This window comes from Butyrivibrio sp. WCD2001, from assembly GCF_000424485.1.
Lineage (GTDB): Bacteria > Bacillota > Clostridia > Lachnospirales > Lachnospiraceae > Butyrivibrio.
This window is the reverse complement of sequence record NZ_AUJZ01000013.1, coordinates 57,672-108,476: the sequence shown is the minus strand read 5'-3', so window position 1 is coordinate 108,476 and position 50,805 is coordinate 57,672. Positions and strand designations below refer to the sequence as shown.

Here is a 50,805-nt window from a genome sequence, read left to right as displayed (position 1 = left end):
GAGACAGTTCGGTCCCTATCCGGCGCGGGCGTAGGATATCTGAGAGGAGCTGTCCTTAGTACGAGAGGACCGGGATGGACGGACCGCTGGTGTATCAGCTGCATCGCCAGATGCATAAGGCTGGGTAGCCAAGTCCGGAAGGGATAAACGCTGAAGGCATCTAAGCGTGAAGCCCCCCTCAAGATGAGATATCCCTGCTTCGGCAGTAAGACCCCTTAGAGACTATGAGGTAGATAGGCACAAGGTGTAAGCATGGTAACATGTTCAGCTGATGTGTACTAATAGGTCGAGGGCTTGTCCAAAAAAATATGGATATAGAACAAAAAAAGTAGTTGATTTTCTGTAAGCGATGTAGTATCATTTCAGTGTTCGGTTTTGAAGGTACAGACGAAGATCTGGCCCGGTGGCTCAGCTGGTTAGAGCGCCGCCCTGTCACGGCGGAGGTCAGGGGTTCGAACCCCCTTCGGGTCGTTCAACAATCTAATATTTGTGAAATCTGGGGTCTTAGCTCAGCTGGGAGAGCATCTGCCTTACAAGCAGAGGGTCATAGGTTCGAGCCCTATAGGCCCCACTATTTCTGAAAAGACATTTTTCAGAAGTAAGCCGATGTGGCTCAATTGGCAGAGCAGCTGATTTGTAATCAGCAGGTTAACGGTTCGAGTCCGCTCATCGGCTCTTTATATGGATGGCTTCCCGAGTGGCCAAAGGGGACAGACTGTAAATCTGCTGCAAATTGCTTCGGTGGTTCGAATCCACCGCCATCCATTCAACTTAATATCGCGGGGTGGAGCAGTCTGGAAGCTCGTCGGGCTCATAACCCGAAGGTCATAGGTTCAAATCCTGTCCCCGCTACTCAAATTTGCCTAGATAGCTCAGTTGGTAGAGCAGAGGACTGAAAATCCTCGTGTCCTTGGTTCGATTCCGAGTCTAGGCATCTTTTTTATTAATTTTATTCTTTTTTCAGTTTTATTTTTCCCGGTTATGCCGTATAATACAATCCGTGAGAAGTACAGATGTATATTCTTGTTTTAAGCAATATAGTAAGGCAAGAGGCCGTAGCTTTTATTTGCTGAAGCTGGGATGAGCATCTTTGATTTTAGGTATTAAGAGTTAGGATTTATCATATATGACAAGAGAAGAGAAGCACAGGTTTATTGAGGAGAGGCGCAAGCATGTCAGAGAGGTTTTAGCAAAACACGGTAATGATATTCTTGAATCTCATAAGTTCCACAAGACCAAGCATTTTATCCAGCATGGAGACATGTCTGTTTATGATCACAGTCTAAGTGTTGCTGAGAGGGCAATTAGAATCAATAGATTCATTCATGCGAAGTGCAATGAGAGAGACCTGGTAAGGGGAGCTCTGTTACACGATTATTTCCTTTATGACTGGCATAAGGACGGCAAAGATAAGGGTAACGTACATCCTAAGCTTCATGGCTTTTTTCACCCCTCTACGGCCCTTAAAAACGCAAGTAGGGACTTCGTATTATCTGAACGTGAAAAGGACATCATAAAGAAGCATATGTGGCCATTAACGGTAATACCGCCTATGTGTAGGGAAGCTTGGATTGTTACGATGGCTGATAAGTATTGTTCAGCTATGGAGACCTTTGGACTTCATAAAGCAAAGATAAGAGCCAGACACATTGATTTACCGACTCAGGATATAGAGAGACTATAAATCATATTCATAACTTTAATGATTATATCGTTTACAATAATAAGCAAATAAAAAGCGCCGACATTCAAGCCGACGCTTTAATTATTTTATTTTGAGATTAAGATCAAATCTTAGGACCAGCTGCTACAAGAGCTTTACCTGCATCATTGCCTTCATACTTCTTGAAGTTCTTTGTGAATCTCTCTGCAAGATCCTTTGCCTTTGCTTCCCATTCAGAAGCATCTGCATATGTATCACGAGGATCAAGAATTGCAGGATCAACACCCGGAAGTGATGTAGGAACTTCGAAATCGAAGATCGGGATCTTCTTTGTCTCAGCCTTGTTTACATCGCCGTTAAGGATTGCATCGATGATTCCACGAGTATCCTTAATGGAGATACGCTTGCCTGTGCCGTTCCAACCTGTGTTAACAAGGTAGGCCTTAGCACCAGACTTCTGCATCTTTTTAACGAGCTCTTCACCATACTTTGTAGGATGAAGCTCAAGGAATGCCTGACCGAAGCAAGCTGAGAATGTAGGAGTGGGCTCTGTGATGCCACGCTCTGTACCAGCAAGCTTAGCTGTGAAGCCTGACAGGAAGTAGTACTGAGTCTGCTCAGGTGTAAGGATTGATACAGGAGGAAGTACTCCAAATGCATCAGCTGAAAGGAAGATAACGTTCTGAGCATCAGGACCAGCAGAAATCTTGTTAACTTTTGAAGCGATGTTGCTGATGTGGCTGATAGGATAAGATACACGAGTGTTCTCTGTAACGCTCTTATCATCAAAGTCGATCTTACCATTTGCATCAACTGTTACGTTCTCAAGAAGAGCATCTCTCTTGATTGCGTTGTAGATGTCGGGCTCAGCGTCCTTATCAAGACCGATAACCTTAGCATAGCAGCCGCCCTCGAAGTTGAATACTCCGTTGTCGTCCCAGCCGTGCTCATCATCACCGATAAGAAGTCTCTTAGGATCTGTTGAAAGAGTTGTCTTACCTGTTCCTGAAAGACCGAAGAAGATAGCAGTGTTCTTACCTTCCATATCAGTATTAGCTGAGCAGTGCATGGAAGCAATGCCCTTAAGAGGAAGGTAGTAGTTCATCATTGAGAACATACCCTTCTTCATTTCTCCGCCGTACCATGTGTTGATGATAACCTGCTCACGGCTTGTGATATTGAATGCTACGCAAGTCTCGGAGTTAAGGCCGAGTTCTTTGTAGTTGTCAACCTTAGCTTTTGATGCGTTGTAAACAACGAAATCAGGCTCGAAAGAAGCAAGCTCTTCATCTGTAGGAACGATGAACATATTCTTAATGAAGTGAGCCTGCCAAGCAACCTCAACGATGAAACGAACTGCCATACGGGAATCCTTGTTAGCACCGCAGAATGCATCAACAACGAAAAGTCTCTTGTCGCAAAGCTCTTTCTTAGCGATATCCTTAACTGTAGCCCATACTTCTTCGCTCATGGGATGGTTGTCGTTCTTATACTCGTCAGATGTCCACCAAACGGTATCCTTTGAGTTGGAATCCATAACGATGTACTTATCTTTAGGAGAACGTCCTGTGTAGATACCTGTCATAACATTAACAGCACCGAGTTCAGTATCCTGACCTACTTCGAATCCCTCAAGACCGGCCTTCTTCTCTTCTTCGTAAAGTGTTTCGTAAGAAGGGTTGTGCACGATCTCAGTTGTGCCTGTAATGCCATACTTTGTTAAATTGATTTCTGCCATTTCTTTAACTCCTTTTCTTTTTCTATTGTGATATCTGTTTGTAAAGAACAGATAAACGCTCCAAAACTTATTATACAATACATTTAGGTAAAAATAATATAAAATTGCTATAAATTTAACAAAACGTTCAGAAATTATCTAAGAAAAAGGCGGGTTTGAATACATAAAACAGATAAAGTATCATATTTGTAAGAGAAATACCTCTCAAAGACATTGAATTTCTAAACAGAAGATGGAAGTGTATATGAAAAAAGAAGAGAGTCTAAGAGATTGCCTTGAAAATTTAAAAAACAGTGATTTGTACCCATTTCACATGCCGGGACATAAAAGAAACCCGGGCGCAGGCGAGATGGCAAGATATATGGATATTGATATTACCGAGATTGATGACTACGACAATCTCCATGATGCAGACGGAATTATTCTAAGGGCGGAGGAGCGTGCTAACGCTCTATACGGAGCAGATGAAACGCATTTTCTTGTAAACGGAAGTTCAAGCGGAGTATTGGCGGCGATTTCTGCGGTTGCAGGCAGGGGTGAGAAAATCATAGCAGGAAGGAATGCCCATAAATCCTTTTATCATGCAGTCTACCTTCGTGAACTGGATGTCACATATATCCTACCGGATCCGGAAGGTCTGGTTAACCCGAAGGATATCGAAGATGCTTTTGATAAAAACCCTGGAATAAAGGCTGTTTTTATAACTTCGCCAACCTATGAAGGCATGGTGTCTGATGTAAAGAAAATAGCACAGATTACACATAAAAATGGGGCAATCCTGGTGGTTGATGAAGCTCATGGGGCGCATTTCGGACTTTATAAAAAGCTGCCAGAAAGCTCCGTGACCGAAGGCGCGGATATAGTGATACATAGCCTTCACAAGACATTGGCGGCAATGACTCAGACAGCACTTATTCATGTGAAGGGTGACAGAGTAGACCGTGAAAAACTTAGAAGATTTTTAAGAATATATCAGACGAGCAGTCCTTCATATGTGCTGATGGCATCGATAGATTCCTGTATAAATGACATTAATGACAATGGTAAGGAAGTGCTTGAAAGGCTGATATATTTCAGAAAAAGGATTGAGGAGGAAACAGCAGATCTGACATGGATAAGGATTCCTCATTTTTCAAAACGACAGGATCCAGGGAAGGTACTCATATGCTCTGCTGACTGCGCTATTACGGGACAATGGATATATGATATACTTCGATTAGAATATAAATTGCAGCCGGAGATGGCCGGTGATACTTATGCACTAGCTATAATAACGGGATATGATACCGAAGATGGAATTTCAAGGCTTATAGAAGCGGTAAAAGAACTGGACACCAGGATAGAGAATGAAAAAAGTAATTGTTTAGGGAGTGCTCGGAACAAAAAAGACAAAAAGGAAAATATTGAACAGAGTAGCGGGTCGACAGAACTTCCGAAAACAGTAATTCCTTTCTATAAGGCGTGGGATGGCGATATGGAGGAAGTTGATTTAACAAGGGCGGCCGGAAGGATTGCGGGAGACTTCATCAATCTATATCCTCCTGGAATACCCCTGGTGATACCGGGAGAAGCCATTGATAAAGCGCTCGTTCGGAAAATCGGAGAATATATTAATGACGGAAGAAATGTTCAGGGTGTGAAGATCTCAGCAAAGGGAGAAAGGACCGTAAAGGTTGTGGCGCCGATGTGACATTTTTTCTGAAAAATAAAATTGGGAAAAGACATAAAATGGGCAAGATTTATTTGATCATGGGCAGGAGCTCGTGTGGAAAAGATACAATATATAAAAAGCTTTTGGAGCGAGGAAAGCTCGATCTTAAAAAGGTTATTATTTACACTACAAGGCCAATGCGCGAAAAGGAAATGGACGGAGTTCAGTATTATTTTTGCAGCATAGAGCGTTATGAAAAATACAAAGAAGACCGTAAAATAATAGAGGAACGTACTTACAACACAATGTACGGACCCTGGCACTATTTCACGGTTGATGACGGACAGATAGATCTAAGTGAGGGAAATTACCTCATGATTGGGACAGTAGATATGTATATCTCAATCAGGGAGTACTTTGGTGAGCAGAATGTCGTGCCGCTGATGATAAATGTTAGTGACGGCATGATAATGCAGAGAGCCATGAAGAGAGAGCTAAAGCAGGAAGAGCCCAAATACGATGAGATGTGCAGAAGATTCCTTGCGGATAAAGCGGATTATTCGGATGAGAGGCTTAAGGGTGCGGGGATAGACAGAACCTTCGACAATGACGGAGAACTGGAAGCCTGCCTTGATGAGATTGAGAGCTTTATCTTATCTGAAAAGTGATGAGGACATATTATGGATATAAGGATTGACAATGTTCAACCAACTTCACAGGTCCAACAGACACAGCCTCAGCAGGAGGTGAGCGGGGATTTTAAGTTCACACTTACAAGTAAGATCGAGGACTCGGCACTCGCAGAGCGCCTTAATCTGATGATGCAGGATATCGTGCAGCAGGGAAAACAGATTGCCAGGAAAAACGATATCAGGGACATGCAAAGATACCGCTTCCTTATCAAGGATTTTTTGAATGAAGTAGTCACAAGGTCCCACGCCTTTTCACGTGAAAACTTCCTGGACAGACGAGGACGCCACAGAGTATACGGAATAATCAGACTTGTGGATGAAAATCTCGATGAACTGGCTCAGGAGCTCGTTAAGGATGAGAAGGACAATATAAGCATACTTGCCAAGATAGGCCAGATTCAGGGACTTCTACTGGACATTTTTACATAAACATATACTTAGGAGGAACGAGCGCAGATGGCGCGTTTTTCAGACATAATAGAGCAGGATCAGATAAAAGAGCATATGCAAAATGCTATCAGGACCGGCAAAATATCCCACGCCTACATAATTTCCGGCGATGTTGGAAGCGGAAAGAAAATGATAGCAAGGACCTTTGCAAAAACGATTCTGTGTGAAAACAAGCAAGAAATAGGTGGATATATTGAAAATTGCGGGGAGTGTCACTACTGCAAGCAGGCGGAGAGCGGATCACATCCTGATATCAGAATTGTGGCTCATGAAAAGCCAACTTCAATAGGCGTTGATGAGATCAGAGATCAGGTTTGCGATGACGTATATATAAAACCCTACTCAGATCACAAAATATATCTTATTCCCGATGGGGAGCTCATGACGCAGCAGGCCCAGAATGCCCTTCTAAAGACGCTGGAGGAGCCGCCTGCTTATGCGACTATCATCATTTTGACATCCAATATCGATGCGTTTCTTCCGACTATTTTGAGCAGATGTATAGTATTTCCGATAAAGCCGGTGAGAGATGATCTGATACAAAAATACCTCATGGAAAAGAGGAAGGTTGTGGATTACAAGGCTCACCTTGCCGTGTCCTTTGCGCAGGGAAATGTGGGAAAGGCAATCCAGCTTGCGGAAGATGAGAGTTTTGAAAAGCTGAAAAATGATGCGATAGATCTGACGGCAAGGCTTCCTAAAGCGCAGATAAGCGATGTAATTGCAAGGCTTCAACTGCTGCTGACACCGGAGGGCAGCAGCGAGAAAAAACCGGATGCACTTTTAACAAACGATTTTCTTGATGTGCTTATGTTCTACGTCAGAGATATCCTGGTGTATAAGGCAGAGGGGAGCGCGGATCACTTGATTTTCGCGGATAAACTGTCGTATATTAGTAGTGTTACGGAAAAATGTTCCTATAAGGAAATTGATAATATATTAAAGGCAATTGACAGGGCCAGAAACAGGATTCATTCCAATGTAAACAGTCTCATGACCCTTGAGATGCTGATGCTTGATATAAAGGAGAATTTATAATATATGACCAGGGTTATCGGCGTAAGATTCAGAACGGCCGGCAAGATCTATTATTTTGATCCGGGTAATTTTGAAATAAAAAAGGGCGACCATGTAATTGTTGAGACAGCGAGGGGAGTTGAGTACGGAACAGTACTTTCCGATCCCAAGGATGTTGATGACAGCGAGGTTACAAAGCCCCTCAAGGCCGTACTTCGCATGGCGAATGAGAAGGACGACGAACAGGAAAAGAGCAACAGAACAAGGGAGAAGGAAGCTTTCAGGATCTGCAAGGAAAAGATAATTAAGCATGGTCTTGAGATGAAGCTTATAGATGCTGAGTACACCTTTGATAATAACAAGGTGCTGTTTTATTTTACTGCGGATGGCAGAATCGATTTCAGAGATCTGGTAAAGGATCTCGCATCAGAGTTTAAGACCAGAATAGAGCTCAGGCAGATCGGTGTAAGAGATGAGACTAAGATAATCGGAGGATACGGAATCTGCGGCAGACCGCTTTGCTGCCATTCCTATCTTGCGGATTTTATCCCTGTTTCCATAAAAATGGCTAAGGAGCAGAATCTTTCACTTAATCCGACAAAGATTTCCGGTGTTTGCGGAAGACTTATGTGCTGCCTGAAAAACGAAGAGGATGTATACGAGGAACTCAACCGCAAGATGCCCGGAGTTGGTGATATCGTTAAGACAAGCGATGAACTTGAGGGTGAAGTTGCAAGTGTAAATATCCTCAGACAGACAGTGAAGATTCTTGTTGATGTGGATGATGAGAAGGAAGTTCACGAGTGCAATGTAGACGACCTTACTCTTGTGAGAAAGAAGCAGAAGCATAAGCAGAATCAGCCAAAGGAGAAGGATGCAGACGAAGAGGCTGCAAAGGCTTTGGAGCAGCAGGATAAGAATCAGGCTCCTTCCCAGGCAAAGAAGCAGAATAATAATCAGGACAGAAAGCAGAATACTCCTCAGGAGAAAAATCAGAAAAAGGAAGCTGATGCAGACAAGGAAGTAAATCGCGCAAATGCTGATAATTCTGAAGCTTCGGCAGCAGGTTCTGCTGATAGTGTGAAGGATAAGGAAAGCACACCTGACAGAAATCAGAGTAAAGAGCAGAATCCTGGCAAAGATCAGAATTCTAATAAAGATCAGAATACGAATAAAGACCAGAGAAATTTCGATAAGAAGAACAGAAAAAAGAATTTCAATAAAAAAGGTCAGAACAACCGCAGTAAGAATCAGGACAACAGAAACCAGAATAATAGAGACCGAAACAATAAGAATCAGGGCAACAGAGATTCCGGAAAAGATAACAGAAACCAGAATCGCAGCGAGGGAGCGGATGGAAAACAGCAAAACTAACGAGTTTTTCCTAAAACCCGGAGAGAGACTTGATGATCTTCAGCGAAATGAGCTAATGATCATCCAGGATCCGGAGAGGTTCTGCTTCGGGATGGATGCGGTACTGCTATCGGGATTTGCTACGGCCACAAAAGGTGACCGGGTTCTTGACCTTGGTACGGGAACCGGCATTATTCCACTTTTGATGTCAGCGAAAACTGATGCAGAGGAGCTGATAGGTCTCGAAATACAAGAGGATAGTGCGGACATGGCAAGAAGGAGCGTTTGCTATAACAAGCTGCAGGACCGTGTCCGAATAGTTTGCGGAGATATAAAAGAGGCGGAGAAAATATTTGAACCTGCCTCTTTTGACGTTGTAACAACAAATCCGCCCTATATGATAAAGGGACATGGGCTGACAAATCCTGATAGTCCCAAAGCTATAGCCCGGCATGAAGTACTTTGTGACCTGAAGGACGTCATGAGGGCGGCCAAGATAATGCTTCATCCCGGCGGAAAGTTTTTTATGGTTCACAGACCGTTCAGGCTTGCGGAGATACTTGCCTGTATGCAGGAAAACAGGATTGAGCCAAAGCGTATACGGATGGTCCACCCTTATATCGATAAGGAACCGAGTATGGTACTTATAGAAGGTGCAAGGGACGGAAAGCCAAGGCTTTCGGTGGATCCGCCGCTTATCATATACGATGAACCGGGGAAGTACGGTAGAGAGATGGTTGAAAATTATGGATTCTAAAACCGGCATGTTATACCTCTGTGCAACACCCATAGGGAATCTTGGAGACATTACGGAGAGGGTACTTGAGACACTTCGCAGTGTCGACATTATTGCGGCAGAGGATACCAGAAACAGCATAAAACTGCTCAATCATTTCGATATTCATACGGAAATGACGAGCTATCACGAATATAATAAGGTCGAAAAGGCAGAATATCTGATACGTCTGATGCAGGAGGGCAAGGATATTGCTCTCATAACGGATGCGGGAACGCCTGCAATTTCGGATCCTGGAGAAGTTCTTGTGCGCATGTGCCACGAGGCAGGAATTACAGTGACCTCGCTTCCCGGACCGGCGGCTTGCATTACAGCGCTTACCTTGTCTGGCCTTAACACCAGAAGATTTGTATTCGAAGGATTTTTGCCGGGACTTGATGACAAAAAGGAGCGAAGACGAATTCTCGAGCAGCTTCGGGATGAGCACAGAACAATCATTATGTATGAAGCACCCCATCATTTAAGGGGAACACTTAATGATTTAAGAGATGCACTTGGTAATAGGAAGCTCACAGTATGCAGGGAGCTAACGAAACGTTTCGAGGAAATAATGCCAACCACGATAGAAGGTGCGGTTACTTATTATGAGGAAAATGAGCCCCGCGGGGAATATGTTCTTGTAATAGAAGGGATAAGTCTGGATGAGCTGGACAGGCAGCAGAGGCAGGAATGGTCGAAGATGAGCCTTCAGGATCACATGGCTTACTATGAAAATGGAGGCATGAGCCACAAGGATGCAATGAAGCAGGTTGCTGCCGACAGAGGAGTCGGGAAGCGCGAGATCTACAAGGCGCTCCTGGAGGATTAAATAGATTATTCTAATGGATGGAAGAATAAAATGTCTTCCCCCACTGGGGGAAGGTGCCCGAAGGGCGGATGAGAGGCATTTTGAGCATAAATAATAACATAATACTTATATCGATTTTAATAGCCGTAATCTTACTAATCCTGCTCGTCCTTCTTCTGATAATCCGAATACGCAGGCATCGCCCTCTTCCGATGGATGAACTTGAGGGACATGACTTTGAGTATTACTGTGCGGACCTGTTAAAAGCACACGGATTTATTGATGTTGAAGTTACGAAGGGTAGCGGAGATTTCGGAGCGGATATACTTGCGGAAAAAGACGGCATCAGCTATGCCGTGCAGTGCAAGTGCTATGATAAACCCATCGGAGTAAAGGCGGTTCAGGAAGTTTACGCAGGCCGTGATTATTACGACTGTATGGTGGGAGTAGTGATGACGAATCAATATTTCACGGCACCTGCTGTGGAACTTGCAAAGAAATTGAAGATTATGCTGTGGGATAGGGGATATATAGATTCCATGGAGGAATGATACCAAAAAGGCTGTCGTACCAAAAGCGGTACGACAGCCTTTCTTACGATTCTTTCATAGTTACACATCCGATAATTAGGTTCTCATTAGTCTTAAGTTACCTAATATAGCTTATTTCCATCCAAGGCAATCCTTGTATGTCTCTTCTGTTCCGGCTGCGAGGTTGCCACCCTGGAAGATATAGATCTGGTTATCGGAAGCTTTAAGGTTGAGTGCGATCTGTCTGTCGTTAACTTTCTCAACAGCGATAGTATTGAACTTCTCACCATGCATTGATACAGCAACGATATCTGAAGGCATATCAAAACCATCTTTAACATGTAATACTACTCTGCCACCGGAAAGAAGGGGCGGAAGCTTAACGCCGAAAGCGCAAACAATTGTTGAACCATGTGCTGCAGCTACAGACTGAGCTGTTCCTGTATAATTAGGAAATACATGGAATAAATCTGCTGTCATGCCGGATTTCTCCTGACCTTCGATAGTGCAGTCGCCTACACCTGAAGATACGGGAACGAAATCATTGGTCTCAAGCCAGAGTCCGCTAAGAACTGCGTTGTTAGTATACTCACCGGGGAGTAATCTGCCGGGAGCCATGGGAGCTGCGCATACGGAAATAGACATAGCGCAAACCATAACTGCTGCTAAAGCGAAAGAAACAATTTTCTTCATTTGAATTTCCTCCTTAATACGATTAAGTTTCGGATGTAACTACGTTACTGCCAAACATCATAGCGTATAGATATAAATATAACATTTAGATAATATAAAGAATTTATTAAATAAGGATGTAAAAAACGCCATACGGCATGGGGACTGAGTCTCAGATTATTTTATTATTTGCTAAAGAAATTTGGATTGAAATAAACAAGTTGTACATATAAATCGTCAGAAAGTTGTACAAAATGCCTATACAAATAGCATTGACCGTGTATAATATCGCGGCTATGATAGAATCTTGGAGAGGAATCTTCTGATTGAAAAAAGGAAAAGGAGAATAGAATTATGGGAGATGCAAAAAGTGCTATTGTTGAGGGAAAAACATTACTCGGAATAGAATTTGGTTCCACAAGAATCAAAGCGGTTCTTACCGATATGGATAACAACCCGATTGCGCAGGGTTCTCACGGATGGGAGAACAGACTGGACAACGGAATATGGACTTATACACTTGATGATATCTGGGGTGGACTTCAGGACTGCTATAAAAAGCTTACCGAAGATGTTGAGAAACAGTATGGCGAAAAGCTTACAAAGGTAGGTGCCATGGGCTTTTCGGCAATGATGCACGGATACATGGCATTTGATAAAGACGATAATCTTCTGGTTCCTTTCAGAACCTGGAGAAACACAATAACCGAGCAGGCTTCCGAGGAACTTACAGAGCTTTTCGGATATCATATTCCTCAGAGATGGAGTATTGCTCACCTCTATCAGGCAATGCTTAATGGAGAGGATCATGTAAAGAACGTGACATTCTTCACGACACTTGCAGGATATATTCATTGGCAGCTCACAGGAGAGAAGGTTCTCGGAGTGGGTGATGCATCAGGAATGTTCCCTATTGATTCAGCAACATGCGATTACAACGAAAAAATGGTAGGCCAGTTTGATAAACTTGCCGCTGATAAGGGCTTTGGCTTCAAGCTTCGTGATATTATTCCGAAATCACTTCCCGCAGGAGCAGATGCAGGAAAGCTCACCGCAGAAGGTGCTAAGAAGCTTGATCCTACAGGTACTCTTGAGGCAGGCATTCCGGTATGTCCTCCTGAGGGAGATGCAGGAACAGGTATGGTTGCAACAAACTCTGTTGGTGTAAGAACCGGTAATATCTCAGCTGGAACCTCTGTATTCTCAATGGTAGTTCTTGAGCATGACCTTTCAAAAGCATATCCGGAGCTTGATCTTGTAACCACTCCCAGTGGCGAGCAGGTTGCAATGGTTCACTGCAACAACTGTACTTCAGACCTCAACGCATATGTAGGTCTTTTCAGAGAGTTTGCAGGAGCTATAGGAGCGGACGTTGATGACGACAAGCTTTACGGCACACTTTACAGAAAGGCTATGGAGGGAGATGCTGATTGCGGCGGACTTCTTGCATATAACTACTTCTCAGGTGAGAGCATCACAGGCTTCAACGAAGGAAGACCGCTGTTCGTAAGAAGACCTGATGCAAAGATGAATCTTGCAAACTTCATGAGAACACACCTTTATACTGCACTCGGTGCACTTAAGGTAGGTAACGACATCCTTATGAAGGAAGAGAACGTCAAGGCTGATTTCTTCTTTGGTCAGGGTGGATTTTTCAAGATCAGAGGCGTTGGTGACAGAGTTATGGCAGCAGCGCTCGACACACCGATCAAGCTTATGGAGACAGCAGGAGAGGGCGGCCCTTGGGGTCAGGCAATTCTTGCGGGCTTCATGCTTAATAAGGAAGATGGCGAGACACTTGAGCAGTACCTCAATAACAAGGTATTTAAGAGCGGAAAAGTTGATACCTGCGAGCCTGTAGCTGAGGATGTAAAGGGCTTCGATAAATTTATGGAAGACTATAAGGCCGGACTTGAGATCGAGAGAGCGGCAGTTAATAAGTTACTGTAAGGAGATAAATGATGTTAGAAGAACTTAAAAAGAAGGTCTACGAAGCAAACATTCTGCTTCCAAAGTACGGCCTTGTTACTTTTACCTGGGGAAATGTCAGTGAGATTGACAGAGAGTCTGGACTATTCGTAATAAAGCCCAGCGGAGTTGACTATGAGACCATGACTCCCGATGATATGGTTGTCATGGACTTAAACGGCAATAAGGTTGAGGGAAAGCTCAACCCCTCCTCAGACACACCTACACATGTGGAGATATATAAGGCATTTAAAGAGGTTGGGGGTGTGGTTCATACACATTCCTCTTATGCTACAAGCTGGGCACAGGCAGGAAGATCAATTCCCTGCTATGGTACAACACATGCGGATTATTTCTATGGTGAGATACCCTGCGTAAGATGCCTTACAAAGGATGAGATTGAGGATGCCTACGAGGAGAACACCGGTCACCTTATCGTAAACGAGTTCGAGGCGATGGGCAAGGATCCGGTGGCGGTTCCCGCAGTACTTTGCAAGAACCACGGCGTATTTTCCTGGGGTAAGGATGCTCATGAAGCTGTTCATAACGCAGTTGTAACAGAAGAAGTTGCCAAGATGGCATACAGATGCGAGGTTATTAATCCCAGAGTACAGCCCGCGCCTCAGGAGCTTCAGGATAAGCACTACTACAGAAAACATGGCGCGAATGCATATTATGGCCAGGGATGACCTCTCATCCGCCCTTCGGGCACCTTGTCTTCGCTCCGCTTCGGTCGGCGCAGAACAATCGTCCCCCGGACGATTTGCGCCCCCCAAGGGGAAGGCAAGAAAGTGCAAAAAAACCGCAAAAATAGAATAGTCACATATTGCGAATTGTGCTAAATTTATACTGCACGCGTAGAAAAAGCTGTTCTGCGCGCAAAGAGAGACAGAAGTAAAGGAAGTGGAGGAATTATGACGAACAAAGAATTGCAGAAAATTGCAAATGAAGTCCGTAAGGGCATAGTCACAGCGGTTCACGCAGCAGGTGCAGGACACCCGGGCGGATCACTGTCAGCAGCAGATATCTACACATATCTGTATTTTGAGGAGATGAATATTGATCCCAAGGATCCTAAGGCAGAGAATCGTGATCGTTTCGTGCTTTCCAAGGGACACACAGCACCCGGCCTTTATTCAGTAATGGCTCAGCGTGGATATTTCCCCGTTGAGGAGCTTAAGACTCTTCGTAAGCTTGGTTCAAGACTTCAGGGACATCCCAGCATGCAGTACCTTCCCGGACTTGATATGTCATCAGGTTCACTTGGACAGGGTGTTTCAGTTGCTTGTGGTATGGCACTTTCTGCAAAGCTTGATAATAAAGACTACAGAACATACGCACTTTGCGGCGACGGTGAGATTGAAGAGGGTCAGATTTGGGAGGCAGCTATGTTTGCCGGCTTCCGTAAGCTTGACAACCTTGTTGTTATTGTAGATAACAACGGTCTTCAGATTGACGGACCTGTAGATGAAGTTTGCTCACCTTATCCTATTGATAAGAAGTTCGAAGCATTTAACTTCCATGTAATCAATATTGATGCACACGATTTTGATGCCATAAGAGCAGCCTTCAAGGAGGCTAGAGAGACCAAGGGACAGCCCACAGCAATTATTGCACACTCTATAAAGGGTAAGGGCGTATCCTTCATGGAGAACCAGGTTTCATGGCACGGTGTAGCACCTAATGATGAAGAGTATGCTAAGGCTATGGAAGATCTTAATAAGATCGGCGAAGCATTAGAAGCATAATAGATTTGGAGGTTAAAATGAGCGAAGTTAAGAAGATAGCTACCAGAGACAGCTATGGTAAAGAACTTATAGAGCTTGCAAAGGTTAACGACAAAGTAGTAGTACTTGACGCAGATCTTGCAGCAGCAACAAGAACAGGCTGGTTCAAGAAGGAATTCCCGGATCGTCACATCGACTGCGGTATCGCAGAGTGCAACATGATGGGCATTGCAGCAGGACTTGCTACAACAGGTAAGATTCCTTTTGTCAGCACATTTGCTATGTTTGCAACAGGACGTGCTTATGAGCAGGTTCGTAATTCAGTAGGATATCCTCATCTCAACGTTAAGATCGGCGGAACACATGCCGGAATTACAGTAGGTGAAGACGGTGCCAGCCACCAGTGTAATGAGGACCTTGCTCTTATGCGCACAATCCCCGGCATGGTAGTTATGTGCCCTGCAGATGATATCGAGGCAAGAGCTTGTGTACGTGCAGCAGCTGAGCACGAGGGCCCTGTTTACATCCGTTTCGGACGTGCAGCTTGCCCCATCGTTAATGACAGACCTGATTACAAGTTTGAGCTTGGTAAGGGAACTGTTCTTCGCGAGGGAACAGATGTCAGCATTATCGCTACAGGTATTGGCGTAGGTTCAGCTCTTGAAGCAGCTGAGAAGCTCGCAGCAGACGGCATCAGCGCAGAGGTTATTAACATCTGCACAATCAAGCCTATCGACAGAGAGCTTGTTGTTGCTACTGCAAAGAAGACAGGCAAGGTCGTAACTGTTGAGGAGCACTCTGTAATCGGCGGTCTTGGATCTGCAGTATGTGATGTTCTTTCAGAAGAGTGTCCTACAGTAGTTAAGAAGATCGGTATGCAGGATAAGTACGGCGAGTCAGGTTCTGCAGGAGATCTTGTTAAGAAGTACGGCCTTGATGGTGAGGGCGTATATAACTCAGTAAAAGAATTCTTGAAGTAATACTGATTTGAGATTTGACTAACAGCCTGCATATATGATATATGTGGGCTGTTATTATTTTGTTTGGAAGGAAATACACCTATCATGAATATTCTTGCACCATCTATTTTGTCGGCGGATTTTACAATACTTGGAGAGCAGATAAAGGAAACTGAGGCAGCAGGCGCACAGTACCTTCACTTCGATGTAATGGACGGATTGTTTGTGCCGTCAATATCCTTTGGATTACCTGTTCTTAAATCTATCAGGAAGGCTTCAAATCAGGTCTATGACGTTCATCTTATGATAGAAGAGCCTATTCGTTATATAGAACAATTTGCCGAAGCAGGGGCAGATATTATTACTTTCCATGTTGAGGCAGCATCCGATCCCAGAGAAGTAATAGATAAGATTCATAGTCTCGGAAAAAAAGCAGGCCTTGCAATAAAGCCCAAGACACCGGTAGAAGCAGTAAAATCTTACATCGAACATATTGATATGCTGCTTGTCATGACGGTTGAGCCCGGATTTGGCGGACAAAAATACATGGATGAATGTACTGATAAAATACGAGAAGCCAGGGATCTGATTAAAGAAAAAGGGTTATCTGTAGATGTTGAAATAGATGGAGGAGTCACAATGAATAATATTAATGTACCACTGGAAGCAGGTGCAAATGTAATTGTGGCCGGGTCTGCAGTATTTAATAGTGATATTCAGGAAAATGTAAGAAGTTTAATGGCAAAATTTGAAATAGTATGAGTTTTTTAAGGAGTGATGATAATCCGCATCACTCCTTAATTTTTTCTAAAATATCCCTAAATATCGAGAATTGCTGCGCCATATATCGTATAATTATAGTGGAAGTATGCCCAGTTGTGAAAGTAAGGGTAACGATATGGCGCACAATGTTAGAAATATATGCATGAATTGTGGAAGATTTTTCATAGCAAGGGAGAGTAACCATGCTTTCTGTTCTCTTGAATGTAAGAAAATGTATTCCAATCATTCAGGTTATAGATGCAGGGATTGCAGGAATGCAGCCTGTAAGGTAAGGAACGATTCGCTTATGAATTCTCCGCCTGATTGCGAAAATTTGCAGCTCCATAAATCCTACAAATCATCAGGCTCGAAATAAAAGTAATATTTAATATATTGGAGAAAAATAGGAAAATCTGTTTAAAGAAAGGCAGATGTTATGTGAAAAGCGCATGATATCTGCCTTTTTAGCATTTGTAGTATTGATTTGGAATAATTGTATTTATAAAAAAATTATAAAGAATTATAAAAAATGAAATGAATATTCACTAATTGAAACAAAAAAGCAACAATTAACTTGCAATTATCTCTATATGAGTTATACTTATAAACAGCTTTGGAAAACGAGGCTTAGAAAAGTGATTATAAAACGAAAGGGGATACTATCATGAAACTTAACAAACACATTATGGCTATGAATTTAGCCGCAGTAATCGCTTTTGGAGCTGTTGCAGGCATCGTGGCTCCGTCAATCGCAGGTGACGACACAATCGTTGCTTTCGCAGCTGATGTATCAGGCGATGTATCAGGTGATGCAGCAAAGAAGGAGGAAGAGGCTTCTAAGAAGGCTGGTGAAAAGGTTACTTTTGACGATGCAACAGCTAAGGAATTAGAGGGCTATACTTTCGAGTACAATGGCGATGGTGAGACAATCACTCTTACAGAAGTTAACAAGACAGCAACAAAGATTAAGCTTAAAGGCACAGTAAAGAATGCTGCAGGCAAGGATGTTAAGATAACCAAGATTCAGAAGAATGCATTTAAAGATAGCGCAGCTAAGAGTATCGATCTCTCTGATGTAGAGCTTACAGAGCTTACAGCTAGTCAGTTTGGTGCTAAGAAGGCTACATCACTTAAGATCAATGCTAAGAATATTAAGAAGGCCAGCTCTGTTAATAAGAAATTTGCTAAGGGCATGAAGAAGCTTAAGAAGATGACAGTAATAATGAAGAAGAGTCAGGTTAAGAAGTTCCAGCCTAGATTTAAGACAGCTGCTACGAAGACCGGCAACAAGAAGGGCACAAAACTTGTAGTTAAGAAGGTTAAGAAGTAATAAAGTGATTAGCGCACAGGCAGGGAGAAATCCTTGCCTGTGTTTTTTTGCATAGGTATAATACTTTTGTGATTCTATGAAAAAGGAACTTGTCTTGAAAACATTTTCAGTCAAAACGAATTATCATTAGTGAAATCAAGGCAGGGGTGGGAGGATAATTTGAGACAAAAGAATAAAACAACCGGGCAGGTAATTCATGAGTATGCAGAAATGGTCACAAGATACTATCTATTAGTAATGTTTGTTGTTCTGCCGCTTTATGCACCTAACGGTTTTTCAGATATAGCAAAACAAAAGAATGTGCTATACAGATTGTTGTCTCTATCTTTTTTGATAATAGCCGGGGTAATTTGCTTTTCAACTGAAAGCATCTGTGAGAAGGGGAGAAATATTAAGAAAAAACAACCTTTACCGGTGCTGTTTATGGTGGCACATTTATTATCTGCTACTGTGACATGGATTTTTTCTGTGGACCATAAAATATCTTTCTACGGTAACGGAAGTTGGATGATGGGCTTTTTCGCACAGCTTCTGATGCTGACTGCAACACTTCTTGTGTATCACTATTATATTGATAAAAAGATTGTTTGGATTGCTGCCGGAATAGGTGCGGGGGTAACCAGTCTGCTTATCGTTTTGAACAGATTTGATATTTATCCAATAAATATGGGAAATAAGTATCCGGGATTTATATCAACACTGGGACAGACTAACTGGGCGTCCATGTTTATAGCCTGCTTTCTTGGAGCCGGCCTTGGACTTTTCATATATATAGAAAATAAAATATACAGAATGATAATATTGCTGGTAGATGCGGTTATTTTGGCCGGATCATGGGTTATAGGAAGTGATACTATCCTTCTGGTAATGTTGACAGAGTTCTTCGTTTTATTTGGAGTGTGCCTAAAAAAAAGAGAATACATGATAAGGTTCTCACAGTTGCTGATAATGTGGGGGATAGTGACTGAAATAGTATATTTGTTAGTGTTTGTTCTTTTTTATAATAAATTTGTATTTGTAGATGAGAATGATTCTGTAAACAGTATGCTTAAAATGCATATTGGGATTTTTATATTATTGGCGGGATTGCTAATATATGGCATCGTATATGCAACAAGGAATAGAGAATGGAAAAAGAAAGCTCTTGGTATTGCATATATCATCCTGGTTGCATCTATTTTTATTGCGATTATAGTCGGAATAATCATGATAGTTGTAGTAACGAATACTCCTGAAAAGGCCGGAGCACTTGCGAATGTTCGCATGCTGAGATTTGATGACGATTGGGGAACTCATAGAGGACTCAACTGGAAATGCTCAGTGATTGCTTTTGCAAGAATGTCACCAATAAGGAAAATTATTGGCATGGGACAAGGCTATTTTCAGTTTCAATTGGAAGCATTTGAGGATCTTCACGAGAGAGTAAAGCAGATGTATGGTGGGTATGTATTAACTGTCGCTCACAACGAATACCTCAACATGCTGATAGAGAACGGTATCCTCGGCTGTCTTTCATATATCGGAGTACTGGTTTCATCCTTTGCACTTCTTTGGAAAAGAGCTGAGGAACACAGATTATCACTTATGGCGCTGCTTGCACTCTCAGGCTATATTGCCTGCAGCTTCTTCTTTTTCCAGCATGTGTATGCGACATCTTTCATGTACATTTTCATTGCGATAGCGCTGTCAGAGATAAGAGGAGAGAAAGCATAAGCAGTCACGTTGACAATAATCGTTTCAAAAGGCATACTAGATAGTGGATTTTTGGCAAAATGAGAATGGTTTGATTTTTCATAAAAAGTACTAATGACCGGTAGGAGTAGAAAGGTCGATAATAAGATATGTATAAAAAAATGGAAAGAAACGATCCGTGCTGGTGCGGAAGCGGCAAGAAGTACAAGGCTTGCCATGAGAGCTTTGATGACAAGATAATCGCTCTCGAGAGAGCGGGAAAGATTGTTCCGAAACGCTCACTTTTGAAGACAGAGGCTGACATAGAGGGCATTAAGGCAAGTGCGAAGATAAATATGGCCTGCCTTGATGAGGTCGCTGATAAGATTAAGGCCGGTATGTCGACTCAGGATATTGATGATATCGTAGCTGATGTTACAAGGAAAATGGGCGGCATTGCAGCTCCTCTTAATTACGAGGGATTTCCCAAGAGCGTGTGCACTTCGATTAACGATATGGTGTGCCACGGAATTCCTTCTCCTGACGATATTTTACAGGATGGAGATATAATTAATGTAGACTGCTCAACGATTCTGAATGGCTACTTCTCAGATTCTTCACGAATGTTCTGTATTGGAGATGTGGATCCGGAGTGGAAGAAGTTGGTAGATGTAACCAAGGAAGCGGTTGAGATCGGTGTTAAGAATGTTATTCCATGGACTCCGCTCGGAGATATGGGAAATGCAGTTCATCAGCACGCTTTGAAGAACGGATATACAGTGGTTCGCGAGATTGGTGGTCACGGCTGCGGCAACGAATTCCATGAGGAACCGTTCGTTAGCTTTGTAAGTAAACCCGGCACAGAAATGATCATGGTTCCGGGCATGGTATTCACGATTGAGCCTATGATAAATATGGGAGGCGATAAGATCTTTGTGGATGCCGATAATGACTGGACTGTTTATACAGAGGATGGCTCACCATCAGCACAGTGGGAAGTCGAGATTGTGGTGACAGAGACGGGATGCGACATACTTTGCTGGTGACCCCTCATCTGGCGCTTCGCGCCACCTTCCCCCAGAGGGGGAGGCAATAAAACAAGGAGATTTTGGTAAATGCAGAACAAAGGAAAATATTATATTACAACAGCGATTGCTTACACATCAGGTAAACCGCACATCGGAAACAGCTACGAGATAGTACTTGCCGATGCTATTGCAAGATATAAGAGGAAGGATGGCTATGACGTTCACTTCCAGACAGGCTCGGATGAGCACGGCCAGAAGATTGAGACCAGAGCTATCGAGGCAGGCTGCAGCAGCCCCAAGGAATTTGTTGACGGTGTTGCTGGAACAATCAAGAGCCTCTGGGATATGATGGACACTTCCTATGACCGTTTCATCAGAACAACCGATGAGGATCACGTGGAGCAGGTTCAGAAGATTTTCAAGAAATTCTATGACCAGGGAGATATTTATAAGGGATCCTACAAGGGGATGTACTGTACAGAGTGTGAGGCTTTTTACACAGAATCTCAGCTTGTGGACGGCAAGTGCCCTGAGTGCGGATCAGATGTTCATCCCGCTGAAGAGGAAGCATACTTCTTCAAGATGAGTAAGTATGCGCAGCAGCTCATTGACCATATCAACAGCCATCCTGAGTTTATTCAGCCGGTTTCACGTAAGAATGAGATGATGAACAACTTCCTTCTCCCGGGACTTCAGGATCTGTGCGTTTCAAGAACCTCATTCAAGTGGGGTATTCCTGTAAGCTTTGATGAGAAGCACGTTGTATATGTATGGCTTGATGCGCTCACAAACTATATCACCGGTATCGGCTATGATGTTGACGGCAGCAGTGAGCAGTATAAAAAATGGTGGCCTGCGGACCTCCATCTTATAGGAAAGGATATCATCAGATTCCATACTATTTATTGGCCTATCTTCCTTCTTGCTCTTGGTGAGCCTCTTCCGAAGCAGGTGTTCGGACATCCCTGGCTCCTTCAGGGCGGCGAGAAAATGAGTAAGTCTAAGGGTAACGTTATCTATGCTGATGACCTTGTAAGCCTTTTCGGAGTTGATCCTGTTAAGTACTTTGTTCTTCATGAGATGCCTTATGATAATGATGGTGTTATCACTTGGGAGCTCATGGTTGAGCGTTACAACTCAGACCTTGCAAATACACTCGGTAACCTTGTAAACCGTACAATTGCTATGTCCAACAAGTACTTTGATGGCGTTGTGGCAGATAAGGGTGTAGAGGGAGGCGTTGATGCTGACCTTAAGGCAGTTGTTACAGGTGCCTATGATAAGGTTGAGAAAAAGATGGATGAGCTTCGCGTAGCGGATGCTCTTACAGAGATTTTCACAGTTTTCAAGCGCTGCAATAAATATATTGATGAGACTGAGCCGTGGGCACTTGCAAAGGATGAGGCTCAGGCAGACAGACTTTCAACCGTTCTCTATAACCTTGTTGAAGGTATTACAATCGGAACAAGCCTTCTTGAGCCCTTCATGCCAAGAACAGCTGAGAAGATTTTCGGAATGCTTAACACTAAGAGCCGTGATTTTGATACACTTGATACCTTCGGAATGTATGAGAGCGGCACCAAGGTAACGGATGCTCCCGAGCAGACCTTTGCCAGAAAGGACCTTAATGAAGTCCTTGCAGAAGCAGCAAAGATAACTGAGAAGCAGAAAGCTGACTTCATTGAAAGCCAGAAAAAGGCTAAGGAAAACCTTACTAAAGCAGGAATGCTCAAGGAAGCTAACGCCATTGTTATAGGTGGTGCTGAAGAGAGCTCTGAGGAAGCGGCAGCAGACGGCGGAATCGATATTCCCGCAAAGGATGAGATCACTTTTGATGACTTCATGAAGCTTCAGTTCCAGGTTGGTGAGATCATCGCCTGCGAGGCTGTTCCGAAGTCCAAGAAGCTCCTTTGCTCACAGGTTAAGATCGGAAGCCAGACCAAGCAGATCGTATCAGGTATCAGCAAGTACTATTCTCCTGAGGAGATGGTTGGTAAGAAGGTAATGGTTCTTGTAAACCTTAAGCCTGCTAAGCTTGCGGGAGTGCTGTCCGAGGGAATGCTCCTTTGCGCAGAGGATGCGGAGGGTAACCTTGCACTCATGACTCCCGAGAAGGCAATGCCTTCAGGTGCAGAGATATGCTGATATCCTTTACTTAATGAAGTTAATATGATAATTATGAAAGGCCTGTTTCAAATAGAGACAGGCTTTCATTTTTTTATAAAAAATTATCAATTTAACGAATTTTTAAGAATACGGATTTACGATATTGTGGTAAAATATCCCTAGAAGGTATATTCTGTATGCATATAAGGGGGTTTTTATGGCACGCAAAGAGGAACTTACTTACAAATCTAGAGACCGCGAGACTACTATTCATGCTATTAGATGGATTCCGGATGAGAAACCCATAGCTATTTTACAGATCATCCATGGTATGCAGGAATACATCGACCGTTACGACGAATTCGCTAATTATATGGCAAATAACGGAGTCATGGTTATTGGTAACGATCACCTTGGACATGGCGATTCCGTTTCAACTAAAGTGCCTTATGGATATTTTTGTAAAAACGATCCCGCGACGGTTATCCTTCGTGATGCGCACAGACTTAAGAAGATGACACAGGAAGAGTATCCGGGACTTCCGGTAATCCTTCTGGGACACAGCTTTGGTTCCTTTGTTGCAAGAGAGTATCTTACCAGATACGGCACGGGTATCCAGGGTGCGATTATTCAGGGCACAGGCTGGCAGTCACCCGGAACAATTAAATCAGGTAAATCGCTTTGCGCAATCCTCGGAGCTTTCTTTGGAGAGAAGCATCGCTCGAACTTCCTTAACAATATGGCTTTCAAGGCTTACAACAGCAGAATATCAAGCCCGAAGACCAAGTTTGACTGGCTTTCACATAATGAGGAGAGCGTTAAGAAGTACGAAAATGATCCCAAGGACAATTTCGTATTCACAGTAAACGGCTTTGAGACACTGTTCGAGGTTCTCTCAAGAGTTCAGGATCTTGGCAAGATGGATGATATTCCGAAGAAGCTGCCGATTCTTCTCACAGCAGGTAAGGAAGATCCGGTTGGAGAGTATGGCAAGAGCGTTGAACACCTCTACGGAATCTGGAAGGATCAGATAGGCCTTCAGAACCTTGAAATCAAGCTCTATGACGGAATGAGACATGAGCTTCAGCAGGAGATCGGAAGAGAAAAAGTATTTTCAGATCAGCTTGAATGGATTAAGAAAACAATAAAATAATATACAATTTTCGCCCAAGCATGTTATAGTAGTGCTTGGGCGTTTTGTTTAAGTGAGATAGAAAATCTATGATTTTCGTGATCGAACTTAGTTCTGGCGAGCGCTTTGCGTGAGAGCAGAACTTCATTTTTTTAGGAGATATATTTATGGGAAAGATATTTGATTTAGACAGTCCTGTTATGAGAGTCCTGAATGTAGTAGCGGATCTCATGATTTTGAATTTTGCGGTTTTGTTGTTTGTACTTGTTCCCTTTACGGGTGGAGCAGCCCTTACGGGTATGCATTATGTCCTTCTGAAAATAGTAAGAAATGAAGAGACTTATGTACTTAAAGGGTTTTGGAAATCCTTCAAACTGAATTTCAAACAGGCAACAATTATTTGGATAATTATCGTTGCGATTTCAGCGATTATCGGTATGGATTTTTGGTGGATATATAATAATGCAGGTGCCATTCCTCCGGTTTATGCATATATAATGTTTGGAATCACCGTTATTCTGTATATGGTTTCGCTGTACATATTCCCGCTGCTTGCAAGATTCGATAACCCTGTCAGGGGAACACTGAAAAATGCAGTAATGTTTGCGATCCTGGGACTTCCCAGAACAGTTGCAATGGCAATTATTTCGCTTATTCCGCTGTTACTTTTGTATTTCTTCGAACTTAGAATTATACCGATTCTGATGATGTTCGGATTTGCAGGACCGGGGTTCCTTATGGCGGTTCTTTACAATGGATTGTTCCTTAAATTTGAACCCAAGGTTGAGGTTCCGAAGGATGATGAGATGCATCTTGACGATGAGGACGACGAGGAGCTTCAGGCTGCGATCAAGAGATTGCAGGAGGCAAGAGACAAGAAGTAAGGAGGCATTTTGCACATAAGATTTTACTTTATTTGTGCAAATAGTCATAACCAATTTATAAAAAAATTATAAATAAGCATTTTTTACAACGATTAAGGAAATCTTTGTATAATAGTTGCATAGCCAAAGCAAAACGCTTTGGCTATACTTGTTTTTGTTAGGAGCGAGACGCTCTTTTTATTTGCACAGAGGAGGAAAAGGAAAATGGCAAGTTTAACACTTGAAAATGTATGCAAAGTTTATCCTAACGGGTTCGAAGCTGTTAAGAATTTCAACCTTGATATCCAGGACAAGGAATTCATCATCTTCGTTGGACCTTCAGGATGTGGTAAGTCAACAACTCTTCGTATGATCGCAGGTCTTGAAGATATTTCTTCAGGTACACTTAAGATCGGTGATCGCGTAGTTAACGATGTAGAGCCTAAGGACAGAGATATCGCAATGGTATTCCAGAACTACGCTCTTTATCCTCATATGACAGTATATGATAACATGGCATTCGGCCTTAAGCTTCGTAAGGTTCCGAAGGCTGAGATCGACAAGATGGTTAAGGATGCAGCTAAGATCCTTGATCTTACAAACCTTCTTGATCGTAAGCCGAAGGCTCTTTCCGGTGGTCAGAGACAGCGTGTTGCTATGGGTCGTGCTATCGTTCGTAATCCTAAGGTATTCCTTATGGATGAGCCTCTTTCAAACCTTGATGCTAAGCTCCGTGTTCAGATGAGAACTGAGATTGCTAAGCTTCACCAGAGACTTGGTACCACAATCATCTACGTTACACACGATCAGACCGAGGCTATGACACTTGGTACCAGAATCGTAGTTATGAAGGACGGTGTTGTTCAGCAGGTTGATACACCTCAGAACCTTTATGACAAGCCTACAAACCTTTTCGTTGCTGGATTCATGGGATCACCTCAGATGAACTTCCTTGATGCAGAGGTTGAGGTTTCAGGCGACAAGGCTAGCCTTAAGATCGCTGGTCAGTCTATCGAGCTTCCTCCGGCTAAGGCTAAGAAGGTTATCGATGGCGGCTACGCTGGAAAGACAGTTACATTCGGTATCCGTCCTGAGGACGTTGATGATTCCGAGATGGTTGTTAGCACATCTAAGGCTGTATTCGAGTCTACAATCAACGTATACGAGCTTCTTGGTGCAGAAGTTTATCTGTACTTCGATCTTGCAGGCTTCCCTGTAACAGCACGAGTTGATTCTCGTACTACAGCTCGTCCCGGCGACAAGGTTAAGTTCGCATTCGACGTTGAGAAGATTCACGTATTTGACAAAGAGACAGAGAAGGTTATCACAAACTAATTTATGTGATAAACAGTATATGCACAAATAATAAAGAACTGAGCATTACGCTTGCGTAATAGCTCAGTTCTTTTTATTTGTATACACCTTTATAGAATAAACGAAAATTAGAAGATAAATATTTACTATAAGAAATGTACAATAAAAACGAACAAAAGTGCATACTATACATTCACCATTTATTGTATAAATAAATACAAAGAAACGGCAAAAGGGGAACGTTATTTGTACATTATGCCGATTCAAAACCGTAACAAAAAATAATAAGTAGGAGGATGTAACAAAATGAAAAAAAAGAGACTGGTAGCTTTACTATCTGCTCTAACGTTGGTGCTTAGCCTTACCGCTTGTGGCGGAAGTGGCGCAGGAACTTCCGGTGGTGGCGGAACAAATTCTGATCAGGCCAGTGGGGACGGTTCCGGATCAGGCGAGTATGTCAAGCTCGTAGTTTGGGGAAATGGTAATGCTGATACTGAAGACTGCAACGAAGTTGCTGAAGCTGTTAACAAGATCACACGTGAGAAAATCGGTTGTGAGATTGAGCTCGTTCGTGGACAGGATGCTGAACAGATCAACCTTGCTTTGACCTCCGGTGAAGCTATTGATCTTATGTGCTACAACAACATAAGTGGTCAGTTTAACACTGTAGTTAATAATAATTGGGCATATCCCCTTGATGATCTTTTAGAGAAATATGGACAGGGAGCAAAGGGAGTAATTAACGAATATGACCTTGAAGCTTGCAAAAAGGATGGTGTGCTCTATGCACTTCCGAACCAGAAAGATACATCACGTGCAGCCGGATTTGCTATGCGTAAGGACATCTGTGACGAACTTGGTATCACAGTTCCTGAGTACGGCACTTATGATGATATGCACGAAATCCTTGTAAAGGTTCACGAAGCTCATCCTGAGATGGATGCTCTTGTTCCCACATGGGCACAGGGTGGTATGCAGACAACTATTCCCGCTGATCCGCTTGGAGATTCTCTTGGTATCCTTGAGGATTGCCGCGAAGACAGCACAACAGTTGTTGACGAAGCAGAGACAAAGAGTTTCCAGGATTTCTGCAAGATGATGTGGCAGTGGAATCAGGAAGGTTTGATCATGCCTGATGCTACAACAACTACAGAGAACGCTCTTCTTTCAAACAATGGATTTGCAATGTATGAGAACTGGAAGCCCGGCAAGGAACTTGAGGTTTACAAGGGCAACGGCAAAGAAGTTTACTTCATGAAGATTCATGGACCTATCAAGCATACAGCAATTCCTAATGGTAACTCATGGATGATTCCTTACAGCTCAAAGCATCCTGAAGAAGCTATGAAGCTTTGGAACCTTATGTATACAGATCCTGAAATTTCCAACCTGTTCATCAACGGTATCGAAGGTAAGCACTGGGTATACACTGATGACACCAAGAAGATGATCACATCTCCTGAAGGTGTTGATCCGAACGCTTCCGGTTATTCTTCAATGGATTGGGCATGGCCTAATCAGCAGATTACACCAGTTTGGGAAGGCGCTGAGGATCCCGATCTTTGGACAAAGCTTAACGAGTTTAACAACAGTGGCGAGCCTAGCCCTGCTATGGGATTCATTTGGGACAGCTCACCTGTTATGAACCAGGTAACAGCTTGTAACAACGTTGTATCTTCTTACAGGACCGCTCTTCTTTGGGGCGCTATCGATCCTGAAGAAAACCTTCCTAAGTATATTGACGAACTTAAGGCAGCCGGCATCGATGAGATCATCGCCGAGAAGCAGAAACAGCTTGATGCATTTCTTGCAAGCAAATAATTCTGCCAATAATAATTAACACAAAAAATGCAGGTGTCAAATATCATTTTGGCACCTGCATGATAATATTACTTGAAGGAGGATGGGGTTAGGTTGAAAAAGACAAAGAAAACATTAAAACGCTTCTGGCCGATGTATTTAATGTTCATACCCGGGGTAGTATATCTTTTTATAAATTCATATATTCCGATGTTTGGAATACAGATAGCCTTCAGGCAGTATAATGCTGCGCAAGGTGTATATGGAAGTCCATGGTGCGGATTTAAAAATTTCGAATTCCTCACCAGAACCAAAGACGCATGGATAATGATCAGAAACACAGTACTTTATAATGTCGTATTTATTGTACTTGGAACTATTCTGGCTGTAGCAACAGCGATCATTCTTAATGAGATCCGCAACAAAACAGCGAAGCAGGCATATCAGACGATTATTCTGATTCCTTTCCTGATTTCAATGGTCATAGTCAGTTATCTTGCTTACGCTTTCTTGAGCACCAGTGATGGCTTCATCAACAACTCACTAGTCAAACTGCTTGGAAAAGAGCCCATTGACTGGTATAACACTGCAAAATATTGGCCCGTTATTCTGGTTCTTATCAATATCTGGAAGGGCCTTGGATATAATATGATCCTCTATTATGCTACCATCTGCGGTATTGACGGCACACTTTATGAAGCTGCTGTTGTGGATGGAGCTAATCGTTGGCAGAAAATTGTTCATGTTACATTGCCCGGTTTGAAATCTACAATTATCATACTGACACTTATGGCTCTTGGCGGAATTTTCCGTTCTGATTTCGGCCTTTTCTATCAGGTTCCGCTCAACTCCGGTCCGCTTATCAATGTAACGCAGACAATTGATACCTACGTATACCGCGGACTTATCCAGAATAACAATGTAGGAATGTCCTCAGCAGCAGGCCTTTATCAGTCCGTTGTTGGATTTGTTCTGGTAGTAACGGCTAACGCTATAGTCAGAAGAATAGACAACGAAAGTTCGCTGTTTTAATAGGAGGATTTTAGAAACATGGTACAAAAAGACAGAGTATTTCAGACCTTGGCAAATGCGCTGATGATCATTCTGGCTATCTGTGCACTTGCGCCTTTCTTTCTTATGCTCATGTCATCACTCACAGATGAACAAACTTTGCTAGCAAACGGATATAGTTTTTTTCCGGAAAAATTTAGTACATATGCTTATAAATATCTGTTTGTTCAATCCGGATCTGTGGCACGTGGTTATGTGATTTCAATATCAGTTACAGTTGTAGGAACTCTATCCAACCTGTTTGTTACTTTGCTATATGCTTATCCGCTTTCAAGAAAAGAGCTTCCCGGAAGACAAATTTTTGCATTCTATCTATTCTTTACAATGCTCTTCTCAGGAGGACTGGTTCCTGCATATTTGATGTGGACACAGACATTCCATATTCGAAATACAGTTATTGCGCTGCTTGTTCCGGGCTTACTTATGAGTCCTTTTAACGTCATTATGATGCGTACATACTTCACCACCAATATTCCTGATGAAGTTATTGATGCAGCAAGAGTTGACGGAGCAGGTGAATTTGGAATCCTTTTCAAGGTGGTATTCCCTATGGCGCTGCCGATAACCGCTACAATCGGGCTCCTGGTTGGACTTGCATACTGGAATGACTGGATGAATGGTCTGTATTATATCAATGATGACAAACTCTACAGTATTCAGGTACTGCTTATGAAGATTCAGCGTAATCTGGATCAGCTCAGGCAGCAGGCTCAGAACGGTAGTGGAAATGTTAACATGGCTGATCTGCCTTCAACTTCTGTAAGAATGGCATTGACGGTTATGGGTATCCTTCCCATTATGATCATATATCCTTTCCTGCAGAGATATTTCGTAAAAGGTATCACAATCGGAGCAGTAAAAGGGTAAGCTGGAAAATACCTGCTATTTGCGGTATTGTTGGGGAGTTTGACCCGTTGTTTTCTTGAACTGCCTGTAAAAATATGAAGTATTGGGGATTCCAACCTGTTCTGCGATATCCGAAATGCTCATAGTCGTGTTTTTTAGTAGGTATTTGGCTTGATCCATTCGTTTTGAATTGATATAAGCTGTAAGCGTTGTTTCAAATTCCTTATGAAAACAAAATGACAGATAATCTGGATTTAGGTGTATGGCATCAGCAATCTTGACACGGTTTAAATCTGCGTCCGACAGATGGTCGCGGATATATCTTCGTACTGTGTGGACAAAACTGCTGTCGTTGATTTTGATGCCGTTACCTGCTTCGCTTTCAGGATTTACCTGTTTCGGGCGCAAAAATGCCATGGCGCGGGATAGCTCCTGGTTCAGGTTCTGTTTTCCAATGGGTTTAAGCAGATAATTGAAGCAGTGATAATGCATGGCTTCCTGGGCATAGTCAAAACGCTGATGTCCGGATAATATAATTGTTGTTGGCTGAAGTCCTTCAACATTAAGTTGTTCAAGTAGTTCAAGCCCGGTTTCCTTGGGCATCTCGATATCCAGCAGCATCAGATCAACCTGTTCTTTTTTTAGGATAGTCATCCCTTGCTGCGCACTATAGGCTGTGAAGATATGGTCAAATCCAAGTTCTTCTTTATTTATCATACCTACAAGACCTTGAACAATATAGTATTCGTCATCTATTATCAGAAGATTCATGTAAACTCTCCTTTTCCGAGTATTTCTTGTAAGGGAAGCGTATTGTAACACATAATCCCATGCCTTCCGCGTTTGCAAAGCTAAGCATTGCCTCTGATCCAAGAATGAGCCTAAGGCGCATAGCGGTATTATAGAGCCCTATACCGGTTCCCTTCTCCGTAACTTCAGGGTGTTCCAGGATATGGTTGTACTTTTCAAGTTTTTCTTCTGACAGACCGCTTCCGGAATCAGTATGCTCAAGGTACACAAAGGTTTCATTATTTTCAATCCTTTTTGTCGCCTTGACTCGGATAAGAAAAGGCTCGCCCATAATAAGTCCCGTCTTAATGGAATTCTCGGTAAGAGTGAGGAGAATCATCGGGAACACCTCTGTATTCAGCAGATCAGGGTCAATTTCCTTTTCATATTGCAACGTCTCGGGAAATCTGTACTGAGTCAGCAGTATGTAATTTTCGAGATATTCAAGTTCCTCAGACAGCGGAACAATATTCCTGTCAGAAAGCGTATACCGCAGATGAGAGGATAGTGTGGAGATTATCTGATTTGTCACTTCCAGATTTGACTGATCCTGTGCTGACATAAACACAGTGTTCAGACAGTTGATCAGGAAATGAGGAGCAACCTGGTTTTTCAGAGATTTCAATTCAAACTCGCGAGCCTGGAGCTGTTCTTCATAGACACTGATCCTTAGATTACCTATCTCGGATATTAGTTTATTAAAGGCATCTGTAATCTGGACTGTCTCTTCATAGTTATTTGAAGGAGTGATTCTGGTGTCCAGATTTCCGGATCGGATGTTCCTGGTTACTGCCATAAGAGATTTGGTCGGGATCTCAATGATCATCCGTCCCATGCGGCTATAGGATATAAAAAAGCAAACAGCCCATAAGATAATAAGTGCCAAAAGATAATAAAGAGATCGGAAAGCCTGTAAAAACTGTTTTTGAGGAAGCAGCACGGTAAAGCAGTAATCTGAAAAGCTTTGTCTAAAGGAGATAATGATCCTTTTTCCGATGCCCGGGATACTTACAGTAACAGGACCGGAGAGAGATTTCTCAACAGGGAGATTTGGTTCTTTCCCGGAATCATTCGCATTGCCATCTGCTGTAAAGGTATTACCGGAAAACAGCACTTGTCCGGAGCTGTCTGTAATCAGTAGGATGGCATCATTTCCGAAAAACTCTTCAAATCCTGGAAGGTTGTTTAGGTCAATCCATGCGCCACCGTATATTCCGCCTACTCTAAATGTCCTGATAAGGCAGTTCTGATCTTCAATAAAATACCAGTTTTGAGGAAGATCAGCGCCGGATCCGTCGTCTTTCAGGTGCGCCTGTAAAAGTGATCTGATAAAAGAAGGGAACGGATAGCCCGAACTGGTGCCTGTATTGGCAGTATTATAGACCGGAAGAAATACATCTTTATCGGGATAATACAGGTAAAAGCCCCTGATTACGGAGTGTGGTGTAATCTGAGTAGATAATCGGTTCTGGATACGTGCCATGCAGCCTACTTCCTCATTGCTATCCATGGTAGTACGAAGCCTTATAATATCCGGATCAGATGAGCAGTTGTCGATGAGGAACATGATATTCTGACTGAGCTCAACATCGAGTCTGTTGTCGTAAAAACGAAGAGAATCTTGAACAGAACGATATGAGAATTCACGCAAGTTAAAAAAGATAACCATCGTAACTGCCGCGAGAAGAGTGGTAAAGATGAGCATGGACATTAAAAACAATATACCGAACCGATGCAGCAGAGAATGCTTTCGTTTTGACCCCGGCAAAATATTATGAAAATAGTGACAAATCTCCTCCATATTGTACATATCCACACCTTCTTTTATTGTTAAAATAATACTGGTTATCTAAAAAATTATCAAGATAATTATATATTCTGCACAATGCTTCATGATAAGGAGAAGTTTCTGGGATGAAAAGAACAATGAGGTGGGCAGCTTTTTTTCTGATTATACTAATTACGGTCACTCTCATAGCATGTGGCAGGAGCAAGACCGGGGCAGAAGAAGTTACAGCTTCTGAATCTGCCGAAACAACTGAAAGTAACATGTCTCCCGCATACAGCAAGGCAATAGAAGATCGCAGAGCTGAGTATGAGAAGACAGGAGAGTATCAAAAGGTCACTTATGCTATATATACCTGGACCGGTAGCCCCATTGGTATAGAGAGAATACAGGAAGCAATGAATAAAATCCTGCGTAAGAAGCTATGTCTGGAGATAGAGCTTTTGGCGATGGATTTTTCTTCATACGGTCAGGATGTTCATCTGAAACTGACAAACAATGATGAACAAATTGACTGGTTCGGCGGAAATGTCATCGGGTATACACTCTGCGTAAATAATGGATTTTGCTATGACCTTAATAAGGACGATTTACTTAAAAATTATGGACCGGGAATAGAGGAGCTTATCCCTGAAAAATACCAGGAAGCATGCAAATATGCCGGTCATCTGTATGGCATTCCTCCGGTAAAGGACTATGCCATCACTACAGCTGCTATTGTGATAGGCAAGGAATATCTTGATGCAATCGATTATGAATATGAGGAAGACGAAAACCAGGAAGTTCAGTCAACCTGGGATGAGATAGAAAAAATTTATGAAAAGCTTCACAAGGAATTTCCGGATAAGTATGTTTTTGCAGTATCAGGCAACCATTTTGCTCAGGGTTCTATTGTGGATAATATTGGCAATGACTGGTTCGGTGTTCTTTTGGATCCAACAAAGGACAGGAAAGTCACAAACCTGATGGAGAGCGATGAGTGGATGGATATGGTCCAGCGTATGCACAGATGGAATCAGATGGGCTTTATCTCTCCGGACGCTTTGAGCGATAAAAGTTCCAGCTCCGCAAGGATTAAGTCCGGAGACTATATGTCGATGCTCGCTCCGTCAAAACCGGGTTACAAGTCCCAGATATCCGGCGAATGCGGAAGGGAAATGATTGTGTTTCGCTTAGGCCAGAACATAATCAAGTCTACAGGTATCACATCCGTAATTACATGCCTTAATCAGGCTTCTCCGGATCCTATTGCTGCAGTGCAGCTTATGAACGAGCTATACACGGATCCACAGCTATCTACCCTGCTGGTATGGGGGGAAGAGGGTATAGATTACGTCACAAAACCGGATGGGAGCATTGACTTTCCGGAGGGCGTGAATATACAAAACGCAGAGTGGTATCACACTATGAACTGGGAGATGCCCAACCAGTATATATGCCCTTACTGGGCCGGTGATTCTCAGGATTTGGGTTCAAAGATAATGGAATTTAATGCGAACGCAGAGACCTCTATCGCCCTGGGATTTACTTTTGACAATAGTCAATATACCGCAGAATATGCGGCATTACAAAACATATATGATGAGTATTCAAATCAGCTTCTGTACGGCTTTCTGGATCCTGTTTCAGGAACGGCGGAATTTAACGAAAAACTGAAACAAGCAGGTTTAGACGAATATATTGCGGAGAAGCAGAGACAGTTTGATTTGTGGCTGGCTGAAAATGACAAAAATCATTGAAATGTCATCACGGAATTAATGATTGAGAATAGAAAGGAAAAGAAAATGGCTAAAAAGGCAAAAGTTTCTATTAATCCGAATTTTAGGATAGGAAATATATCAAAACGTATCTATGGTGCATTCATGGAACCCATCGGATCGATTGTGTACGGAAACATGTACAACCCCAAGCATCCGACTGCAGATGAGCAGGGATTTCGTAAAGACTGGATCGAGGCATTGAAAAAGACAGATGTACCTGCGGTCCGCCTTCCGGGAGGCAATTTTGTATCCGGCTGGGACTGGAAGGATTCTATTGGTCCAAAGGAAAACAGGAAGGAGCATCTGGACCTGGCGTGGCATCAATATTATCCGAATGATGTCGGACACGACGAGTATCTGCAGTGGGCTGAAAAGGTAGGCCTGGAGCCAATGTATACAATAAACCTTGGCACAGGTGGCATAAATGACGCTATCTACAACGTTGAATATACCAACCATGAGGGCGGCACTTATTGGTCAGAGCTTCGCAAAAAGAATGGTCACGAGAAACCATACGGAGTTAAAGTATGGTACCTTGGAAACGAAATGGACGGACCATGGCAGGTTGCTTCCTGGGAGAAGGATCCCAGAGGGTATGGAATTCTCGCAAATGAAACCTCAAAGGCAATGAAATGGGTTGATGGAAGTATCGAAACGGCAGTCTGTGTCTCGAGCTCTCCGGACCTTTCGCATTTTCCCGATTGGGATTTACAAGTCTTAAAGGAATGCTATAACTCGGTCGATTATATTTCCATGCATCATTATCAATCTGCGGAAATCGGTAATTATGCGCAGTTTATGGCCGCTTCACGTTATTACGAAGATTATATCCGAACAGAGATTGGTCTGTGTGATTATGTTCAGGCGCTCATGCACTCCCCTAAGGTTATGAAGCTGTCCCTGGATGAGTACGGAGTAATGCCTCTGCCTAAAAAGGAACTTCATTTCGGAAGAGAGCGCTACGTAGAACCCGGCACACATTACGCTTTTGATCCGGAGCGCGAGTATGTCCGTCACGATCCGGACAATATGCCTTCGAGGTCATTCCCGCCTATGGATCCGATGCTTATGGCGCTTGGAAATGCAGGCGTTATCATGGAAATGCTTCGCCATGCAGATCGTGTAAAGATTGGTTGTATGACTTCAGGCCTTGGTGTTGCAGCAGGATGTGATCATGATCATGTCTTCACGATCCCGGCTTATTATCCGTATGCAGATCTCATGAAATATGGTCATGGAATCTCTCTGCAAACTGCTGTCGATTGCGAGAAATATGATCTGGAAAGCTTTGCGCTTGATGATACGCACAAATACCATGAACAGAATCAGGTAGACTTCATTGACAGTGCTGCAGCGTATGATACCGAGACGGGTGAACTTACAGTTTTTGTTATAAACCGTGATTGGGAAGATAGTGCAGACTTTACATTGGATATAACAGGACTCACAGGAATGCGCTTTGAAGGTCATACGGAGATGTTCACTGAAAACAGAACACCGGATGAAGAGGCAGATAAAAACCTCTCACCCACAGAGGCTAAAGACACTGTCTGCAATGAGATGACAGTAAAAGCAGAGCTTAAGCCACTCTCTTGGAATGTGTTCCGTTTTGTGAAAGAAGTATAGTGAAACTAGCCATAAAACCACTTGAACTCCGCTATTTTGAAAAGTAAAATGATTGTAGATTAGATTTTTGGACGGCAAAATGTGCAAAACTGTACTACAAGAAAAGTGGTGGAGGCATAAATGATTACTGCGCAGATTATACAAAACAGTATTGATGAACTTTCTGCTATTACGAGGGTTCAGCTCAGCGTTATGGATTTGAAGGGAAAGGTTGTGGCTGCAACTGCAGAAGCTCCGAAGTTTGAGGGATCATTCATTTCGGACTTTGCCGCATCACAGGTTGATTCTCAGGTTATTGGCGGAATGCATCTTTTGAAGATTATGGATGAGGGTGATCTTTCATATATCCTACTTGCCAAGGGGCAGGGCGAAGATGCATATATGGTCGGAAAAATCTGTGTAAGCCAGCTGCAGAATCTGATAGTTGCTTATAAGGAAAAATATGACAGGAACAACTTTTTCCAGAATCTGCTTCTTGATAATCTGCTTCTTATCGATATCTATAACCGCGCAAAGAAACTTAGAATCGATGTCAATGTGCCGAGAGTAATAATCATTGTTGAGACAAAGGCAGGACGTGACAGCGGCGCAGCTGAGCTGCTCGGAAGCATGTACACCAGCGGAAGCGGAGACTATGTGACAGCTGTGGACGAGACCAGTGTTATTCTGATAAAGGCGCTTAAGTCAGGTGAAACCTATGAGGAAATAGCCGGTGTTGCCACAACAATTGTAGATATGATGAATACAGAGGCAATGCTTGATGTTCGTGTATCCTACGGCACAATAGTCGGCGAGATCAAGGATCTGAGTAAATCCTATAAGGAAGCGAAGATGGCACTCGATGTCGGCAAGATTTTCTACGCAGAAAAGCGAGTAATTGCGTACAACATGCTCGGCATCGGAAGACTGATTTATCAGCTTCCCGTAAACCTGTGCAAGGTTTTCATAGATGAGATATTCGGAGACCGCGAGATTCCCGAGAATCTTGATGAGGAAACTCTTAACACAATCAACAAGTTCTTTGAGAATAACCTGAATGTATCTGAGACCTCCAGACAGCTGTTTGTGCACAGAAATACGCTTGTTTACAGAATTGAGAAGCTGGAGAAGGCTACAGGACTTGATATCAGAACCTTTGATGAGGCGCTTACCTTCAAGATTGCGCTGATGGTGCTGAACTATATGAAGTATGTGGATTCCGGAAGATTTTGATTGATACAAAAATAAAGCACATGGTGAAAAGCTATGTGCTTTTAGTTTGTTAGGCTGCTAAATTGAGGCATAAAGGAGTTGTAATTAGAATGGCTAAACGTCCGGAATTAAGTGTAAGAACGGAACAGGAAAAACTTGATGAGAAATATATGAGAGCTGCACTGAAGCAGGCCCGCAGGGCTATTGAACTCGGCGAGGTGCCGATAGGCTGTGTCATAGTATATGAGGGAAAGATTATCGGACGAGGGTATAATCGTAGAAATACCGATAAATCCGTGCTTTGCCATGCTGAGATTACCGCAGTGAAAAAGGCATGTAAGAAGATGGGCGACTGGAGGCTTGAGGAGTGCACCATGTATGTGACACTTGAGCCCTGCCAGATGTGCGCCGGTGCTATCGTTCAGTCAAGAATTCCCCGCGTAGTGATGGGAGCTTCAAGTCCCAAGGCCGGAAGCGCAGGAACGGTTATTAATATTCTTGAGAATCCGGAGTTTAACCATCAGGTGGATATTACCAAGGGAGTTCTTGAAAAGGACTGCAGTGATATTTTAAAGGAATTTTTCACGGAGCTAAGGAAGCGGAATAAGGCTGAGAAAGAAGCCAGAAAGCTGGCCGAGGCGGAAGGAGAAAATTTTGCTGGATTATTGTAGAATCTGTCCCAGAGGCTGCGGCGTTAACAGAATATCCGGAGAGCTTGGTTACTGCGGACAGGGAGCTGTTTTGACAGCAGCCAGAGCTTATCTTCATGCATGGGAGGAACCCTGCATATCAGGAGAACACGGTTCGGGAACCGTGTTCTTTTCGGGTTGCAATATGCGATGTGTCTTTTGTCAGAATCATGAGATTGCATCAGGTGAGGTGAAAAAAGAGATTTCTGCGGAAAGACTTGTGGAAATCTTTATTAGGCTGCAGGAAGAGAGGGCTTCTAACATCAATCTTGTTACGCCTACTCACTTTGTACCGCTGATCATACCTGCTCTTGAGGCTGCAAAGCGGCAGGGGCTTCACATTCCGGTTGTCTATAACACAAGTGCTTATGAAAATGTCGATACACTTAAGGCATTGGAGGGGCTTGTTGATATTTATCTGCCTGATTGCAAGTATTATTCCGAGAAGCTGTCGATGAGATACAGTAATGCCCCCGGATATTTTGGAATTGCCATGGATGCTATAGAGGAGATGCTGAGGCAGGTCCACGAGCCTTTGTTTATGTGGGAGAAAAAGGCTGCCGAAGATGATAGACAGTTAACAGACATGTTTGGCGCTATTGAATATAACAGAATAATTGAAGAATTATCTGATGATGATTACAGCGGTCCGCTTATGAAAAGTGGTGTTATTGTGCGCCATCTGATGCTTCCCGGGCAGCTGTCTGATTCTAAGAAAGTTATCAAAGAGCTTCTTTCTCGTTTTGGTGACAAGGTATATTTGAGCATAATGAATCAATTTACCCCCTATGGGGATTTATCTGCTTATCCGGAACTACTCACAGGCGTTAATGCTTCAGAATATGAAGAACTCATAGATTATGCTATCGATCTTGGCATAGAGAATGGCTTCTTCCAGGGAGAGGGCACGGATTCCGAGAGCTTCATCCCGGTCTTTGATTTCGAGGGACTATAAAAAGTAAACACCTTCCTGATGGCTTCCATCACTTTTTCAGACACATGTAACAAACATTTGCACAAATTATTAGTGAAGTATGAACGATTTGTGTACAAAAAGTAAAAAAAGTGCTTAATGAGGTAAAAGATTTACATTCAATCTATACAAAGCATTGTTTATATTTATTTTAGAAATGAAACATCTGTATAGATAAATAAAGGCAACAAAATGAGAAGTATGAAAAAAGTATTAAAAACAACATCGATCCTGACAATGCTCATCGTCATGATGACAGTATCGGCAGGATGCGGCAAGAAGACTGAGAGCTGGGCATATACACATGAGCCCACGGAAGAAGCTATTGCGCTCTATGACAATGGCAAGGCAGTCTTCAAGGGTGAGAAGTATACATATACCAAGGATGATGAGTATATCACCCTTACCGATAAAGATAAAAATGAGACAAAGCTTCGCTATGAAATGAATGGCGATACAATGACTCTCTATGAGAAGTCAACATATAAGCTTAGCAGTGAAGAAGAGCACGACGGACTGGTAGGAACCTGGACACAGGACAACGGCTGGTCATATGTCTTCACGAAAGATGGGGAATTCAGTGAAGAGGGCATTTTCTTTGGACACTACACTGTAGATGAGAAGGATTCATGCATAAAGCTTATGTACAGTGACCCGATAGAGGATGCATATCTTTACTACACACTGAATGATGATGAGCTTATAATCGACTATCCCTGGCCGATGACGAAGACTCAGCAAAATTGAGTATAACCCCTCATCCGTCAGCTTCGCTGACACCTTCTCCCCTAGGAGAAGGCAATAATGTAGATCTAAAGCACCACGTGCTTAAGATATAACGTATTAATGGCAGAGATGCCCAAAAAGAAAAGGAGAGGTATGTTATGAAAATGAAGCGTATTGCATCATTGCTGCTTACGGGTGTTATGACTTTATCACTCGTTGGATGCGGTGGGGGAAATTCAGCACCGGCAGCAGACAACACAGCTAAAGAGGAAGCTCCGGCTGCAACAGAAGCTGAAAGCACCGAAGAGACCACTGAAGCTGCTGACACAGCAGAGGAGGCTACAGAGGCTGAGAGCACAGAAGAGGCTACAGAAGAAGTAGCAGCTGATGATGGTGAGGCTATTGATCTTTCAATGTGGTGTATTGCAACAGAGAGTGATTCAAACCGTCATTCTTATGAAGCTGCAATTGCTGACATGCAGGAGAAATATCCCAATGTAAACTTCACATGGGAAGCATTTGAGAACCAGTCCTACAAGACAAAGATCAAGGCTGCAGTTGCTGCAGACGAGATGCCTGATATCTTCTTCACATGGTCATGTGCATTCCTTGGTGATTTCGTAGATGCAGGCAAGGTTTACTGCCTTGATGATGCTTATGAGAACTACAAGAGTGAGCTTCCTGAAGTTATGATGGGTAACTCCACATACGACGGAAAGCACTACGGTGTACCGCTTACAATGAACATCGTTGGTCTCTTCGCAAACATGGATCTTCTTAAGGAAGCTGGATATGATGAGATTCCCGGAACTTATGATGAGTTCATCGCTTGCTGCGACGCCCTTAAGGACAAAGGAATCATTCCTTTCGGATGTGCAGGAAAAGAGACATGGTGCGTAACAGAGTATCTTGAGTCTGTAATCGAGAAGAGCGCAGGCGCTGATACACTTAACGAGATCTTCGCTGGCAAGGCAACATGGAACAACCAGGACGTTGCTGATGCTGTTGATACATTCCAGGGTCTTGTAAACAACGGTTACTTCGATCCTTCAGGAATCGGTCTTACAAACGACGAAGTTAAGAACAACTTCATGGCTGGCAAGTATGCATTCTACATGAACGGAACATGGAACTGTGCTGACTTCGCTGCTAACGAAGAGTTCAAGGATAAGGTTAAGGTTAGTGAGTTCCCTGTAATCAATGCTGACAAGGCTAAGCTTGGACAGCTCATCGGTGGACCTTCTGATACACTTGCTGTAGCAGCATCTTCACCTAACGCTGAGAAGGCTGCTGAGTATGCATTTGAGCTTGGTAAGCTTATCTGCCACTATGGTTACCTTGATGGCTGCGGACTTCCTGCATGGACACCTTATGGCGACACAAGTTCTGTAAACGAGCTTACACAGACAGTTGCAGGCATCGTTGCTAACGCTGATACAATGGTACTCTTCGGCGACACAGCTATGAGCGCTGATTCTGCTAACACATATCTTTCATATGTAGATCAGGTTTATGGTTGCCTTCTTGATGGTAAGCAGTTCATCGAAGGACTTGCTAAGGACATCCAGTAATAACAAATAATAAGTCGGATTAGACTTTACTTTGTCCTTCCTGACTTCTGAATAAAATTGGAAGCAGGAAGGACTTTTTAATGCAAAGGCATTTTGCCTTACTAAGGTTATGCCAGTAGAGCCGGATACAGAAGAAATTCGGCTGGGAAGGTTTGTGTATGAATAAACAAGGTTTAAAAAAAGGATTAGCAATTTTCGTATTTCTGCTTCCGGGACTGCTCCTTTTTGTAAGCATACTTATTGCACCGATCGCAGTATCTGTGTACAGAAGTTTGTATGACTGGAACGGTTTTTCCGCAGGCACATTCATCGGTTTTGACAACTATGTCGAGTTGTTCACAAACGGGTCGATCAAGTTTGTGACATCACTGAAAAATTCGTTGATACTGGCATTTTTCTCAGTTTTTGTGCAGTTACCTTTTGCGCTTTTACTGGCACTCCTTCTTGGTAGAAGAGAGAGCCTTAAGGAGAGAGTATACTTATCAATATTCTTCATGCCGGTTCTTATTTCAACAGTAGTTATCGGTCAGCTCTGGCTGAAAATATATAATCCCGATTATGGTCTTTTGAACAGATTCCTTGAAGCAATAGGCAGAGGAGACTGGAAACACGTATGGGTAGGTGAAGTAAGTACTGCTCTTGGAAGTATCATCGTTCCTACGGTATGGCAGTACGTCGGCTATCACATGCTGCTCATGTATGCAGGAGTTAAGGGCGTTGACATGGACCTCAGAGAGGCAGCAATGCTCGATGGTGCAACAAAGTGGCAGGTAGACAGATACGTGGTTATTCCGATCATCAAGCCCATCATCAGAGTAAGCGTTATCTTCGCGGTAACAGGTTCACTGAAAACCTATGACCTTGTAAGAATCCTTACTGAAGGTGGTCCGTTCCAGTCCACAGAGGTACCCAGTACCCTTTTGGAAAACATGCTGTTCCTTCGAAACAGATATGGAATGGGAAGTACTATTTCTGTCATGCTGATAATACTGTGCTTTGCATTTGCTCTGCTGATAAGTGCAGCATTTAGGGAAAAGGAAGATTAATATGGAAAGCTATACACTTAAGGAAACAAATCCTGTATTTAAGGTTTTTACGGAAATAATATTAGTAATCTGGGCGATTATTAACCTATTTCCTATATATTTCATGTTCACATTTGCCCTGAAATCCAACGATGAAATCTTTGGTGCAAACGTGATAGGTCTCCCGCAAAAATGGCTGTGGTCAAACTTTACAACTGCCATGGGCACGGGAAACATGGGCCTTTATTTCTTCAACAGTTTACTTGTTACAACTATTGCCATTGCCATATCTATTATGGCTGCGATGATGGCTACTTACGCTATCACAAGAATCAGATGGAAGGGCAGTAAGCTGATGAACGCATTTTTTATGCTTGGACTCACAATACCGATCCAGGCATCAATCGTTCCGGTTTATGTAGTGCTTTCAAAGCTTCACTGGCTCAATAAGTATTCAACACTTATTATTCCGTATGCAGCTTTTTCACTTTCAATGGCAATTCTGATCAGCACCGGATTCATGTCCGAGATACCTTTTGCGCTTGATGAGGCAGCAAGAATCGATGGATGCGGACTGTTCGGAACATTTTTCAGAATAATCCTGCCGCTTATGAAGCCCGCGGTTTCAACGGTTGGCGTTTATTCATACCTTCAGTGCTGGAACGAGTTCATGTTTGCTAACGTATTCATCTCAGACTCAGTGCATAGAACTCTGCCAGTAGGTATCAAGGCCCTGTCAGGACAGCATACAACGGAGTGGGGACCCATTGGTGCTGCGCTTGTTATCGCGACCTTCCCGACACTTATAGCTTATCTTTTCCTTAGTAAAAAGATTCAGGCAAGCTTCATCGCAGGTGCGGTCAAGGGTTGATGGCCTTTTGACAATACTTTCTGAATTATTAAGAATTTATTAAGATTATTAACAATTTGGGATAATGTTGTTGTATTTTTAGTAAAATCATGCTATTGTAAAGACGCTTTTTGTTTGATATATCGAGGGGGAACGATAAATCAGGGGAGCGCAAGAAGTGTCTTACAGTTTTGTTTGGGGAGTCTTTAACAATTTAATTATTTAAAAATCAAGGGATGTGATGCATTTATATGCATTACATCCCTTGTTGCGTGTATGTAGGGGATCGAGGACAGTGGAGAATCTGATGAAAAGAGTTTGCTTGGGTGCAACAAAACTCCTGATGGTTATAACCATAATGCTGATAATTGTTTACGGCAGAGGAATAACAGCAAAGGCAGTGAATGTCACCTATGAAAAAGAAAAGGTGATAAATCTTGTTAATAAAAAAATGACAGGATATATAAATGCCATCAATGTAAATATGGATGAGGTGGACACACATGTTGCAAATGTAAAGACTAGTAATAAAAACCTGAAGGCAAAGTGTGTAAGCCACAGATATAAATACTCAGTTAATACTAACTATGAGGCTATACAGATATATGCCACCAGAAAAAGAACATACTGAAAAAATGCCTTGAAGACGACTATACTGCTAAATTCGTAGACTTAAATACGGCAGGAAAGTTGAAAATTAAAATGAAGAAGGGATATTTGCTAAAGGATATAAGAGTTGAAAGATGGGTGAAATCCGAAAGCCCAAGACTTAGCAGCGGAGGCAATGGGTATGCAGATTTGGAGTATTTGCATCTTAATAATGGTGATGTGCTAAAGCTTTCAGAGGTATTGTTTGATCCAAATGCATGTGATGGTCCAGCATGATAAGAGGTTAATGAAAATGAAAATCAGAAGAAAAGAGATAATTAAAGAAATAATATGTGAAGAAGCTAGTAAAAGAGAGTTCCAAGTAGAGTGGGGAACAAAATCTGGCAGGATATGGGATGTAGCTACGTTTAGAAGGAATGGAGTTGGACAAAAGTTTGTACTAGTCGAGATTGTAGACAAACCTGGTATGATAAGGCTTGATGGGTTTTATCCAAAGAATCTTTTGTTTAAATATGAATCTGAAGAAGTGGAATCATATAGGGCAGCAATTTCAGAAGTAGAAGTATTTCTTGAAAACGAGGGGTATAGAGCGCTTGATGAAGTAAGAAGACAGCATGCCATCGAAAAAGAAGATCGCGATTATGTTTTTGAGAATATGAAAGAATTGTCTAGCCAGTTTTGTGATGATAATGGTATCAATGATGTGGATATAAATCAGGCTTTAGGATATATTGCAGAAGCTTTTTTAGGAATGAGAGGAAAAGAGTGGGAAGATATCAAGCAGGATTTTTATAAAGTGGTGGCCTTTTATATGCATAACCTTTTGAAAGTTCCCTCCTTGGAAGTGTATAGAAAGCAGATAGCTGAAGGGATGGATGAGGAAATACAAAAAGTAAAAGGAAAATCATTAGACATAAGAAGGATAGATAATAAATATATAAACACTGCTCCTCTTAATGGTGCACTTGGCAAATATTATTCTGATAGAAGTGTGAAAGAAATAATTTCTGATTATGTTTATGAATTAAATAGACTTCTTACAATAGAAGAACTTCAAAAAAACAATATAAAAGTTGAACAATGGAAACGGGATGAGGCTTTGAATGATATGGCAAATCATTTTTGACACTTTGTCGAAAAAGAAAGAAAAAAATAGAAGGAATTAATAAGGTAAGGGAAATGTATATTGATTACATGAACTATGCAAGGGTGCGGGAATTCCATTTGCTGATATTGGCGGCGTGGATTATACCATATTTTTCAATTCTTGATTTTCCGCAGCTGATAACTCCATTTTTTGTTACACTGGGATTCATTATCTACGATTTGGTGAAATCCAAGGGATATTTTCCCTACAACAAGTATGTAATTACGATCATATGGACGAATCTGGTAGGCATAGCTTTGTCCACTGCAATTTACGTGTCCGGATATGTGAATGATCCATATGTAAGTGTCGGTCCTGAAGTGGGTTTATTTTTTGCGGGAATAATGGATGCAATTTACCTGGTTCTTCTGGCTGTTTGTATAGCGGGAGGATTCATTATCTTATTTGTAAAAAATAAAATGGCATAAACATAGGTATGGTATCAGTGACAGCGGAAATGTACTGATGTTTGAGGAAATCGGAGATATCAATTTCATCAGCATTCCTCCGCTGATGGTTGCCAGAGTAAAGAAGTCACCCAGTAAGGGTGATGCGTTCTACCTGAAGGGATCAACAATAAAGAGAATTAAAACTGCTGAATAAAAGCAAAATGGGCAAGGAGGAAAAATGGGGACATCATTTCGTAATATTCAGGTTTACAACCCCGGACATAAGAATCAATATGAGCTTGAGGAAGACTATTGCATAGAGCATTTGACTCCTGACTGGGATACAATTTTCGAGGATAATCTTGAAACTGAATTTGAAGATGTAAGAGAAGAAGCAGTGCGACTGTCAGAGAGGCTGGATACGCCGGTTATCAGTATTAGCTATTTTGATGACATGCTCTTTGCAATAGAGGTTCTTGAAGGAGGAAAATCGACAGCATATCACTTTGTTGGAGATGAAGGGATGGATACAAAGAATGTTCAGGAACTTATCAAGGCTTTGCATCTTGAACCCGAGCTGGAGATTCCTTTTAGAAACGTCATTAAGAAGGCAGGATTTGCGCCTGACTCAATGCAGTTAATTGAAGATCTTGCAAGAATTCCAATCGGTGCGTTCAGCATTAAGGATGAAGAAGATTACTATAGATTCAGAGATCGGGAAGAGATCCTTGATGAAATCTCAAGGTTGTAAGCAAATAACTAATTTACACCTTGTTAAAGTTTTGAAATCAATTCTGAATATACTATAATAGTGTAAGCACATTTTGGTTTTTTAGGGGTTTACATGAAGTTCGGCAATTGGGGATTAATTAAAAAGAATAGGAGCGGAGTATCTCTTTCACTGAGCCTTAAAAAGCTCATCTTTGAGGTGGTTTTGGTTGCAATTGCAGCATTCATTATTTCAATGACCATCATTACCGAGAGAGAGCGCCGCGACTATGGAGTCAGAGATTCTGATAACGTCTTAAAAACTCTTTCCAGTAATATTTCATCAGATATTGAAAAATACACATCGCTCTCGAGGCTCATAATGATAGAGAGCCGCGTGATCGATTTTTTGCGCGCGGAAGTATCAGCTGTGAGTATGGGAATGATAAATGATGCCAGATACGGTATAATGGACATTTTGAATTCCACAGAGGGTGTGGATAGCGTAATGGTCATAAGAGAAGATTTGATCATCGTTGCAACCAACAGATTCACCTATAATTACAACACGGATCTGATGAACAGCGAAGACTGGCGCAGGGAAATATATGAGGGCAACGGTAGAGCAGTGGTGTCCCTAAACAGCTATGGTATTGCCGAGAAGGCGGACGGAAGGCCTATGGTTTCCATAGGAAGAGCCATTAATGACATTGATACCCAGAAGCGCACGGGACTCCTTATGATGAACATCTCCACAAGCGTATTTGAAAATATGCTGACGAGGCTTGGATACAACAATATCTGCATCATTGGAACCGACGGGACCTTTCTCGCCGGGAACCGCGAGTATGAGAGCTACTTTGGAGATGAATTTCTTAGTGAAAAGATCAGACACAGAAATATCAGGCTGGGCGGAAAAGATGTCCTTCTTTCAGGATGCAGAGTGAATGACCTTCCGATAGTAATCCTTAGGGTTTCACCCTACGGCACAGCGGGAATACCCTTCAGAATGCTGTATATCCTGTTGTTTCTTCTGGCTGTTTTCACTCTTATGGCAGTTTTTGTCGCAATTTTCATAAGACAGAACATAACAGATCCGATATTTGAGCTATCGGGAGCGATGGAGAGAAATAAGCGCTCCGGAGAACTGAAAAAAATAGATGTTGAGGTTCCTTACAGTGAATTAAACATGCTTGAGGGTGATTATAACAGTATGATCGACCACGTAAACGAGCTGTTTGATGAGCTGGTGGAGAAGGAAAAGACTCTTCAAAAGGCGGAAATGCGTGTCTTACAGGAGCAGATTAAGCCGCACTTTTTATATAATTCAATTGAGACCATAGGATTCATGGCGCTTGATGCCGGAGCTGACAAGGTGCATGATGCTCTGGAGACACTCGGAAGCTTTTACAGGAATTTCCTTAGTAAGGGCGACAGAGAGATTCCGCTTTCCCGCGAGATCTGCATTGTTAAGGATTATCTATCACTTCAGAAGCTGCGGTATGGAGATATTCTTGATGATGAATACGACATTAGTGAGGACACGCTGGATTTTGTTGTGCCTAAGCTTATCCTGCAGCCGATGGTGGAGAACTGCATCTATCACGGTATACGACTTAAAGGTGAAAAGGGCACAATAAAAATATCTGCACATCTCGAAGACGGAGAGCTCCATCTGATAGTTAGAGACACCGGAGTAGGCATGGATGCTGAGCTTATAGAGAAAATCGTGACCTCGAGGAGCAATACCTACGAACAAAACTCGAGTAGTTTTGGATTATGGGGTACAATAGAGAGGATAAGGTATTACACAGGCAGAGAAGATGTAGTCAGGATAAGCAGTGAAATAGGGGAATTCACGGAGGTTGAGTTTATTATTCCTGATATGATGCATCCAGGGGCTTGAGTATAAATTGTAAAAGTTTTCCCCTCGGGGGGCGCTCAACGTCCGGGGGACGTTGGTTTAGCGCGGACCGAAGCGGAGCGAAGACAGGTGTCAGCGAAGCTGACGGATGAGGGGATACGGGGAGGTATTATGTACAGAGTAATGATCATAGACGATGAGGAATCCGCACGCAAATTGATGCGTGCAGCTATAGATTATAAAAGTCTCGACATGGAAGTTGTCGGCGAAGCCGCCAGCGGCATAGAGGCAATAAACACTATTGATGAGATAAAGCCGGACATCGCCTTTGTTGATATATCCATGCCGTTCATGGACGGAATAGAATTCACGGAGACCGCAACTAAGCGCTATCCGAACCTGATCATCATCATCATGACGGCCATAGATAAATTTGAGTATGCAAGAAAATGCGTAAGTCTTCCGGTTTTTGACTATATGCTTAAACCCATGGTGCGTGCGGAGGTTACAAAGGTTCTTGAGCGCGCAAAGCAGAAACTTGATGCGATGGGAGGAGCCAGCACCTCAGACTTTGCGGACAGCGAGGAAGAACCTGCAATTACAGAGGCTAATTCCACCGAACTGATCAAGCAATATGTTAAGGACCACATCACGGATTCCACCCTTAACCTTGCGTTTGTTGCGCAGAATTTTGGCTTTTCCTCAAGCTATCTTTCCCGCAAGTTCAAGCAGGATACCGGCAAGAACTTTGCGAAGTACTTAACAGATCTTCGAATGAAGAAGGCCATAAAGTATGCTGAGCAGGGGTACAAAATGTACCAGACGGCAGCAGAGGTCGGGATTCCGGATCCCAATTACTTTGGGAGATGTTTTAAGAAATATGTTGGAATGAGTTATTCTGATTATATAGTAGAAAAGGCACAATAATGTGCCTCGTGGTGGATAATGGTTGACAACTTATCATCATCTGCTTATTATTAACAAATGACGGTCTTGTAACGGGTGCACGCTCGTGCGGGATCGGGTCTTATGCAATGAGAGCCTGCGAACCGTGTCAGGTCGGGAACGAAGCAGCACTAAGCGGAATCTCTCATGTGTTGTAAGGTAGCCTGGTTTCGCCCTGCGTGTGTCCATTACAGGACCGTCTTGCCTTTCAGACAAGACGCTACTCCCTTTACGCTTTATTCCCACACCAGTACATATTTCTGAATTCTGTTGGTGTGCATCCCTTTATTATCTTGAACATTCTTATAAAAGAGGACAGTGACGGGAAGCCGCAGTTTAAGGCTACATCCGTGACAGAGTTCCTGGGATCTGTAAGATATGTTTCAGCTTTTGCAATTCTCTTCTGGTTCACATATTTATAGAAGGAAACGTTTGTAAACTGCTTGAATCTTCTTGAGAAATAAAACTTGCTAAAGCCGCTTCTGTCGGCAACATCATCGAGAGTAAGGTCCTCAGAGCAGTGCTCCTGAAGATAGTCGCAGATCTCGATAAATTTCTCAAAGTATTCGTCGCCCTTGGCGTATTCCGAAGAATCGTCGGTGCGCTTTTTGCTGACGTAATTTTTTCCTATAAGAGACATGAATTCCAGAAGCTTACAATAGATATCAACCTCTGAAAAAGAGGCATTCTTTTCATAAATCTGGTTGATCTCCAAAAGGAGAGTCTTTGCCCTGTCGTGGATCTGAGGATAATCCTCGGGAGTTACAACAATATAAGGAGACATGATGTTGATAAGTGATTCAACGTCATGCATGAATCTGAGCTCATTGGTATCGGGCTGAAAAATGATGCGCTGACCAACTTCGGGAGCTTTTATGGAGTGGATGCATCCCGGGCAGATAATGGCGATATCGCCCTCTCTTAGAACAACATCTTCGCCTGCACAGTTCAGGAAGTACAAATTGCGAGTGGGCATAATGAGCTCAATCGCAGCATGCCAGTGCGGCGGATAATCTTCATATTTATCATTGTCATATAATTTTATGGAAGTACTCTGTTTAAAATTGACTGTCTCAACAAGTCCGTTTAAAGTTTCAATCATATTCGTTTCCTCTAAGGTTCTCAAATATGCAATTAGCAATATCTGTAAATTACAGAGTTTATTTTATTACAAAAAGATGCTCTTTTAACTATCAAAAATTGCTTTTAACCAATTAATTATTGCGGACAAAAGCGCTAAGATTATGGCTTTTGCACAATTTTGCCATGTGAAAATAGGTGATAATTAATGATACGAGCAAAAAAGCGAAATTAATTAAGGCAATTTTTTGACACCAATTAACAACTATTGCAAAGAAATGAGCAAGGCGCCTGTGATAATCTTAATCCACTGGTAATAGAGAGGAGTTTATAATGAGCAAAGAAAGAGAGCCTTTAGTTACACATATTTTCACAGCAGACCCGTCAGCACATGTTTTCGACGGAAAAATCTATGTATATCCGTCACATGATATTCCGCATGACGGTGAGGATAACGATAACGGTGATGAGTATCAGATGCAGGATTACCACATCCTTTCCATGGATAAGCTCGGCGGAGATGTTACAGATCACGGCGTGGCACTCAGCATGCACGATGTACCCTGGGTTAGCGATCAGATGTGGGCACCGGATGCGGTTTATACAAACGGCAAGTATTATCTTGTATTTCCGGCAAGAGATAAGGAAGGAAACTTCAGACTCGGTATCGCAGAGAGCGATAAGCCCGAAGGACCTTTCAAGCCTGAGGACAATTGCATTGAGGGAAGCTTCAGTATAGATCCCTGCTCCTTCAAGGACGACGACGGAAAAGTATATGTTTACTTTGGCGGCCTCTGGGGCGGACAGCTTGAGAAATACAGAACAGGAAAATTCGATCCTAACGGCACAGAGCCGGAGAAGAATGAGAATGCGGTTTTTCCGAAGATGGCACTTATGAGCGAGGATATGAAGTCCTTTGCAGAAACACCCAGAGATATTCAGATTCTGGATGAAAACGGAAAGCCCCTTCTTGCAGGTGACGAGGATCGCAGATATTTCGAGGATCCCTGGACCTACAAGTACAACGGAAAGTACTATTTCTCATATTCAACCGGAACCACACATTATCTCTGCTATGCTGAGAGTGATAACCCATACGGCCCCTTCACCTACAAGGGACGCATCATGGAGCCTGTAATCGGTTGGACAAC

The 50,805-nt window shown here is 42.6% G+C and carries 46 protein-coding genes, 6 tRNA genes, 1 rRNA gene, 1 other RNA gene and 1 pseudogene (1 of these 55 cut by a window edge); 50 read left to right on the top strand and 5 right to left on the bottom strand.

The features are described from left to right. From G630_RS0112235 to G630_RS21745, 8 genes are all read left to right on the top strand, one after another. Nucleotides 1-302: ribosomal RNA gene (locus tag G630_RS0112235) — 23S ribosomal RNA — on the top strand; the annotation flags it as partial. Between the two features lie 95 nt (nucleotides 303-397). After that, nucleotides 398-471: transfer RNA gene (locus G630_RS0112230), tRNA-Asp, on the top strand. Between the two features lie 27 nt (nucleotides 472-498). Beyond that, nucleotides 499-571, top strand: a tRNA-Val gene (locus G630_RS0112225). Nucleotides 572-602: 31 nt separating this feature from the next. Continuing rightward, a tRNA-Thr gene (locus tag G630_RS0112220) sits at nucleotides 603-675 on the top strand. Between the two features lie 8 nt (nucleotides 676-683). Next, nucleotides 684-765 (top strand) — tRNA-Tyr (locus tag G630_RS0112215). A gap of 13 nt (nucleotides 766-778) precedes the next feature. Beyond that, a tRNA-Met gene (locus G630_RS0112210) sits at nucleotides 779-852 on the top strand. 9 nt (nucleotides 853-861) lie between these two features. After that, nucleotides 862-934, top strand: a tRNA-Phe gene (locus tag G630_RS0112205). A gap of 192 nt (nucleotides 935-1,126) precedes the next feature. Then, nucleotides 1,127-1,684, top strand: a complete 558-nt coding sequence (locus G630_RS21745) for an HD domain-containing protein (protein WP_044959225.1) — start codon at nucleotides 1,127-1,129, stop codon at nucleotides 1,682-1,684. A 103-nt stretch (nucleotides 1,685-1,787) separates the two neighbouring features. On the opposite strand, the gene pckA is transcribed toward G630_RS21745, so the two are convergent. Beyond that, complete coding sequence (gene pckA / locus G630_RS0112195; protein ID WP_022760924.1) at nucleotides 1,788-3,401, bottom strand: phosphoenolpyruvate carboxykinase (ATP); 1,614 nt, start codon at nucleotides 3,399-3,401, stop codon at nucleotides 1,788-1,790. A gap of 244 nt (nucleotides 3,402-3,645) precedes the next feature. Here pckA and G630_RS0112190 point away from each other — a divergent pair, with 244 nt between their 5' ends. The 8 genes and pseudogenes from G630_RS0112190 (at nucleotide 3,646) to G630_RS0112155 (ending at nucleotide 10,698) form a co-directional block, all read left to right on the top strand. Further along, nucleotides 3,646-5,091 carry an aminotransferase class I/II-fold pyridoxal phosphate-dependent enzyme gene (locus G630_RS0112190; protein ID WP_026498727.1) on the top strand — a complete coding sequence of 482 codons (1,446 nt, stop codon included), beginning with the start codon at nucleotides 3,646-3,648 and terminating at the stop codon, nucleotides 5,089-5,091. Between the two features lie 38 nt (nucleotides 5,092-5,129). Continuing rightward, nucleotides 5,130-5,720 (top strand): guanylate kinase, encoded by a 591-nt coding sequence (locus G630_RS0112185; protein WP_026498726.1) that lies wholly within the window; start codon nucleotides 5,130-5,132, stop codon nucleotides 5,718-5,720. A 12-nt stretch (nucleotides 5,721-5,732) separates the two neighbouring features. Next, nucleotides 5,733-6,173 (top strand): YaaR family protein, encoded by a 441-nt coding sequence (locus G630_RS0112180; RefSeq protein ID WP_026498725.1) that lies wholly within the window; start codon nucleotides 5,733-5,735, stop codon nucleotides 6,171-6,173. Between the two features lie 27 nt (nucleotides 6,174-6,200). Next, complete coding sequence (locus G630_RS0112175) at nucleotides 6,201-7,232, top strand: DNA polymerase III subunit (RefSeq protein ID WP_022760928.1); 1,032 nt, start codon at nucleotides 6,201-6,203, stop codon at nucleotides 7,230-7,232. Nucleotides 7,233-7,235: 3 nt separating this feature from the next. Next, nucleotides 7,236-8,126: pseudogene (locus G630_RS25670) on the top strand (PSP1 domain-containing protein); the annotation flags it as partial. A 439-nt stretch (nucleotides 8,127-8,565) separates the two neighbouring features. Further along, nucleotides 8,566-9,321 (top strand): tRNA1(Val) (adenine(37)-N6)-methyltransferase, encoded by a 756-nt coding sequence (locus tag G630_RS0112165; protein ID WP_022760930.1) that lies wholly within the window; start codon nucleotides 8,566-8,568, stop codon nucleotides 9,319-9,321. After that, a complete protein-coding gene (rsmI, locus tag G630_RS0112160) occupies nucleotides 9,311-10,168 on the top strand; it encodes a 16S rRNA (cytidine(1402)-2'-O)-methyltransferase (RefSeq protein ID WP_044959223.1) in 858 nt (285 codons plus the stop codon). The genes G630_RS0112165 and rsmI overlap by 11 nt, the downstream gene beginning before the upstream one ends. A gap of 80 nt (nucleotides 10,169-10,248) precedes the next feature. Next, nucleotides 10,249-10,698, top strand: coding sequence for a restriction endonuclease (locus G630_RS0112155; protein ID WP_026671218.1), 450 nt, complete (start codon nucleotides 10,249-10,251; stop codon nucleotides 10,696-10,698). 111 nt (nucleotides 10,699-10,809) lie between these two features. Here G630_RS0112155 and G630_RS0112150 read toward each other — a convergent pair whose 3' ends face one another. After that, nucleotides 10,810-11,370, bottom strand: a complete 561-nt coding sequence (locus tag G630_RS0112150; RefSeq protein WP_022760933.1) for a hypothetical protein — start codon at nucleotides 11,368-11,370, stop codon at nucleotides 10,810-10,812. Between the two features lie 333 nt (nucleotides 11,371-11,703). Here G630_RS0112150 and G630_RS0112145 point away from each other — a divergent pair, with 333 nt between their 5' ends. From G630_RS0112145 to G630_RS0112070, 15 genes are all read left to right on the top strand, one after another. Beyond that, nucleotides 11,704-13,299, top strand: coding sequence for a xylulokinase (locus G630_RS0112145; RefSeq protein WP_026498722.1), 1,596 nt, complete (start codon nucleotides 11,704-11,706; stop codon nucleotides 13,297-13,299). Nucleotides 13,300-13,310: 11 nt separating this feature from the next. Beyond that, a complete protein-coding gene (locus G630_RS0112140) occupies nucleotides 13,311-14,006 on the top strand; it encodes an L-ribulose-5-phosphate 4-epimerase (protein ID WP_022760935.1) in 696 nt (231 codons plus the stop codon). Between the two features lie 225 nt (nucleotides 14,007-14,231). Beyond that, entirely contained in the window at nucleotides 14,232-15,065 is an 834-nt protein-coding gene (locus tag G630_RS0112135; protein ID WP_022760936.1) for a transketolase, read from the top strand. A gap of 17 nt (nucleotides 15,066-15,082) precedes the next feature. After that, complete coding sequence (locus G630_RS0112130) at nucleotides 15,083-16,024, top strand: transketolase family protein (protein ID WP_022760937.1); 942 nt, start codon at nucleotides 15,083-15,085, stop codon at nucleotides 16,022-16,024. An 81-nt stretch (nucleotides 16,025-16,105) separates the two neighbouring features. After that, nucleotides 16,106-16,765 carry a ribulose-phosphate 3-epimerase gene (rpe, locus tag G630_RS0112125; RefSeq protein WP_026498721.1) on the top strand — a complete coding sequence of 220 codons (660 nt, stop codon included), beginning with the start codon at nucleotides 16,106-16,108 and terminating at the stop codon, nucleotides 16,763-16,765. Between the two features lie 664 nt (nucleotides 16,766-17,429). Next, nucleotides 17,430-18,095: a hypothetical protein gene (locus tag G630_RS0112115; RefSeq protein ID WP_026498720.1), complete on the top strand. Its 666-nt coding sequence runs from the start codon at nucleotides 17,430-17,432 to the stop codon at nucleotides 18,093-18,095. Between the two features lie 159 nt (nucleotides 18,096-18,254). After that, complete coding sequence (locus G630_RS0112110; RefSeq protein ID WP_026498719.1) at nucleotides 18,255-19,808, top strand: O-antigen ligase family protein; 1,554 nt, start codon at nucleotides 18,255-18,257, stop codon at nucleotides 19,806-19,808. 128 nt (nucleotides 19,809-19,936) lie between these two features. Continuing rightward, the gene (locus G630_RS0112105; protein ID WP_026498718.1) at nucleotides 19,937-20,812 is read left to right on the top strand and encodes a methionyl aminopeptidase; all 876 of its coding nucleotides are present in this window, start codon (nucleotides 19,937-19,939) and stop codon (nucleotides 20,810-20,812) included. A 69-nt stretch (nucleotides 20,813-20,881) separates the two neighbouring features. Then, nucleotides 20,882-22,939, top strand: coding sequence for a methionine--tRNA ligase (metG, locus tag G630_RS0112100; RefSeq protein ID WP_022760943.1), 2,058 nt, complete (start codon nucleotides 20,882-20,884; stop codon nucleotides 22,937-22,939). Between the two features lie 178 nt (nucleotides 22,940-23,117). Further along, nucleotides 23,118-24,053, top strand: a complete 936-nt coding sequence (locus tag G630_RS0112095; protein ID WP_022760944.1) for an alpha/beta fold hydrolase — start codon at nucleotides 23,118-23,120, stop codon at nucleotides 24,051-24,053. Between the two features lie 146 nt (nucleotides 24,054-24,199). Continuing rightward, a complete protein-coding gene (locus G630_RS21735) occupies nucleotides 24,200-24,916 on the top strand; it encodes a YesL family protein (protein WP_049946197.1) in 717 nt (238 codons plus the stop codon). A gap of 204 nt (nucleotides 24,917-25,120) precedes the next feature. After that, nucleotides 25,121-26,230 (top strand): ABC transporter ATP-binding protein, encoded by a 1,110-nt coding sequence (locus G630_RS0112085; RefSeq protein WP_022760946.1) that lies wholly within the window; start codon nucleotides 25,121-25,123, stop codon nucleotides 26,228-26,230. A gap of 285 nt (nucleotides 26,231-26,515) precedes the next feature. Then, nucleotides 26,516-28,030, top strand: a complete 1,515-nt coding sequence (locus G630_RS0112080; protein ID WP_026498717.1) for an ABC transporter substrate-binding protein — start codon at nucleotides 26,516-26,518, stop codon at nucleotides 28,028-28,030. A gap of 93 nt (nucleotides 28,031-28,123) precedes the next feature. Then, nucleotides 28,124-29,041 carry an ABC transporter permease gene (locus G630_RS0112075; protein ID WP_026498716.1) on the top strand — a complete coding sequence of 306 codons (918 nt, stop codon included), beginning with the start codon at nucleotides 28,124-28,126 and terminating at the stop codon, nucleotides 29,039-29,041. 18 nt (nucleotides 29,042-29,059) lie between these two features. After that, complete coding sequence (locus G630_RS0112070; RefSeq protein ID WP_022760949.1) at nucleotides 29,060-29,947, top strand: carbohydrate ABC transporter permease; 888 nt, start codon at nucleotides 29,060-29,062, stop codon at nucleotides 29,945-29,947. Nucleotides 29,948-29,962: 15 nt separating this feature from the next. On the opposite strand, the gene G630_RS0112065 is transcribed toward G630_RS0112070, so the two are convergent. Both G630_RS0112065 and G630_RS0112060 read right to left on the bottom strand, forming a co-directional pair. Beyond that, nucleotides 29,963-30,697 (bottom strand): response regulator transcription factor, encoded by a 735-nt coding sequence (locus G630_RS0112065; protein WP_026498715.1) that lies wholly within the window; start codon nucleotides 30,695-30,697, stop codon nucleotides 29,963-29,965. Further along, the gene (locus G630_RS0112060) at nucleotides 30,675-32,384 is read right to left on the bottom strand and encodes a sensor histidine kinase (RefSeq protein ID WP_196805787.1); all 1,710 of its coding nucleotides are present in this window, start codon (nucleotides 32,382-32,384) and stop codon (nucleotides 30,675-30,677) included. The genes G630_RS0112065 and G630_RS0112060 overlap by 23 nt, the downstream gene beginning before the upstream one ends. 245 nt (nucleotides 32,385-32,629) lie before the next feature. On the opposite strand from G630_RS0112060, the gene G630_RS0112055 reads away from it, so the two are divergent. The 18 genes from G630_RS0112055 to ffs all read left to right on the top strand — a co-directional run bounded on the left by G630_RS0112055 (nucleotide 32,630) and on the right by ffs (nucleotide 48,747). Further along, complete coding sequence (locus G630_RS0112055; protein ID WP_026498713.1) at nucleotides 32,630-34,240, top strand: ABC transporter substrate-binding protein; 1,611 nt, start codon at nucleotides 32,630-32,632, stop codon at nucleotides 34,238-34,240. A 45-nt stretch (nucleotides 34,241-34,285) separates the two neighbouring features. Beyond that, nucleotides 34,286-35,887 carry an alpha-L-arabinofuranosidase C-terminal domain-containing protein gene (locus G630_RS0112050; protein WP_026498712.1) on the top strand — a complete coding sequence of 534 codons (1,602 nt, stop codon included), beginning with the start codon at nucleotides 34,286-34,288 and terminating at the stop codon, nucleotides 35,885-35,887. Between the two features lie 120 nt (nucleotides 35,888-36,007). Next, a complete protein-coding gene (locus tag G630_RS0112045) occupies nucleotides 36,008-37,099 on the top strand; it encodes a PucR family transcriptional regulator (RefSeq protein ID WP_022760954.1) in 1,092 nt (363 codons plus the stop codon). An 89-nt stretch (nucleotides 37,100-37,188) separates the two neighbouring features. Beyond that, nucleotides 37,189-37,749: a tRNA adenosine(34) deaminase TadA gene (gene tadA / locus G630_RS0112040; RefSeq protein WP_026498711.1), complete on the top strand. Its 561-nt coding sequence runs from the start codon at nucleotides 37,189-37,191 to the stop codon at nucleotides 37,747-37,749. Next, nucleotides 37,733-38,722 carry a radical SAM protein gene (locus G630_RS0112035; protein ID WP_242829933.1) on the top strand — a complete coding sequence of 330 codons (990 nt, stop codon included), beginning with the start codon at nucleotides 37,733-37,735 and terminating at the stop codon, nucleotides 38,720-38,722. Before tadA ends, G630_RS0112035 begins: the two co-directional genes overlap by 17 nt. Nucleotides 38,723-38,941: 219 nt before the next feature. Continuing rightward, nucleotides 38,942-39,487, top strand: a complete 546-nt coding sequence (locus G630_RS0112030) for a hypothetical protein (protein WP_026498709.1) — start codon at nucleotides 38,942-38,944, stop codon at nucleotides 39,485-39,487. A 137-nt stretch (nucleotides 39,488-39,624) separates the two neighbouring features. After that, nucleotides 39,625-41,037 (top strand): ABC transporter substrate-binding protein, encoded by a 1,413-nt coding sequence (locus G630_RS0112025; RefSeq protein WP_026498708.1) that lies wholly within the window; start codon nucleotides 39,625-39,627, stop codon nucleotides 41,035-41,037. 158 nt (nucleotides 41,038-41,195) lie between these two features. Then, nucleotides 41,196-42,083, top strand: a complete 888-nt coding sequence (locus tag G630_RS0112020) for a carbohydrate ABC transporter permease (RefSeq protein ID WP_022760959.1) — start codon at nucleotides 41,196-41,198, stop codon at nucleotides 42,081-42,083. Nucleotide 42,084: 1 nt separating this feature from the next. Next, nucleotides 42,085-42,933 carry a carbohydrate ABC transporter permease gene (locus G630_RS0112015; protein WP_026498707.1) on the top strand — a complete coding sequence of 283 codons (849 nt, stop codon included), beginning with the start codon at nucleotides 42,085-42,087 and terminating at the stop codon, nucleotides 42,931-42,933. Nucleotides 42,934-43,219: 286 nt separating this feature from the next. Next, nucleotides 43,220-43,543: a hypothetical protein gene (locus G630_RS0112010; RefSeq protein WP_026498706.1), complete on the top strand. Its 324-nt coding sequence runs from the start codon at nucleotides 43,220-43,222 to the stop codon at nucleotides 43,541-43,543. Between the two features lie 59 nt (nucleotides 43,544-43,602). Next, nucleotides 43,603-43,797, top strand: coding sequence for a hypothetical protein (locus G630_RS0112005; protein WP_155831978.1), 195 nt, complete (start codon nucleotides 43,603-43,605; stop codon nucleotides 43,795-43,797). 16 nt (nucleotides 43,798-43,813) lie between these two features. After that, nucleotides 43,814-44,647 carry a lipase chaperone gene (locus G630_RS0112000; protein WP_026498704.1) on the top strand — a complete coding sequence of 278 codons (834 nt, stop codon included), beginning with the start codon at nucleotides 43,814-43,816 and terminating at the stop codon, nucleotides 44,645-44,647. Between the two features lie 53 nt (nucleotides 44,648-44,700). Next, a complete protein-coding gene (locus G630_RS0111995) occupies nucleotides 44,701-45,096 on the top strand; it encodes a hypothetical protein (RefSeq protein ID WP_155831977.1) in 396 nt (131 codons plus the stop codon). 37 nt (nucleotides 45,097-45,133) lie between these two features. Then, nucleotides 45,134-45,271 carry a hypothetical protein gene (locus G630_RS24705; protein ID WP_022760963.1) on the top strand — a complete coding sequence of 46 codons (138 nt, stop codon included), beginning with the start codon at nucleotides 45,134-45,136 and terminating at the stop codon, nucleotides 45,269-45,271. 24 nt (nucleotides 45,272-45,295) lie between these two features. Then, nucleotides 45,296-45,808, top strand: coding sequence for a hypothetical protein (locus tag G630_RS0111985; RefSeq protein WP_026498702.1), 513 nt, complete (start codon nucleotides 45,296-45,298; stop codon nucleotides 45,806-45,808). A 93-nt stretch (nucleotides 45,809-45,901) separates the two neighbouring features. Continuing rightward, nucleotides 45,902-47,671, top strand: a complete 1,770-nt coding sequence (locus G630_RS23650; RefSeq protein WP_049946196.1) for a sensor histidine kinase — start codon at nucleotides 45,902-45,904, stop codon at nucleotides 47,669-47,671. 129 nt (nucleotides 47,672-47,800) lie between these two features. Further along, entirely contained in the window at nucleotides 47,801-48,556 is a 756-nt protein-coding gene (locus tag G630_RS0111975) for a response regulator transcription factor (protein ID WP_026498701.1), read from the top strand. 91 nt (nucleotides 48,557-48,647) lie between these two features. After that, an RNA gene (gene ffs / locus G630_RS24250) (signal recognition particle sRNA small type) lies at nucleotides 48,648-48,747 on the top strand. Nucleotides 48,748-48,803: 56 nt separating this feature from the next. On the opposite strand, the gene G630_RS0111970 is transcribed toward ffs, so the two are convergent. Beyond that, nucleotides 48,804-49,676 (bottom strand): helix-turn-helix domain-containing protein, encoded by an 873-nt coding sequence (locus tag G630_RS0111970; RefSeq protein WP_026498700.1) that lies wholly within the window; start codon nucleotides 49,674-49,676, stop codon nucleotides 48,804-48,806. 311 nt (nucleotides 49,677-49,987) lie between these two features. Here G630_RS0111970 and G630_RS0111965 point away from each other — a divergent pair, with 311 nt between their 5' ends. Next, nucleotides 49,988-50,805, top strand: the 5' portion of a protein-coding gene (locus G630_RS0111965; protein WP_026498699.1) for a glycoside hydrolase family 43 protein. 163 nt of this gene lie beyond the right edge of the window; only the first 818 of its 981 coding nucleotides appear in the window; the start codon lies at nucleotides 49,988-49,990; its stop codon lies off the right edge, out of view.

Bases quoted from the DNA above. Each gene is read 5' to 3' on its own strand.
- G630_RS21745 (WP_044959225.1), top strand. From the start codon at position 1,127: ATGACAAGAGAAGAGAAGCACAGGTTTATTGAGGAGAGGCGCAAGCAT.
- pckA (WP_022760924.1), bottom strand. From the start codon at position 3,401: ATGGCAGAAATCAATTTAACAAAGTATGGCATTACAGGCACAACTGAG.
- G630_RS0112190 (WP_026498727.1), top strand. From the start codon at position 3,646: ATGAAAAAAGAAGAGAGTCTAAGAGATTGCCTTGAAAATTTAAAAAAC.
- G630_RS0112185 (WP_026498726.1), top strand. From the start codon at position 5,130: ATGGGCAAGATTTATTTGATCATGGGCAGGAGCTCGTGTGGAAAAGAT.
- G630_RS0112180 (WP_026498725.1), top strand. From the start codon at position 5,733: ATGGATATAAGGATTGACAATGTTCAACCAACTTCACAGGTCCAACAG.
- G630_RS0112175 (WP_022760928.1), top strand. From the start codon at position 6,201: ATGGCGCGTTTTTCAGACATAATAGAGCAGGATCAGATAAAAGAGCAT.
- G630_RS0112165 (WP_022760930.1), top strand. From the start codon at position 8,566: ATGGAAAACAGCAAAACTAACGAGTTTTTCCTAAAACCCGGAGAGAGA.
- rsmI (WP_044959223.1), top strand. From the start codon at position 9,311: ATGGATTCTAAAACCGGCATGTTATACCTCTGTGCAACACCCATAGGG.
- G630_RS0112150 (WP_022760933.1), bottom strand. From the start codon at position 11,370: ATGAAGAAAATTGTTTCTTTCGCTTTAGCAGCAGTTATGGTTTGCGCT.
- G630_RS0112145 (WP_026498722.1), top strand. From the start codon at position 11,704: ATGGGAGATGCAAAAAGTGCTATTGTTGAGGGAAAAACATTACTCGGA.
- G630_RS0112140 (WP_022760935.1), top strand. From the start codon at position 13,311: ATGTTAGAAGAACTTAAAAAGAAGGTCTACGAAGCAAACATTCTGCTT.
- G630_RS0112135 (WP_022760936.1), top strand. From the start codon at position 14,232: ATGACGAACAAAGAATTGCAGAAAATTGCAAATGAAGTCCGTAAGGGC.
- G630_RS0112130 (WP_022760937.1), top strand. From the start codon at position 15,083: ATGAGCGAAGTTAAGAAGATAGCTACCAGAGACAGCTATGGTAAAGAA.
- G630_RS0112115 (WP_026498720.1), top strand. From the start codon at position 17,430: ATGAAACTTAACAAACACATTATGGCTATGAATTTAGCCGCAGTAATC.
- G630_RS0112105 (WP_026498718.1), top strand. From the start codon at position 19,937: ATGTATAAAAAAATGGAAAGAAACGATCCGTGCTGGTGCGGAAGCGGC.
- metG (WP_022760943.1), top strand. From the start codon at position 20,882: ATGCAGAACAAAGGAAAATATTATATTACAACAGCGATTGCTTACACA.
- G630_RS0112095 (WP_022760944.1), top strand. From the start codon at position 23,118: ATGGCACGCAAAGAGGAACTTACTTACAAATCTAGAGACCGCGAGACT.
- G630_RS21735 (WP_049946197.1), top strand. From the start codon at position 24,200: ATGGGAAAGATATTTGATTTAGACAGTCCTGTTATGAGAGTCCTGAAT.
- G630_RS0112085 (WP_022760946.1), top strand. From the start codon at position 25,121: ATGGCAAGTTTAACACTTGAAAATGTATGCAAAGTTTATCCTAACGGG.
- G630_RS0112080 (WP_026498717.1), top strand. From the start codon at position 26,516: ATGAAAAAAAAGAGACTGGTAGCTTTACTATCTGCTCTAACGTTGGTG.
- G630_RS0112070 (WP_022760949.1), top strand. From the start codon at position 29,060: ATGGTACAAAAAGACAGAGTATTTCAGACCTTGGCAAATGCGCTGATG.
- G630_RS0112065 (WP_026498715.1), bottom strand. From the start codon at position 30,697: ATGAATCTTCTGATAATAGATGACGAATACTATATTGTTCAAGGTCTT.
- G630_RS0112060 (WP_196805787.1), bottom strand. From the start codon at position 32,384: ATGGTTATCTTTTTTAACTTGCGTGAATTCTCATATCGTTCTGTTCAA.
- G630_RS0112055 (WP_026498713.1), top strand. From the start codon at position 32,630: ATGAAAAGAACAATGAGGTGGGCAGCTTTTTTTCTGATTATACTAATT.
- G630_RS0112050 (WP_026498712.1), top strand. From the start codon at position 34,286: ATGGCTAAAAAGGCAAAAGTTTCTATTAATCCGAATTTTAGGATAGGA.
- G630_RS0112045 (WP_022760954.1), top strand. From the start codon at position 36,008: ATGATTACTGCGCAGATTATACAAAACAGTATTGATGAACTTTCTGCT.
- tadA (WP_026498711.1), top strand. From the start codon at position 37,189: ATGGCTAAACGTCCGGAATTAAGTGTAAGAACGGAACAGGAAAAACTT.
- G630_RS0112030 (WP_026498709.1), top strand. From the start codon at position 38,942: ATGAAAAAAGTATTAAAAACAACATCGATCCTGACAATGCTCATCGTC.
- G630_RS0112025 (WP_026498708.1), top strand. From the start codon at position 39,625: ATGAAAATGAAGCGTATTGCATCATTGCTGCTTACGGGTGTTATGACT.
- G630_RS0112020 (WP_022760959.1), top strand. From the start codon at position 41,196: ATGAATAAACAAGGTTTAAAAAAAGGATTAGCAATTTTCGTATTTCTG.
- G630_RS0112015 (WP_026498707.1), top strand. From the start codon at position 42,085: ATGGAAAGCTATACACTTAAGGAAACAAATCCTGTATTTAAGGTTTTT.
- G630_RS0112010 (WP_026498706.1), top strand. From the start codon at position 43,220: ATGAAAAGAGTTTGCTTGGGTGCAACAAAACTCCTGATGGTTATAACC.
- G630_RS0112000 (WP_026498704.1), top strand. From the start codon at position 43,814: ATGAAAATCAGAAGAAAAGAGATAATTAAAGAAATAATATGTGAAGAA.
- G630_RS0111995 (WP_155831977.1), top strand. From the start codon at position 44,701: ATGTATATTGATTACATGAACTATGCAAGGGTGCGGGAATTCCATTTG.
- G630_RS24705 (WP_022760963.1), top strand. From the start codon at position 45,134: ATGTTTGAGGAAATCGGAGATATCAATTTCATCAGCATTCCTCCGCTG.
- G630_RS0111985 (WP_026498702.1), top strand. From the start codon at position 45,296: ATGGGGACATCATTTCGTAATATTCAGGTTTACAACCCCGGACATAAG.
- G630_RS23650 (WP_049946196.1), top strand. From the start codon at position 45,902: ATGAAGTTCGGCAATTGGGGATTAATTAAAAAGAATAGGAGCGGAGTA.
- G630_RS0111975 (WP_026498701.1), top strand. From the start codon at position 47,801: ATGTACAGAGTAATGATCATAGACGATGAGGAATCCGCACGCAAATTG.
- G630_RS0111970 (WP_026498700.1), bottom strand. From the start codon at position 49,676: ATGATTGAAACTTTAAACGGACTTGTTGAGACAGTCAATTTTAAACAG.